The organism is Citricoccus sp. SGAir0253 (assembly GCF_005877055.1).
Lineage (GTDB): Bacteria > Actinomycetota > Actinomycetes > Actinomycetales > Micrococcaceae > Citricoccus.
The window spans coordinates 1,934,043-1,989,820 of sequence record NZ_CP039424.1; the positions used below are offsets into that span (position 1 = coordinate 1,934,043).

At 72.5% G+C, this 55,778-nt stretch carries 52 protein-coding genes, 2 tRNA genes and 1 riboswitch (2 of these 55 cut by a window edge); of the genes, 27 read left to right on the forward strand and 27 right to left on the reverse strand.

Features of this window, described 5'->3' with window-relative positions; genetic code table 11:
* The 4 genes from E7744_RS08555 to E7744_RS08570 all read right to left on the reverse strand — a co-directional run.
* Positions 1 to 693 carry the 5' portion of a hypothetical protein gene (locus E7744_RS08555; protein WP_137773751.1) on the reverse strand. It extends 1,824 nt beyond the left edge of the window, so 693 of the gene's 2,517 nt are visible here — the first part of the coding sequence; its start codon is at positions 691 to 693; the stop codon falls past the left edge of the window.
* A gap of 47 nt (positions 694 to 740) precedes the next feature.
* Positions 741 to 1,790, reverse strand: a complete 1,050-nt coding sequence (locus tag E7744_RS08560) for an alcohol dehydrogenase catalytic domain-containing protein (RefSeq protein WP_210417093.1) — start codon at positions 1,788 to 1,790, stop codon at positions 741 to 743.
* 110 nt (positions 1,791 to 1,900) lie between these two features.
* Positions 1,901 to 3,523 carry an ABC transporter permease gene (locus E7744_RS08565; RefSeq protein WP_137773752.1) on the reverse strand — a complete coding sequence of 541 codons (1,623 nt, stop codon included), beginning with the start codon at positions 3,521 to 3,523 and terminating at the stop codon, positions 1,901 to 1,903.
* Positions 3,520 to 4,587, reverse strand: coding sequence for an ABC transporter ATP-binding protein (locus tag E7744_RS08570; protein ID WP_246858368.1), 1,068 nt, complete (start codon positions 4,585 to 4,587; stop codon positions 3,520 to 3,522). Before E7744_RS08570 ends, E7744_RS08565 begins: the two co-directional genes overlap by 4 nt.
* Before the next feature lie 437 nt (positions 4,588 to 5,024).
* Between E7744_RS08570 and E7744_RS08575 the strand changes: the two genes are divergently transcribed.
* On the forward strand, positions 5,025 to 6,701 hold the full coding sequence (locus E7744_RS08575; protein WP_168199787.1) for a calcineurin-like phosphoesterase family protein: 1,677 nt from the start codon (positions 5,025 to 5,027) through the stop codon (positions 6,699 to 6,701).
* Between the two features lie 301 nt (positions 6,702 to 7,002).
* Entirely contained in the window at positions 7,003 to 8,253 is a 1,251-nt protein-coding gene (locus E7744_RS08580) for an IS256 family transposase (protein WP_137774762.1), read from the forward strand.
* Between the two features lie 454 nt (positions 8,254 to 8,707).
* Here the strand turns inward: E7744_RS08580 and E7744_RS08585 are convergent, their stop codons facing one another.
* Complete coding sequence (locus tag E7744_RS08585; protein ID WP_137773755.1) at positions 8,708 to 9,457, reverse strand: GntR family transcriptional regulator; 750 nt, start codon at positions 9,455 to 9,457, stop codon at positions 8,708 to 8,710.
* 310 nt (positions 9,458 to 9,767) lie between these two features.
* On the opposite strand from E7744_RS08585, the gene E7744_RS08590 reads away from it, so the two are divergent.
* From E7744_RS08590 to E7744_RS08620, 7 genes are all read left to right on the forward strand, one after another.
* Positions 9,768 to 10,889 carry a TIGR03364 family FAD-dependent oxidoreductase gene (locus E7744_RS08590; RefSeq protein ID WP_137773756.1) on the forward strand — a complete coding sequence of 374 codons (1,122 nt, stop codon included), beginning with the start codon at positions 9,768 to 9,770 and terminating at the stop codon, positions 10,887 to 10,889.
* Positions 10,890 to 11,108: 219 nt separating this feature from the next.
* Positions 11,109 to 12,047: a phosphate/phosphite/phosphonate ABC transporter substrate-binding protein gene (locus E7744_RS08595; RefSeq protein WP_137773757.1), complete on the forward strand. Its 939-nt coding sequence runs from the start codon at positions 11,109 to 11,111 to the stop codon at positions 12,045 to 12,047.
* Positions 12,048 to 12,066: 19 nt separating this feature from the next.
* Positions 12,067 to 12,981 (forward strand): phosphonate ABC transporter ATP-binding protein, encoded by a 915-nt coding sequence (gene phnC / locus E7744_RS08600; protein ID WP_137773758.1) that lies wholly within the window; start codon positions 12,067 to 12,069, stop codon positions 12,979 to 12,981.
* Positions 12,978 to 14,654 (forward strand): phosphonate ABC transporter, permease protein PhnE, encoded by a 1,677-nt coding sequence (gene phnE / locus E7744_RS08605; RefSeq protein ID WP_137773759.1) that lies wholly within the window; start codon positions 12,978 to 12,980, stop codon positions 14,652 to 14,654. Before phnC ends, phnE begins: the two co-directional genes overlap by 4 nt.
* 84 nt (positions 14,655 to 14,738) lie before the next feature.
* Positions 14,739 to 15,434 (forward strand): HAD-IA family hydrolase, encoded by a 696-nt coding sequence (locus E7744_RS08610; RefSeq protein WP_137773760.1) that lies wholly within the window; start codon positions 14,739 to 14,741, stop codon positions 15,432 to 15,434.
* Entirely contained in the window at positions 15,431 to 16,468 is a 1,038-nt protein-coding gene (locus E7744_RS08615; RefSeq protein ID WP_138424641.1) for a zinc-binding dehydrogenase, read from the forward strand. Before E7744_RS08610 ends, E7744_RS08615 begins: the two co-directional genes overlap by 4 nt.
* A 174-nt stretch (positions 16,469 to 16,642) precedes the next feature.
* Positions 16,643 to 17,296 (forward strand): hypothetical protein, encoded by a 654-nt coding sequence (locus E7744_RS08620; RefSeq protein ID WP_246858369.1) that lies wholly within the window; start codon positions 16,643 to 16,645, stop codon positions 17,294 to 17,296.
* A 415-nt stretch (positions 17,297 to 17,711) separates the two neighbouring features.
* On the opposite strand, the gene E7744_RS08625 is transcribed toward E7744_RS08620, so the two are convergent.
* The 5 genes from E7744_RS08625 to E7744_RS08645 form a co-directional block, all read right to left on the reverse strand.
* On the reverse strand, positions 17,712 to 17,963 hold the full coding sequence (locus E7744_RS08625) for a helix-turn-helix transcriptional regulator (protein ID WP_137773762.1): 252 nt from the start codon (positions 17,961 to 17,963) through the stop codon (positions 17,712 to 17,714).
* 150 nt (positions 17,964 to 18,113) lie between these two features.
* A complete protein-coding gene (locus E7744_RS08630; protein WP_137773763.1) occupies positions 18,114 to 18,617 on the reverse strand; it encodes a hypothetical protein in 504 nt (167 codons plus the stop codon).
* Between the two features lie 120 nt (positions 18,618 to 18,737).
* Entirely contained in the window at positions 18,738 to 18,908 is a 171-nt protein-coding gene (locus E7744_RS08635; protein WP_137773764.1) for a PRC-barrel domain-containing protein, read from the reverse strand.
* Between the two features lie 40 nt (positions 18,909 to 18,948).
* The gene (locus E7744_RS08640; protein ID WP_137773765.1) at positions 18,949 to 19,881 is read right to left on the reverse strand and encodes a bifunctional methylenetetrahydrofolate dehydrogenase/methenyltetrahydrofolate cyclohydrolase; all 933 of its coding nucleotides are present in this window, start codon (positions 19,879 to 19,881) and stop codon (positions 18,949 to 18,951) included.
* Between the two features lie 79 nt (positions 19,882 to 19,960).
* A complete protein-coding gene (locus E7744_RS08645; RefSeq protein WP_138424642.1) occupies positions 19,961 to 22,465 on the reverse strand; it encodes an FAD-dependent oxidoreductase in 2,505 nt (834 codons plus the stop codon).
* Between the two features lie 357 nt (positions 22,466 to 22,822).
* On the opposite strand from E7744_RS08645, the gene E7744_RS08650 reads away from it, so the two are divergent.
* The gene (locus tag E7744_RS08650; RefSeq protein WP_137773766.1) at positions 22,823 to 23,476 is read left to right on the forward strand and encodes a GntR family transcriptional regulator; all 654 of its coding nucleotides are present in this window, start codon (positions 22,823 to 22,825) and stop codon (positions 23,474 to 23,476) included.
* A 101-nt stretch (positions 23,477 to 23,577) separates the two neighbouring features.
* Positions 23,578 to 24,495: a formyltetrahydrofolate deformylase gene (gene purU, locus E7744_RS08655; RefSeq protein ID WP_137773767.1), complete on the forward strand. Its 918-nt coding sequence runs from the start codon at positions 23,578 to 23,580 to the stop codon at positions 24,493 to 24,495.
* Between the two features lie 232 nt (positions 24,496 to 24,727).
* On the opposite strand, the gene E7744_RS08665 is transcribed toward purU, so the two are convergent.
* Positions 24,728 to 25,660, reverse strand: coding sequence for a LysR family transcriptional regulator (locus tag E7744_RS08665; protein ID WP_137773768.1), 933 nt, complete (start codon positions 25,658 to 25,660; stop codon positions 24,728 to 24,730).
* 155 nt (positions 25,661 to 25,815) lie between these two features.
* On the opposite strand from E7744_RS08665, the gene E7744_RS08670 reads away from it, so the two are divergent.
* Both E7744_RS08670 and E7744_RS08675 read left to right on the forward strand, forming a co-directional pair.
* Entirely contained in the window at positions 25,816 to 27,120 is a 1,305-nt protein-coding gene (locus tag E7744_RS08670) for an SRPBCC family protein (RefSeq protein WP_137773769.1), read from the forward strand.
* Positions 27,117 to 28,535 (forward strand): ferredoxin reductase, encoded by a 1,419-nt coding sequence (locus tag E7744_RS08675; protein ID WP_137773770.1) that lies wholly within the window; start codon positions 27,117 to 27,119, stop codon positions 28,533 to 28,535. The genes E7744_RS08670 and E7744_RS08675 overlap by 4 nt, the downstream gene beginning before the upstream one ends.
* A 46-nt stretch (positions 28,536 to 28,581) precedes the next feature.
* On the opposite strand, the gene E7744_RS08680 is transcribed toward E7744_RS08675, so the two are convergent.
* Positions 28,582 to 29,661 carry a YeiH family protein gene (locus E7744_RS08680; protein ID WP_371415334.1) on the reverse strand — a complete coding sequence of 360 codons (1,080 nt, stop codon included), beginning with the start codon at positions 29,659 to 29,661 and terminating at the stop codon, positions 28,582 to 28,584.
* Between the two features lie 72 nt (positions 29,662 to 29,733).
* On the opposite strand from E7744_RS08680, the gene E7744_RS08685 reads away from it, so the two are divergent.
* The 3 genes from E7744_RS08685 (at position 29,734) to E7744_RS08695 (ending at position 32,101) form a co-directional block, all read left to right on the forward strand.
* On the forward strand, positions 29,734 to 30,651 hold the full coding sequence (locus E7744_RS08685; RefSeq protein ID WP_137773772.1) for a LysR substrate-binding domain-containing protein: 918 nt from the start codon (positions 29,734 to 29,736) through the stop codon (positions 30,649 to 30,651).
* Positions 30,652 to 30,731: 80 nt separating this feature from the next.
* On the forward strand, positions 30,732 to 31,625 hold the full coding sequence (locus E7744_RS08690) for a cyclopropane-fatty-acyl-phospholipid synthase family protein (RefSeq protein ID WP_246858371.1): 894 nt from the start codon (positions 30,732 to 30,734) through the stop codon (positions 31,623 to 31,625).
* A gap of 212 nt (positions 31,626 to 31,837) precedes the next feature.
* Positions 31,838 to 32,101 (forward strand): hypothetical protein, encoded by a 264-nt coding sequence (locus E7744_RS08695; protein ID WP_137773774.1) that lies wholly within the window; start codon positions 31,838 to 31,840, stop codon positions 32,099 to 32,101.
* Positions 32,102 to 32,307: 206 nt separating this feature from the next.
* On the opposite strand, the gene E7744_RS08700 is transcribed toward E7744_RS08695, so the two are convergent.
* From E7744_RS08700 to E7744_RS08715, 4 genes are all read right to left on the reverse strand, one after another.
* Positions 32,308 to 33,471, reverse strand: a complete 1,164-nt coding sequence (locus E7744_RS08700; protein WP_137773775.1) for an ABC transporter ATP-binding protein — start codon at positions 33,469 to 33,471, stop codon at positions 32,308 to 32,310.
* Positions 33,468 to 35,048, reverse strand: coding sequence for an iron ABC transporter permease (locus E7744_RS08705; RefSeq protein ID WP_246858372.1), 1,581 nt, complete (start codon positions 35,046 to 35,048; stop codon positions 33,468 to 33,470). Before E7744_RS08705 ends, E7744_RS08700 begins: the two co-directional genes overlap by 4 nt.
* 91 nt (positions 35,049 to 35,139) lie before the next feature.
* Positions 35,140 to 36,198, reverse strand: a complete 1,059-nt coding sequence (locus E7744_RS08710; RefSeq protein ID WP_137773777.1) for an extracellular solute-binding protein — start codon at positions 36,196 to 36,198, stop codon at positions 35,140 to 35,142.
* 79 nt (positions 36,199 to 36,277) lie between these two features.
* Complete coding sequence (locus E7744_RS08715) at positions 36,278 to 39,127, reverse strand: AMP-binding protein (RefSeq protein WP_137773778.1); 2,850 nt, start codon at positions 39,125 to 39,127, stop codon at positions 36,278 to 36,280.
* Between the two features lie 50 nt (positions 39,128 to 39,177).
* On the opposite strand from E7744_RS08715, the gene E7744_RS08720 reads away from it, so the two are divergent.
* From E7744_RS08720 to cycA, 5 genes are all read left to right on the forward strand, one after another.
* Positions 39,178 to 39,741, forward strand: coding sequence for a 4'-phosphopantetheinyl transferase superfamily protein (locus E7744_RS08720; RefSeq protein ID WP_210417094.1), 564 nt, complete (start codon positions 39,178 to 39,180; stop codon positions 39,739 to 39,741).
* 163 nt (positions 39,742 to 39,904) lie between these two features.
* A riboswitch (glycine riboswitch) is annotated at positions 39,905 to 40,004 on the forward strand.
* Between the two features lie 339 nt (positions 40,005 to 40,343).
* The gene (gene gcvH / locus E7744_RS08725) at positions 40,344 to 40,724 is read left to right on the forward strand and encodes a glycine cleavage system protein GcvH (RefSeq protein WP_137773779.1); all 381 of its coding nucleotides are present in this window, start codon (positions 40,344 to 40,346) and stop codon (positions 40,722 to 40,724) included.
* Positions 40,721 to 42,073: a serine hydroxymethyltransferase gene (gene glyA / locus E7744_RS08730; RefSeq protein WP_137773780.1), complete on the forward strand. Its 1,353-nt coding sequence runs from the start codon at positions 40,721 to 40,723 to the stop codon at positions 42,071 to 42,073. The genes gcvH and glyA overlap by 4 nt, the downstream gene beginning before the upstream one ends.
* An 11-nt stretch (positions 42,074 to 42,084) precedes the next feature.
* Entirely contained in the window at positions 42,085 to 43,512 is a 1,428-nt protein-coding gene (locus tag E7744_RS08735; protein WP_137773781.1) for an L-serine ammonia-lyase, read from the forward strand.
* An 81-nt stretch (positions 43,513 to 43,593) separates the two neighbouring features.
* Entirely contained in the window at positions 43,594 to 45,075 is a 1,482-nt protein-coding gene (gene cycA / locus E7744_RS08740; RefSeq protein ID WP_137772837.1) for a D-serine/D-alanine/glycine transporter, read from the forward strand.
* Positions 45,076 to 45,183: 108 nt separating this feature from the next.
* Here the strand turns inward: cycA and E7744_RS08745 are convergent, their stop codons facing one another.
* Both E7744_RS08745 and E7744_RS08750 read right to left on the reverse strand, forming a co-directional pair.
* Complete coding sequence (locus E7744_RS08745; protein WP_137773782.1) at positions 45,184 to 45,543, reverse strand: nuclear transport factor 2 family protein; 360 nt, start codon at positions 45,541 to 45,543, stop codon at positions 45,184 to 45,186.
* A gap of 85 nt (positions 45,544 to 45,628) precedes the next feature.
* Positions 45,629 to 46,249: a dihydrofolate reductase family protein gene (locus E7744_RS08750; RefSeq protein ID WP_137773783.1), complete on the reverse strand. Its 621-nt coding sequence runs from the start codon at positions 46,247 to 46,249 to the stop codon at positions 45,629 to 45,631.
* Positions 46,250 to 46,390: 141 nt separating this feature from the next.
* Between E7744_RS08750 and E7744_RS08755 the strand changes: the two genes are divergently transcribed.
* Positions 46,391 to 46,786: a hypothetical protein gene (locus E7744_RS08755; protein WP_137773784.1), complete on the forward strand. Its 396-nt coding sequence runs from the start codon at positions 46,391 to 46,393 to the stop codon at positions 46,784 to 46,786.
* Here E7744_RS08755 and E7744_RS08760 read toward each other — a convergent pair.
* Positions 46,725 to 47,783 carry a bile acid:sodium symporter gene (locus tag E7744_RS08760; RefSeq protein ID WP_137773785.1) on the reverse strand — a complete coding sequence of 353 codons (1,059 nt, stop codon included), beginning with the start codon at positions 47,781 to 47,783 and terminating at the stop codon, positions 46,725 to 46,727. The two genes, E7744_RS08755 and E7744_RS08760, sit on opposite strands and share 62 nt — an antisense overlap.
* Positions 47,784 to 47,853: 70 nt before the next feature.
* Between E7744_RS08760 and E7744_RS08765 the strand changes: the two genes are divergently transcribed.
* The 4 genes from E7744_RS08765 to E7744_RS08780 all read left to right on the forward strand — a co-directional run bounded on the left by E7744_RS08765 (position 47,854) and on the right by E7744_RS08780 (position 49,524).
* On the forward strand, positions 47,854 to 48,192 hold the full coding sequence (locus E7744_RS08765; protein ID WP_137773786.1) for a helix-turn-helix transcriptional regulator: 339 nt from the start codon (positions 47,854 to 47,856) through the stop codon (positions 48,190 to 48,192).
* A gap of 1 nt (position 48,193) precedes the next feature.
* On the forward strand, positions 48,194 to 48,583 hold the full coding sequence (locus E7744_RS08770) for a VOC family protein (protein ID WP_137773787.1): 390 nt from the start codon (positions 48,194 to 48,196) through the stop codon (positions 48,581 to 48,583).
* A 46-nt stretch (positions 48,584 to 48,629) separates the two neighbouring features.
* Entirely contained in the window at positions 48,630 to 48,965 is a 336-nt protein-coding gene (locus E7744_RS08775) for a hypothetical protein (protein ID WP_137773788.1), read from the forward strand.
* Between the two features lie 175 nt (positions 48,966 to 49,140).
* A complete protein-coding gene (locus tag E7744_RS08780) occupies positions 49,141 to 49,524 on the forward strand; it encodes a DUF6766 family protein (protein WP_137773789.1) in 384 nt (127 codons plus the stop codon).
* A gap of 26 nt (positions 49,525 to 49,550) precedes the next feature.
* Here E7744_RS08780 and E7744_RS08785 read toward each other — a convergent pair whose 3' ends face one another.
* Positions 49,551 to 51,248: a ribonuclease J gene (locus E7744_RS08785; protein WP_168199788.1), complete on the reverse strand. Its 1,698-nt coding sequence runs from the start codon at positions 51,246 to 51,248 to the stop codon at positions 49,551 to 49,553.
* 101 nt (positions 51,249 to 51,349) lie between these two features.
* The gene (locus E7744_RS08790; protein ID WP_137773790.1) at positions 51,350 to 52,483 is read right to left on the reverse strand and encodes a cation diffusion facilitator family transporter; all 1,134 of its coding nucleotides are present in this window, start codon (positions 52,481 to 52,483) and stop codon (positions 51,350 to 51,352) included.
* A gap of 54 nt (positions 52,484 to 52,537) precedes the next feature.
* Between E7744_RS08790 and E7744_RS08795 the strand changes: the two genes are divergently transcribed.
* Positions 52,538 to 52,876 carry a metalloregulator ArsR/SmtB family transcription factor gene (locus E7744_RS08795; protein ID WP_137773791.1) on the forward strand — a complete coding sequence of 113 codons (339 nt, stop codon included), beginning with the start codon at positions 52,538 to 52,540 and terminating at the stop codon, positions 52,874 to 52,876.
* Positions 52,877 to 52,947: 71 nt separating this feature from the next.
* Here the strand turns inward: E7744_RS08795 and E7744_RS08800 are convergent.
* From E7744_RS08800 to E7744_RS08825, 6 genes are all read right to left on the reverse strand, one after another.
* Positions 52,948 to 53,020 (reverse strand) — tRNA-Ala (locus E7744_RS08800).
* 179 nt (positions 53,021 to 53,199) lie between these two features.
* Positions 53,200 to 53,272: transfer RNA gene (locus E7744_RS08805), tRNA-Ala, on the reverse strand.
* Between the two features lie 148 nt (positions 53,273 to 53,420).
* The gene (gene rsfS / locus E7744_RS08810; protein WP_137773792.1) at positions 53,421 to 53,873 is read right to left on the reverse strand and encodes a ribosome silencing factor; all 453 of its coding nucleotides are present in this window, start codon (positions 53,871 to 53,873) and stop codon (positions 53,421 to 53,423) included.
* 91 nt (positions 53,874 to 53,964) lie between these two features.
* Positions 53,965 to 54,936 (reverse strand): hypothetical protein, encoded by a 972-nt coding sequence (locus E7744_RS08815; protein WP_137773793.1) that lies wholly within the window; start codon positions 54,934 to 54,936, stop codon positions 53,965 to 53,967.
* The gene (gene nadD / locus E7744_RS08820) at positions 54,933 to 55,559 is read right to left on the reverse strand and encodes a nicotinate-nucleotide adenylyltransferase (protein WP_246858641.1); all 627 of its coding nucleotides are present in this window, start codon (positions 55,557 to 55,559) and stop codon (positions 54,933 to 54,935) included. Before nadD ends, E7744_RS08815 begins: the two co-directional genes overlap by 4 nt.
* A gap of 128 nt (positions 55,560 to 55,687) precedes the next feature.
* Positions 55,688 to 55,778 carry the end of a hypothetical protein gene (locus E7744_RS08825; RefSeq protein ID WP_137773795.1) on the reverse strand. 152 nt of this gene lie beyond the right edge of the window, so the window shows 91 of its 243 coding nt (coding positions 153-243); its start codon lies off the right edge, out of view — the gene reads right to left on this strand; it ends in the stop codon at positions 55,688 to 55,690.

Genomic DNA, 55,778 nt, shown 5'->3' on the forward strand with positions numbered 1-55,778 from the left:
CGGCCTTCCGGCGTCCGGTTCCCTGTCCCGTGGTCCCCTGTCGCGCGGGCCGGGGAGGTAGCGCGTGCGCGAGACCGTGGACAGCACGGCCAGGGCGGTGACCGCGAGCACGGGCAGCCCGGCCAGCAGCGCCGTCCGCGCCCCGGCGGGCCACTGGGCGAGCAGGTCGCGGACCCAGCCGCCGCGGCTCGCGGCGGCCATGTCCAGGGCGATCGTGGTGGCGGTCGTGACGAAGAGCAGGGTCAGTGCGAGCCCGAGGACGCGCACGGTCCCGGCGGAGCGGCCGCGGCCGATCACGTCGTGGACGGTGTCCGTCTCCTCGCCGTCTCCCGGTCCTCCCGGCACCCCGGCACCGGCGGGCGCCGACGTCGGGCCCGTCCCGAGCTGGTGCCGGGACCAGTAGGCCGTGTTGACCAGGCCGAACGGGGCGAGCGAGAACCACGCGGCGCGCACGGCGGCGTCACCCACCCGGCCCAGGGCGGGCAGCCCGGTGAAGCGGGCCAGCCGGCCCCACGCGTACGCCTCCACCCGGTGCCCGGCGGTGGAGCCGCGCGCGGTGGAGAAGCCGGCGAGCGCGTCGCCGCGCGTGGACACCACGCGGGACGGGGTGGTCTGCAGCATCCGGTGCGGCGGGGTGTTGCGCACGCCGTGGATGCGCAGCTCCAGCAGTCCGGGGTCGTGGGGCGGCGGCATGGCACCATCGTCGCCGGGGGGCACGGGCTCGGGAACCACGGGTGCCCCTACGGGACCAGCATCACCTTGAGCGCCTCACGGGCGTCCATGGCGGCGTAGGCCTCCGGGGTGCGCTCCAGCGGCATGGTGCGGTCGAAGACCCGGCCCGGGGCGATCTCCCCGGCCAGCACCTGGCCGATGGCCTGCTCCATGTACCGGCGCACGGGGGCGGTGCCGCCGGTGAGCGTGATGTTGTGGCGGAACATCGGCCCGCCGATGGGCGCCTCGGGGTACTGCGGCACGCCCACCCGGGAGACGGTGCCGCCGGGGCGGACCACGCCGAGGGCCTGCTCGTAGGCGGGCAGGTGGCCCACGGCCTCGAGGACCACGTGGGAGCCCTCGCCGCCGGTCAGCTCGCGCACGCGCCCGATGCCCTCCTCGCCGCGCTCGGCCACCACGTCCGTGGCGCCGAACTCGCGGCCCAGGTCCGTACGCCCGGCGTGGCGGCCCATGAGGATGATCCGCTCGGCGCCGAGCTGGCGGGAGGCCAGGACGGCGGACAGGCCCACCGCGCCGTCGCCGACGACGGTCACCGTGTGCCCCGGGCCCACGCGGCCCATCGTGGCGGCGTGGAGACCGGTGAGGTAGACGTCCGAGAGGGTCAGCAGGCTCGCGAGCAGCTCCTCCGAGCCGTTGCCGGTCTCGTCCACGTCCGGCACCACCACGAGCGTGCCGTCGGCCCGCGGGACGCGCACGTACTCCGCCTGCAGGCCGCCAAGGCCGTTGCTGCCGAAGAACCCGCCGTGCAGGCAGGAGACGTGGAAGCCCTCGCGGCAGTACACGCAGGTGTTGTCCTGGAAGGTGAAGGAGGAGACCACCAGGTCCCCGGGCTTGAGGCTCGTGACCTCCGGGCCGGTCTCCTCGACCACGCCCATCACCTCGTGGCCCATGGGCGCGCCGTGCTCCCGCGCGGGCATGGTGTGGAACGGGTGCAGGTCCGAGCCGCACACGCACGAGCGGACCGTGCGGATGATGGCCTCGTGGGGCTCCTGCAGGGTGGGATCCGGCACGGTCTCCACGCGGACGTCACCGGCGCCGTACATGACTGCGGCCTTCATTCGGGACCACCTCTCTCCGTGGGGCTTGACCCTCCCACCGTAGCGGGCGGCCCGGACGGCGCCGGTGACCGCTGCCGGCGGCCCCCGCCAGAACCGCTGCCGGACCCGGCTCAGCCGGCGCCGGCCAGCTCGCGCCGGCGCATGAGGACCAGGGCTGCCGCGCTCCCGGCCGCCACCACCGCGAGCAGCCACCACAGTCCGCGCACGTCCACCTCGCCGCCCACGGTGACGGGCGACTGGGCGAACGGGGAGAGGTCCGCGGTCCACTCGGGCAGGCCCAGCAGCGGGCCGAACATGCCCAGGACGGTGGCCACGAGCACGAGGCCCCATGCCACGCCGAGGGTGGCCCGGGGGACGAGCACGAAGGCCAGCGCGGCCAGCACCGTGAAGACGCTGGCCGCGACCACCTGCCCCAGCCCGGCCACCGTGACCACCCGGTACAGGGACTCCGCTCCCCCGCTCGCGGCCAGGCCGAGGTAGGCGGCCGCCAGCGCGGCGGCCACGACGATGAGGACCGCCCCGGTGGCGACCGCCAGGTACCCGGCGAGCCAGCGCGCCCGGCCGGTCGGCGTCGAGAGCACGGGCTCGGCCGTGCCGTGTACCTCGGCCTGCCGCGCCCGCACCACGGTCTGGACCGCGCTGCACGCCGCGAGGATGCCCAGGAAGGTGAAGAACGTGGTGACCACGGCCTCCTCGAGGGCCCCGGCCCCGGCGATCCGCTCGAGGATGTGCTCCACGGCGGTGTTCTGCCCGGCGATCTGGTCCACGAGCCTGCCCAGCGTGGTCGCCAGGATCCCGACGACGGCCCCGCCGGCCGCCCAGCCCAGGACCGAGCCGGCCGCCAGCCGCCACGTCAGGGCGCTCGGCGAGGACAGCCCGCGCCGGGCGGTGGCCCGGCCGTCGCGCGCGGCGACGAGGCTCGCGCCGACGTCGCGGGTCGACTGCAGCGCGAGGGCGCCGAGGGACAGGACCAGCGCGCAGGCCACGGACAGGGCGAGCGGCCACCACCGGTCGGCGTCGAAGGGGCGGGTCTGCTCGGCCCAGCCGAACGGGGACAGCCACACCGGCCAGGCGCTGTCCATCCGGCTCAGGTCCGAGCTGGGGGTACCGACGGCATTGGACAGCCCCGCGAGCAGGAACGTGCCCAGCAGCACCCAGACCGCCAGGGAGTTCGCCCCGCGGGCAGTCGGCATGACCTGCGCGGCGAGCAGTCCGGCTCCGAGGAAGACGACGCCGGTCGCGGCCGCCGCGGCCCCGCACAGCAGCGCGCCGTCCACCTCCAGGTCCCCGATCGCCAGCGCGCCGGCCGAGGCCAGGCCCAGGGCCGCGTTGGCGGCGACGCCGTGCACGAGCGTGGCGAGCGTGGGCAGGGTGCGGCCGGCCGGCGTGGAGGACAGCAGCTCGGTGCGCCCGGCGTCCTCGTCCCCGCGGGTGTGCCGCACGGCCAGGAAGACGCTCATCAGGGCCGCGAGGATGGCCAGCCACGGCAGCAGCAGGAAGGCGAGGAAGGCGCCCTCCGACGTGCCGGACGGCAGGCCGCGGAAGACGAGGATCACGGGATTGGCCAGGGCGAGGGCCACCAGCGTCTGCCGGTCCTGGGGGGTGCCGTAGGACTCCGCGACCCCGGACTGGCCCGAGAGCGCGAGCGCCCCGGTGCCGAGGATCCACAGCAGCAGCTGGATCCGGTCCCGCCGCAGCCGCTGGCGCAGCAGCACCGGCAGCAGGCCGCTCATCGCCGGTCCCGTCCGTGGCCTGGCCGGACGCCGTCGGCCCGGTGCCGGGGGGCCTGGTCGGACGCGGGGCCAGTGCCCTGCCCGGCGGCGTGGGATGAGGCGCCCGCGCCCTCCGGGGGGCGCGGCCCGTCCGGGCCGGCGGGGCCGGCGTCGTCCCCGTAGTGCCGCAGGAACAGCTCCTCGAGCGAGGGCGGCGCCACCTGCAGGCCCACGACGCCGAGCTCGGCGAGCGCCGGGAGCACCGTGGCGATCGCGTCGCTGTCCACGGTGAACCGGGCCCGGCCGTCCTGCACGGTGGCGTCGTGCGCGCCGGGCAGGGCGGCGAGCCGCTCGGGGGTGATCCCGTCCGCGACGAAGGAGACGTCCGTGCGGGTCAGGTGGCGCAGCTCGGCGAGCGTTCCGCTGTCCACGATGCGGCCGGCGCGGATGATGGAGACGCGGTCGCACAGTTGCTCGACGACGGAGAGCACGTGGCTGGACAGCAGCACCGTGGCGCCGGCGTCCCGCACCCGCCGGACCTCCTGCTGGAAGACCACGCCCATGAGGGGGTCCAGTCCGCTCGTGGGCTCGTCGAGCACGTACAGCTCGGCGGGCACGGCGAACGCGGCGATGAGGGCCACCTTCTGGCGGTTGCCCTTCGAGTAGCTGCGGCCCTTCTTGCGCGGATCGAAGTCGAAGGCGGCGGTGAGCCGGTCCCGCTCGGCGCGGTAGGCCGGGTCGTCGTGGCGCACCCCGCGCAGCCGGGCCAGCAGGTCGAGGCTCTCCCCGCCCGAGAGGTTCGGCCAGACGCTCACGTCCCCGGGCACCGAGGCGAGGCGCCGGTGCAGCTGCACGGCGTCCGTCCACGGGTCGCGGCCGAAGACCTCGACCTCCCCGGCGGTGCGGCGGGCCAGGCCGAGCAGGATGCGGATGGTGGTGGTCTTGCCGGCCCCGTTGGGCCCCAGGAAGCCGTGCACCTGGCCCGCCCCGACGGCCAGGTACAGGCCGTCCAGGGCGTGGACGCGGCCGTAGTGCTTGTGGAGGTCGCGGGTGGAGATGACGGGGGCCGCGGTGGGGGTGCTCACGAGGCCGGATGCTACGCCGTCGCCTTGGGTGCGGGAAGGCGCGCGGGTCCGGTCGGATGTCCTGGCACCCCTGCGATGTCTCCCCGCACCGGTGGACGTTACGGAGATATCGCTGAGATAGGGCCCGCCAAGGTGGTCGAGCTGGTCCACGCCCCAGAGCATTCAACGACACCGACGCCAGTGCCCAGCGCGACCTTGCTCGCGAACACCTCGAGTACGGCGTGTATGCCAGTGCTGCCACCGCATCGCTTCGATGCGAACCAGTCCCGATTTGGGTTCGGCCGGTGCGGTCCTGCCGGCTGAGGGTGAAGCTGGTTATTGCCATGGCCGTCGAGTGTTGTTCATGATCCCGTGCCCGGTGCTCTCTACGTTGAGGTCGTCCACTCCACCTTGCTGAAAGTTGCACCGAGATGCGTCTACGCGCCCGAAAGCTGACCGTGGCCACGGCCACCAGCGCCACCCTTGCCAGCATCCTCCTCGTTCCCGGCGCGGTCGCCGCCGCGACGACCACCGGAGAGACGGCCGAGGGAATCGTCTACAACGACCTCAATGAGAACAACCAGCGGGACGCCGACGAGCCGGGCGTTCCCGGCGTTGCCGTGTCCAATGGCCTCGATGTGGTGACCACCGATGAGAACGGCGCATACCGTCTGCCGGTGGACGAGGAGACCATCCTCTTCGTCACCAAGCCCAACGGTTACATGGTGCCCGTCAACGACGTGCAGCTCCCGCAGTTCTACTACCTGCACTACCCGAACGGGACGCCGCACGAACTGCGCTACGGGGGCATTGCCCCCACGGGTCCGCTGCCGGATTCGGTGGACTTCCCGCTCGTGGAACAAGAGGACAGCGACGTCTTCGACGCGCTCGTCTTCGCCGACCCGCAGACCCGCACCTCCGGGGAAATCGAGGAACTGCGGAAAGACCTGGTCAATGAGCTCAAAGGGTCCGACGCAACGTTCGGGCTCACCGTCGGCGACGTGGTGAACGATCCGCTGCATCTTTTCCCCGAGCACAATGCGGCCGTGGCCGAGATCGGGATCCCGTGGTGGAACCTGCCCGGTAACCACGACATGGACTACGACGCGCCCAGCGACGAGCACGCCACAGACACCTACAAGTCGGTGTTCGGCCCCACGAACTACTCCTTCGACTACGGCCAGGTGCATGTGGTGGCCATGGACAACATCGAGAAGGTCGGCTCCGGCTACCGCGCGCACCTGAGCGAGGCCCAGCTTGCCTGGCTTGCCAACGACCTCGCCCTGGTGCCCGAGGACAAGCTCGTCGTGCTCGCCACCCACAGCCCGCTGCGCACCGGAGCCACGTCTTCGAACCGCTTGAACCTCAACGATGAGAGCCTCCATGGACTCTTCGAGGTGCTCGGGGACCGCAAGCACGTCTACAGCTTCTCCGGGCACGACACCTCCAACAGCTGGCAGATGTACCTCGGTGAGGAGGAGGGCTGGACGGGCGCCGAGCCGTTCCACCATCAGGTCCTGGCCGAGGCCCGCGGCGGCGGATGGGGCACCGGACCGATCGATGACCGGGGCGTCTCCGCCGCGGACATGGCCGACGGCAACCCCAACGGCTACTACACGATGCACTTCGACGGCGCCGACTACACCCCCCGGTACAAGGCGGCAAGCCTGCCGGCAGACTTCCAGATGCGCCTGTCCTTCTCCGGCGGAGCCAGTGGCAAGACCCACCTGCCGACCGGGCCGAGCGGATCCGGTGAGTTCGCCGAGCCGGTGACCTACCATCCGCGTGACTGGGACCTCGAACGGTGGCAGGCCCCGACGCTCACTGCCAACGTCTTCGACGGTGGAGAACGCCACACCGTCGAGGTGTCCATCGACGGCCGCGCCTATGAGCCCATGACGCATGTCGCACCGCAGAACGACCCCTACATGACCCACCTGTTCCAGCAGTTCACCGGAACACCGGAACAGCCGGCCCGCCCCGAGGCCTCCTCCCACCTGTGGACGGCACCGCTGCCTACGAACCTCAGCCCCGGCACGCACACCGTGACCGTGCGCAGCACCGACCCCTACGGCCAGGTCTCCACGTCGAAAACCGACATCGAGATCATCGCCGGCAAGCCCACCAAGGACTGACCCACGACATAGGCTGACGGAGGGCCCCACGCCTCGGTGTGGGGCCCTCCGTCGACACCAGCATGACCCGCCCAATCCTTGAACACAGGAATCAGCGCCCTAGCTTTTCCGTTACGACAACGCCGCCGGAGTGAACGAGATAGAGAGGGCCGTGCGAACGCGCCATCCATCCCTCCCCTGCGTTTCGAAGGACGCTCACAGAAGGCCGGAAACCGGGGACTGTAAGAAAAACGGTGTGTGAGGGTCCGGCCTGATCCGAAAGGAGACGGCCGTGACTGACACGACCGAGGCAACAGAGGCGATGATCGATCCCGTGACCGGAGAGATCATCGATCAGAAACAACTCGCCGAACAACTGCTCGCCCAGGCCAAGGAGCAAGGCGTGAGCCTGGTCGGCCCCGGCGGGCTGCTCAACCAGCTGACGAAGAACGTGCTGGAAACGGCGCTCGAGGCGGAGCTGACTGAGCACCTCGGCCACGAGCATGGTGAGGTGCCGATCGCGGAGAATATGCGCAACGGCACGAGATCGAAGACGGTGTTGACCGAGATCGGCCCCGTGCAGATCGAGGTGCCGCGGGATCGGGAGGGGTCCTTCGAGCCGGTGATCGTGCCCAAGCGCAAACGGCGCCTGGACGGGATCGACCAGATCGTGCTGTCCCTCTCGGCTCGGGGTTTGACGACCGGGGAGATCGCCGCGCACTTCGAGGAGGTCTACGGAGCCACCGTCTCCAAGGACACCATCTCCAGGATCACCGAGAAGGTCGCCGGGGAACTCGCGGAGTGGTCCGCCCGGCCGCTGGACTCGCTCTACCCGGTGATCTTCGTCGACGCCATTGTGGTCAAGGTCCGGGACGGTCAGGTGCGCAACACCCCGTTCTACGTGGTCATGGGCGTCACCACCAATGGAGAACGCGACATCCTCGGGATCTGGGCCGGTGACGGCGCCGAGGGCGCCCGGTTCTGGCTGCAGGTCTTCTCCGAACTGAAGAACCGGGGCGTGGAGGATGTGCTCATCGCCGTGTGCGATGGGCTCAAGGGCCTGCCGGAGGCGATCACGACCACCTGGGAGCGGACGGTGGTCCAGCAGTGCATCGTGCATCTGATCCGCAACAGCTTCCGCTACGCCGGCCGACAGCACCGCGACGGGATCGTCAAGGCCCTCAAGCCGGTCTACACCGCCCCGAGCGAGCAAGCGGCGAAGGACCGCTTCGCCGAGTTCAGGGACGAGTGGGGTCAGCGGTATCCGGCGATCGTGCAGCTCTGGGAGTCCTCGTGGGCGGAGTTCGTGCCGTTCCTGGAGTACGACGTGGAGATCCGCCGGGTGATCTGCACGACCAACGCGATCGAGTCGATCAACGCCCGCTACCGCCGGGCGGTCCGCGCCCGGGGCCACTTCCCGAACGAGGCAGCCGCCCTGAAGTGTCTGTATCTCGTCACCCGGTCCCTTGATCCCACCGGCGGCGGGAGGGCACGCTGGGTGATGAGGTGGAAGCCGGCGCTCAACGCCTTCGCGATCACCTTCGCCGGACGGTTCGAGAGAACCACTCACTGATGAAAACCGCCGGACCCCACACACCCTTTATCGGACAGTCCCGGAAACCGCGATGACGTCGAGTGATGCCTTGCCAGGTGCGGTTTCCGCACAGAGTAACGATGCGGGTAGTGCTTTGTACGGTCCCTGCTTGTGGGCTGACGGGTACCTACCCTCCAAGGCCGTCGGGGCGAGTGGTGACCACGCTGGTGAGGCAGCGACGCCCCGGAGAGTCCCAAGATCGCATCATGAGGTGCGGGGCGCCGGTACGTGACTGCCAGTCTCGCAATCGGTGTACGAGTGTCGCCCTCTCCTTCCGGACCCCCTGTCGGGCCGTGGCTAGGTGCGTTGCGCCGACATGGCCTCCCTTGTCATTGAGTGGTGGGGAAATGGATAGTGGATTTCCCCACCATTGCCCTGTGCAGAGCTCGGGTCACCGGCGGGAGGCCTCGCTGGCCGGCCGCGTGTGGTCGGCCTACCGGGCGGAGACCATGGAGAGGGGGGAGGGATTCCCGCGGATGGTGTTCAGGGTGAAGCTGGCCGTCCCGGGCAGATACCGGTCGTCGGAGGACTCGACCGGCGTCCCGTTGCTGGTGAACGCCCTGCGTCGGACCCTCAGCAGTGGCGCGCCCTCGGCGACGCCGAGGAGTTGGGCATCGTCCGCGTCGGCGCCGATGGCATCGATGGTGCGCGTGGCGTTGTTGATGTCCACCCCGGAGTCGATCAGGTGCTGGTAGATGGAGCCGGAGTCAGTGTCGAACGTCAGGAGGTGCCGCCCCACCTCGAGGGGGTAGTTCAAGCGTTCGACCATGGCTGGTCTGCCGTTGAGCAGCCGCAACCGGAAGACGGAGACCACGGGAGTCCGTGGCTCGATCTCCAGGGCGGCAGCCAGTGCCGGGTCGGCGGGCCGACGCGTGACGCTCTGGGTGAGCTGTCCCGGTTCGAACCCCGACTGCCGGCACCACTCCGAGTAGGAGATGACGCCGTCGAAGGACTGGGTCGGCACCGTGTCCAGGACGATGGTGCGCCGGCCCCGCCCCGAGGAGATCAGTCCTTCCGCGCGCAACGCGGCCATGGCCTGGCGCACAGGGCCCCGGGAGGTTTCGAACCGTTGGCACAACTCCGATTCGGAGGGCAGCGGGTCTCCGGGAGCGAACTCCTGGCTGCTGATCGCCGACCGCAGGTACGCGGTGATCTCCTCATGTTGCTGCCGTCCATTGCCCATGCGTGTAAACCGGCCCCCTCACGATAGGTGCGGGGCGACACACCGGCCTTTCACCCCACAGACACGAACTGCATGACCGGTGCCAGCCCCCATGGACACCGGCACCGCTGTTCTTCTGACAACTATATGTATAGACACACTAGCGTGCGGTACCGCCAAGCACTACCGGTAAGATCGTGTTGGCCCCGGCAATGTTGTGCTCGACCTGAACTGTCGGGCCACTCGCGGTGTCAGCGCCGAGGGTGAACAGTTGGCAAACATGTCTATACATCCGGAAGTTCGGATAGGTGGCACCCGTAGCATCGCTTGTATGAACAAGCACTCCGACCTCTTGGTCGTCGGCTCCGGGATCCTGGGCCTTGCGACCGCCTTCCTGGCCCATCAACAGGGTCAGTCCGTCCGCGTGATCGACGGCGAGGATCGCCCCGTGGGCTCCTCGATCCAGAACTTCGGCCACGCCTGCTTCACCGGCCAGGCCGACCTCATCCAGGACGTCGCCGACCGCGCCCGGGCCGGCTGGCTGAGCGCAGCGGCGCAGGCGGGTTTCTGGGCAGCGGAGTCGGGAACCTACATCCCGGCAATGACGGAGACCGAGCAGCAGGTGCTGCGGGAGTTCGCCGAGCACCGCGGCACCGACCAGGTCACCCTCCTCACCGGCGCTGAGGCGGCCGAGGCGATCGGAAACCCCGAACTGCAAGCCGTGTCCGGAGCTCACCTCCCCCGCGATATGCGAGTCAATCCCCGCGAGGCGGCGCCCCTACTGGCCCGCTGGCTCAGCGCGCAGGGAGTCGACTTCGCCTGGGGCACGCGCGCCACCGCCGTGGGCGACGGTGTCGCGCAGACCAGCCGCGGCGAGTACACGGCTTCCCGGATCATCGTCTGCCCCGGCTACGGGCTCAGGGACCTGTTCCCCGCCCTGGCCGAACAGCATGGAGTCCGGACGAGCACGCTGGTGATGTCCCTTATCGATCGGCCCCGACGCGTGCCGGCAGACCTCGCCCTGCTGACCGGGACCTCCCTGACCCGGTACGACGGCTTCACCGCCATGCCGTCCGCCGACCAGCTGCGCCGCGAACTTGCTGAGCGGGAGCCGGAACTCGTCGACTGCATCGCCAACCTCATGGTGACGGGCATCGAGGGCGGGCTGTTCATCGGCGACAGTCACGCCTATGACACCAGCCCGGAGCCCTTCATCGACGAGCGCATCAGCGAGTTGCTGCTGGACCGCGCCACCCAGCTCCTGGGCATCGACTCACCGATGGTCGGCCAGCGGTGGCTGGGTCGCTACGCGGACAGCTCCTCCACCAACCTCGTCCTGGAGCACCCCGACGAGCGCACCACCGTCGCGGTGGTCACCTCCGGGATCGGCATGACCCTGTCCTTCGGCATCGCCGAACTCGCCCTCGACGGGGGCGACGTCCCCGGATTTTGAGGCCCTGCCCGTCGTCCGCATGACGTTTCCGTGAACACTTGCGGAACACCCCAACTTGTATATATATGTTGCCCTTCCTTGGGGCACACTGGATGAGGCCCGACCGGGCCGCGCTCCGAGGACCCACTCTCCCCGGCTCCCCCGCTGAAAGACATCACCTACCCCGATCCTGCTCCCTCGAGCTTTCGACCTGTCCTGCCCTCCGAAAGGAACCGTCCCATGAAGACCGCCCGTCTTGAGTCCCCCGCCGTCCGCGCTGCCGCCCTGGCTGCCGTCACCGTCCCGTTCCTCGCCGCCTGCGGCGGCGGTGCAGACGGCGGCGAGACCCTGACCTTCGCTGCCATCCCGGCCGAGTCCTCGGCCTCCCTGGAGAGCGATTACTCCAATATCACCGCGCTCATCGAGCAGGAGACCGGCGTCGACGTCGAGTTCCAGAACGCCTCGGACTACGCCGCGGTCATCGAGGGCCAGCGCGCCGGACAGATCGACATCGCCTCCTACGGCCCGTTCTCCTACGTCATCGCCAAGGACTCCGGCGTGAACATCGAGCCGGTCGCCGCCCCGACCAGCGACCAGGACAAGCAGCCGGCCTACACCTCGCTCGCCTATGTCCGGGCCGACTCCGACATCCAGGACCTGGCCGACCTCGAGGGCAAGAAGGTGTGCTTCGTGGACGCCGCTTCGACCTCCGGCTATCTGGTGCCGATGAAGGGCCTGCTGGACGAGGGCATCGACCTGAATACCGAGACCGAGGCCGTCCTGGCCGGCGGCCACGACGCCTCGCTGCTCTCCCTCGACGCCGGCTCCTGCGACGCCGCCTTCGCCCACGACACCATGCTCAACACCCTGGTCACTTCCGGTCAGGTCGACGAGGGCGCCCTCAAGCCGGTGTGGGAGTCCGCGCCGATCACGGAGGACCCGATCGCCCTGAACATGGACACCATCGAGCCCGAGCTGGCCGAGCAGATCTCCACCGTCATCCGGGAGAAGGCCAACAAGCCCGCCTTGGTCGAGGCCGGCATCTGTGCCTCCGAGGAGGACTGCGTGCTGCCGGAGGAGATCGAGTACGGCTACCTGCCGGTGGATGACTCCGACTTCGACGCCATCCGCGAGATCTGCGCAGCGACCGACGCCGATGCCTGCCACAGCGTCGGCTAACCGGAAGGGCAGAGAGAACATGACGACCACACACAACGCCCTCCTTCAAAGCCCGGACCACTCAGCCTCGACCACCGCGGTGCGCCTGGAGCAGGTGACCAAGGACTTCGGCGACGGCGTCCTGGGACTCGACGACGTCAACGCGGAGTTCGAGACCGGCAAGATCACCGTGCTGCTGGGCCTGTCCGGCTCCGGCAAGTCGACCCTGTTGCGCCACCTCAACGGATTGCGGCGGCCGACCTCCGGCACCGTCTCGGTGCTCGGCCAGGACGTGGCCGCGCTCAGGGGCCAGTCCCTGCGGTCCCTGCGCCGGGAGATCGGCGTGATCTTCCAGCACTTCAACCTCATCGGACCGATGTCCGTGCTGGAGAACGTGTGCACCGGCCGGCTGGGCTCCCTCACCGGCCCCCGGCTCTCGCTGATGATGTATCCCAAGGCCGTGCGCCGCGAAGCACTGGAGAAGCTGGACCGAGTCGGCCTGGCCGACCGGGCCTTCCAGCGGGCCGACACCCTCTCCGGCGGCCAGCAGCAGCGCGTGGCCATCGCCCGGGCGCTGATGCAGCACCCCCGGATCCTGCTGGCGGACGAACCCGTGGCTTCCCTGGACCCGGTCTCGGCCCAGGACGTCATGGGCCTGCTGCGCGAGATCTCGGCTGAGAACAACCTGACGGTGATCGCCTCGCTGCACCAGGTCCAGCTCGCCATCGACTTCGCCGACCGCATCATCGGGCTACGCAGCGGGCGGATCGTCTTGGACCGCACCACCGAAAACCTGCACGCCGCAGAGGCCTCCCAGCTCTACACCAGCGTCTCCGGCCTCGACCTGGACGAGCACACCCCGGAGCACGATCACGAGCACCAGGAAGGGCAGCCGGGTCCGCGGCCGGCTGGCCAGAGTGCCAGCACCAGTGCCGGGGTCGGTGATCACGCATGACCGTGACCGCCCCCCACCCGCCCAGCGTCCAGCTGCCGTCGCGCCCCACCCCGCTCGCGGGGACGGTCGCGGCCGGGCTCGTGCTGATCGGCCTCGTGGCGGCGGGGATCTGGTCGGTCAACTCCTTGGGCATCGACCTGGCGACCATCGTCCAGTCGCTGGACAACGCCGTCGCGTTCACCCAGCGGATGTTCCCGCTGGACTTCCCGCCGCTGGGTGAGACCCTCGGGTTGATCTTCGAGACCCTGGCCATCGTCTTCCTGGCCACGTTACTGTCCGTCGTGCTGTCCATCCCGGTGGCCCTGGCCGCCGCCAACGCCACCACGCGGGGAAAGGTCTCCCAGGGCACGGCGCGTACGCTCATCGTCCTGGCCCGGGCGATCCCCGACCTGGTGTTGGCCATCGTGTTCCTGCGGATGTTCGGCCTCGGTGCCACAGCCGGCATCCTGGCCATGGGCATCCACTCCGTGGGCATGGTCGCCAAGCTCTATGCCGACGCGATCGAGGAGCTCGACGACGGCCCCCGGGAGTCCGTCGAGGCCGCCGGTGGCAGCCGAGGCCAGCAGATCACGGCCTCCATCCCCCAGGTACTGATGCCCCAGCTCGTGGCCACCGCACTGCACCGCTTCGACATCAACCTGCGCACCTCCGTGCTGCTGGGCTACGTGGGGGTCGGTGGGATCGGCCTGGCCATCGCCGACGCCCTGCGCACGCTGAACTACCAGCGAGGCATGGCCCTGGCCCTGCTCGTCCTGGGGCTGTGTATCGGCATCGAGCTCCTTTCCGGGGCCATCCGGGCAGCGATCATGAAGGGCTCGGGGGGTTCCGTCGTCGGGGGTACCTGGGCCGACCGGCTCTTCAACCGCGGCGCCGCCGATGCTCCCGGCGCGGTGCGGCTGACCCCGCCGTGGACCGGCGCCCGGACCCAGCGGTTCCTCGCCGGAGTGGTCATCCTGGTGTTGCTGCTGGCATCCCTGTGGCAAGTCGAGATGTCCCTGGCCGTGCTGTGGCAGGGCCTGCTGGACCTGCCCGAGACCCTCGGCCTGTTCTTCCCACCCGCGACCGGGGGTGCCCTGGACGCGCTGGTGCAACAGCTGCTGGTGACGATCCAGATCGCCCTGGCGGCCACCTTCCTCGGCGCCGTCCTGGCCCTGCCGATCGGCGTCCTGGCGGCGAACAACGTCGTGGCCAACCGCGCCGTGCGCACCACCTTCCGGGTGTTCATCGTGGTGGTTCGCGGCATCCCGGAACTGATCCTGGCCATCATCTTCGTGGTCATCTCCGGCCTCGGCGGCGTGGCCGGCACCCTGGCCCTGGCCGTGGGCGCCGTCGGCCTGCTCTCCAAGCTCGTGGCGGACTCCCTCGAGGAGACCGACACCGCGGTCCAGGACGCGATGCGCACCGCCGGCGCCACGGAGGTCCAGGTGTTCTTCGCAGCCACCGTGCGCCAGGCCGCCCCGGCCTTTGTGGCCCACACCCTGTACCTGCTGGACTCCAACATTCGCGCCGCCACCCTGCTGGGGGTCGTCGGCGCCGGCGGCATCGGCTTCCTGCTCCTGAATGCCTCGCGCGTGAACCAGTTCGAGGTGGTCACCATGATCCTGATCCTCATGGTCGCCGTGGTACTGGCCGTCGAGGCACTGTCCATGTGGCTGCGCAAGACCGTCCGTTGACCCGCCGCGCACCACGCCCGCACCGAGAGCCCGGGCCCTCTGGACCTTCCTTAAAGAACTCCCCGTGAAAGAGGAAAACGCATCATGATTGAACTCGCCATCTTCGACATGGCCGGCACCACCATCGACGACCGCGACGAGGTGTACCGCGTGCTGCGCGAGGCCACCGAACGCCACGGAGCGCGCTACTCGGACGAGGTCTTCCAGCAGTGGATGGGTACCGAGAAGCGGTGGGCCATCGAGAACCTGCTGCGGATCGGCGGGGTCGACGCCGACGAGGCGTTCATCGATCAGGCCTTCGCCTGGTTCCTGGACGAACTCCGGCGCACCTACACCCAGAATCCCCCGGCGCCCCTGGACGGTATCGAGCCCGCCCTGCGCGAGCTCCGCGGCCGGGGCATCAAGATCGGCCTGACGACAGGCTTCTCCCGGGAGATCGCGGAACTGATTCTGGGCAGTCTCGGCTGGGCCGAGGGCGGGACCATCGACCGCCTCGTGGCCGGCGACGAGGTGCCGGCCGGCCGGCCCGAGCCCTTCCTCATCCAGAAGACCATGGCCGACCTCGGCGTGCAGGCTACCGCCGCCGTCATCAGCGCCGGTGACACCGCCTCGGACATCGAATCGGCCCGCCGGGCCGGGGTCACCTCGATCGGGGTGCTCACCGGACACCTGACCCGGGCCGAGTTCGAGGACCTCGGGGCCGAGCTCATCATCGATTCCGTCGCCGTCCTTCCCTCCCACGCGGTGCTGACCGGCGACCGCGCCGGAGGCAACCGGTGAACGGTACGGCAAGTGCCCTCGTCTGGCGCGGTGGCAGCTCCTTCGAGACGGTCGAGGTGGACCTGCCCCAGCCCGGGCCCGGGGAGACCCTGGTGCGCCTGACCGCAGCCACGGTCTGCGGCTCGGACCGGCATACCGTCAGCGGACGGCGCCCGGCCCCCTGTCCCTCCGTGCTGGGCCACGAGGGCGTCGGCACGGTCGTGACCACCAATGGGGGACGGACCGTGGACGGCGCTGCCGTGGTCCCCGGCACCCGCGTGGTCTTCGGCGTCACGCGCACCTGTGGCACGTGCGAGCCGTGCCGCCGGGGGCTCACCGCCAAGTGCACGAGCGTGCAGAAGGCCGGGCACGAATCCTTCGACAGCGATTGGCCCCTTTCGGGCACCTACGCCAGCCACATCCTGCTCCGTGACGGGCAGGCCATCGTCGCCGTCCCGGAATCCCTGCAGGACGGCGTTGCCGCGACCGCCGGATGCGCCGTGGCCACCGTGATGGCCGTGCTCGAACGTGCCGGTGAACTCACCGGCCGACGCGTGCTGGTCAACGGACTGGGCATGCTTGGCATCGTGGCCGTGGCCGCAGCCCTCCAGCGCGGCGCCGCAGAGGTCGTGGCCATGGACCCGAACGCGGAGCGCCGCAGCCTGGCCCGAGGGCTTGGCGCCACCGCCCTGGCCCCCGCGACCGATCGCCCCGGCACGGTCGACGTGTCCCTGGAACTGTCCGGAGCACCCGCGGGCGTCCGGAGCTGCATCGAGGCCCTGGGCATCGGCGGCACCGCGGTCCTGGCCGGCAGCGTCGCCCCGGCCGGGACCATCGAGGTGGACCCGGAGTGGCTCGTCCGCGGCTGGCGAACCCTCACCGGAGTCCACAACTACGAGCCCCGGCACCTTCAACAGGCCGTCGACTTCCTCGAGGACCTCGGCGACGGGTTGCCCTGGACCGACATCCTGGACGGCCCCATCGCAGCCGACGAGCTCGCCGCGGAGTTCCTGCGGGACGATGTCCCCCGGCTACGCACCGTGCTGATCATGTAGCGGCGACACCGCCCCGGCAAGGAGTCCGCCGTACGCTGCACGGCGGGCTCCTTGACCTCGGGCTGGCCCCAGCGCCTAGAGATGCCGCTGTGCCAGTCAACGCGTTCCCGTCCCGGCACCGATGGCCCGGTTACCGCTGGCAGGAGCCGTCACCGAGACGATAGCCAGGAGACGATGACTGAGCGTCACCCCGCACCCTGCCCGGCCACCACGGACCGTCCCCGCGGGGCCCTGACCGCCCTGTGCATGGCGGTCACCACCAGCTGGGGACTGCTCTACTACTCCCTGCCGGTGGCCTTGACCCAGGCCACCATGGCACTGGGCACCCTCACCCTCTATACCGTGACGATCAGCCTCATCCCAATACTGCTGGAACGCGGCGTGCCCTATGCAACGGCCGCTCCCACCCTGGGCCTGGTGGGCGCCGGACAGGTCCTCGGACGCCTCGGCTACTCAGCCCTGCACCGCACCACCACCCCGCAGGTCCGGACCGTGGCCATCCTCGGCGCCGGGGCGCTCGGACTCGGGGGCCTCGCCCTGGTACCCGGGCCATACTGGCTGCTCATCGCCCTGGACGTCATCACCGGCGCAACCCGAGGTTGCCTCACCCTGCTCCAGACCACCGCCGTCTCCGACCGATGGGGAACGCAACACTATGGCTCCGTCAATGCCGCCTTCACCACACCCATGACCGCCGTCGGCGCCCTGGCGCCCATCGCCGGCCCGATTCTGGCAGGCCCGCTCGGCAGCTATTCCGCCATGACGCCCCTGATCGCCCTGGCCGGTGATCGCCCCCACCCCTCTCAGGAGTGGACTGGGGAAGGATGACCTCCTGCACGCAGACCCGCACCCGCGGAGCTGACCGGAACGTTACAGAACTATGACCCAGCCCCGGTCGTTGGACTGGCTCCAAAGCCCGAAGCAGCGCTGCACAGGGCCGTGACCGAACGGTCCCACGCAGAACAGCACCTGCTGAAGGCTATTCGGGGCAGCCGTTGGGCAGGCCTGTCGCGGGAGGCCATCGGCGCACTGGTCCGCACCAGCGATGAGGCCACCCGGCCGCGCTATGCCCACACGGTGACGTGAACCGGCCAGCGGCCCAGGGGTCGGCCCATGCTGCCGGTTCCCGGACGGGCCATCGCCAGGCCGCTCGGCCGCATCTGAAACCGGGGCCCTCGGGGGCGTGGGCGTCCGTCAGCCGCGTACGCAACCGGCACGGCGATGCTGGGGCTGCCGGGCCGGATCAGATGAGCGGGAGGCGGTCTTCACCGTGTTCGATCTCCACGTGGAGGGCCGCACCCAGGGCCCGGGCGTAGCGGTGCAGCAGGTGGAGCCGGACCGTCTCCAGGTCTCCGCCCTCGATCGCTGCGACCTGGGCCCGGCTGATATCCATCCGGTCGGCCACGTCCTCTTGGGTTAACCCGGCGGCCTCGCGCAGGGCGCGCAGCGGCGTCCCCGGTACCTCGCTGGGTACATGCTCCACGTGCTGGGTCATGTCCGCCTCCTCGGGGGTGGTTCGATACCGCCCCAGTATCACACCGCGGACCACCCAAGCCGAGGGGACCGGCCATCCCAGGCCCTCCGCGTTCACCGCATGCGCGCGAGGACCACGACGCGCCGGGCCCGTCGATCCGGGGACTGCGCCTCAGGCGTCGGGTTCGAGTCCGGGCAGGGTCGCCTGCCCGATGCACGCGCAGTAGCGCTCGGACGGTGAGTGGTTGAGTTCCCGGGCGTCGTCCTCCCGGGCCAGGGCGGTGGCCAGCGCGTGGCGGGCCGCCCGGTTCAGCCCGAACCCACGGTCGACCCGGCGTCCGGCCGCCTCGGGGCAGTCCGCGGAGGCGTGGATGACCCGCTCGCCGGCGGTGCACCCCTCCACGGCCACGCCGCGCCGGATCGCCTCGGCCCGTTCCAGGGCCTGCTGGGCCCACCCCGCGTGCGAGAGCCCGGGCAGCCCGGTCGGGATGATCTCGGCCGGCCGGTACCTGGTGGGCATCTTCAGCAGCTCCCACGCCCCGCGGGCGTCCAGCCCCCACCGGGAGGCGACCGCCGGGCCCTCGGCCTGGATCGTGAAGCTCCGCCCCGCGACGGTGACGGTCGACCCCACCTCGAAGGGCGCCGGGCCGGACCGCGCTTCGCTCGACTGACTCATGGACCGCATGACCCTGAACGCTACCGGCCCCGGCGCCCGACCTCGCGGAGGCGGGCCCGGCACCGAGGGGAACCGCCGGCGGATGACGCCTGCGCCGACGTCGGCCCGGGTGGGTGTCAGCTAGGAGACACTGCCGGGCCAGCGTGCGCCATCGGGTTCGGCCTGCTCCTCGGAGGCCGTCCCGGACGGAGCGTCGAGGTAGATGTCCGCGACCGTCCCGATCGGGTTCCCCCGGATGTCGTACACGGTCGCATCCGGGTCGCGGCCCGGGGCGGGGAACGTGGCGGCCATGCGGGACTCCTGGGACGGTTCGGGTTCGGGGAGGTGGTGCTCACGGACCGCCGGTCTCGTGGCCTCGGGGAGTCGCGGTGGGCACCGGCACCCGGGCCGCCGCCAGCCGCTCGGCGGCCTCGACGACGTTGGCGACCAGCATCACGCGCGTCATGGGGCCCACTCCCCCGGGGTTGGGCGAGACCCACGAGGCGACCTCGGCCACGGCCGGCTCCACGTCGCCGACGATGCGCGTCCGCCCGTCCTCGCCCACCGCCTGGGAGACCCCGACGTCGAGCACGATGGCGCCCGGCTTCACGTCGTCCTTGCGCACCATGTGAGCGGCCCCGGCGGCGGCGATGACGACGTCCGCGGCGCGGATCTCCCGCCCGACGTCGGCCGTGCCGGTGTGCGCCAGGGTGACGGTGGCGTTGACCTCCTTGCGGGTCAGGACCAGTCCGGCGGGGCGGCCGATCGTCACCCCGCGGCCGATGACCAGGACCCGGCGCCCGACCAGGTCGATCCCATGGTGGCGGAGGAGCTCCACGCAGCCCGCCGGGGTGCAGGGCAGCGGGGACCCCAGCTCCCCGGAGACGGAGGCCACGAGCCGGCCGAGGTTCATCGGGTGCAGCCCGTCGGCGTCCTTGGCCGGGTCGATCGCCTCGAGCACCCGTTGGGTGTCGATGTGCGGGGGCAGCGGGAGCTGGACGATGTACCCGGTGCAGTCCGGGTCCTCGTTGAGCTCGCCCAGCACCGCCAGCAGGTCCTCCTCGGTGGTGGTGGCGGGCAGGTCCCGGCGCAGCGAGGCCACGCCGACCTCGGCGCAGTCCCGGTGCTTGCCGGCCACGTAGGAGCGGGACCCGGGGTCGTCGCCCACCAGCACCGTGCCCAGGCCGGGGACGATCCCGCGCTCGGCCAGCGCGGCCACCCTCCGGGCCAGGTCCTCCTTGATCGCCGCTGCCGTGGCGCGGCCGTCCAGTACTCGAGCAGTCATGCCAGATGCCTTTCGACGTCGTCTGTGGGGGTGGGAGGGCCCGGCGACCCGGGCCCTCCCGTCGTGCCGTGGTGCCGCCTCAGGAGCGCAGCTTCTCCATCTCCGGGTCCACGAGGGGTTCCTGGGCGATGGTGGCCGCGACCTCCCGGTCGAAGGTCCGGACGGTGACCCGGTCCCCGGGCACCAGGTGCTCCGGCACCCAGGCCAGCGCGATCGGCCGGTGCACGGTGTAGCCGTAGTCGGCGCTGGTGACGAAGCCGGCCGGGGCGCCGTCCACCAGGACCGGCTCGTGCCGGCCGGTGAGCACCGTGGTGCCGTCGTCCACGGTGAGGCAGCGCAGGGCCCGGCCGCGGCCCGATCCGGCCAGCCCGGCCTGCTCGGCGAGGGCCTGCGCGCCGACATAGCCGACCTTGTCCTTCTTGACGGCGAAGCCGAGGCCGGCCTGCTCGGGGTAGTGCCCGGTGTGCACGTCCGTGCCCCAGGAGCGGTACCCCTTCTCCAGGCGCAGGCTGTTGAAGGCCCCCCGCCCGGCAGCGATGATGCCGTGCGGCGCGCCGGCCTCCCAGAGGGCGTCCCACAGCCGGGCGCCGTCCTCGGCGGCCGCGTAGATCTCCCAGCCCAGCTCGCCGACGTAGGAGAGCCGGAGCAGGCGGACGGGGATGCCGGCGATCTCGGTCTCCACGCCCTGGAAGTACCGCAGGCCGTCATTGGTCAGGTCCTGGTCCGTCAGCGGCTGGACCACCCTGCGCGCGTTGGGCCCCCAGAGGCCGATGCAGCAGGTCGCGTCGGTGATGTCCTCCACGGACACCGGGCATTCGGGGTGGGCCTCGGTGAACCTCCGGGCCTCCACCGCCAGGTAGTTCGCGTCGATCCCGCCGTTGATGCCGGCCATGAACCGCTCGTCCCCGAGCCGGGCCACGGTGATGTCGCTGCGGATGCCGCCGGCGTCGTCCAGCATCAGCGTGTAGGCGACGGCACCGACCTTGCGCCGCATGTTGCCGGTGGTCAGGCGGTCCAGGAACGACTCGGCGCCCGGACCCGTGATGTCCACCCGGCGCAGGGCCGTCATGTCGTACATCGCCACGTTGGTGCGGGTGGCATGGGCCTCGGCCGCGCTGATGGGCGAGGAGTACTGTCCGGACCAGGCATCCCGCTGGGGCGGGACCCACTCCGCCGGCAGGTCCTCGAGCAGGGACGCGTTCGCCTCGTACCAGTGCGGGCGCTCCCACCCGGCCGCCTCCAGGAAGAAGGCCCCCAGCTCGCGCTCCCGTTCGACGAAGGGCGAGAGCCGGAGGTTCCGCGGGGAGTCCTTGGGCTGCAGGGGATGCTTGATGTGGTAGACCTCCACGAAGCTCTGGGCGGAGGTCTCCTGGATGTAGTCGTGCTCGAGCTGGACCTCCTCGAACCGGTGCAGGTCCATCTCCCGCAGGTCGGAGTCGCTGTGTCCGTCCACCAGCAGCTGGGCCAGGGACCGGGCCACACCGGCCGAGTGGGTGACCCAGACCGCCTCGGCCACGTAGAGGCCGGACACGTTCGAGGCCTCGCCCACCAGGGAGTTCCCGTCCGGGGTGAAGGAGAAGATGCCGTTGAAGGCGTCCTCCACGGTGGTCTGCGCCAGTTCGGGCAGCAGCCGGCGGCTGTCGTCCCACGCGGGGGCGAAGTCCTCGGGGGTGAACTCGAGGCGGGAGGGCATCCGGTCGTTCTCCACGTCGACCTGCCGGGGCATCTCCTCGTAGCGCGTCGGCATGGGCCGGTGCCCGTAGGAGCCGATGCCGATCCGGGAGCCGTGCTGGCGGAAGTAGAGGTTGTCCTCCTGCAGGCGCAGGATCGGCAGCCGGGCATTGTTGCCGGTGCCCACCGCCTCCTCCGTCTCGCCCCGGAGGGAGGGCAGGGACGTGGTCCGGACGTACTGGTGGGCCATGGGCACCAGGGGGATGGTCATCCCGGCCATCTCCCCCAGCTCCGGACCCCAGAACCCGCCGGCGCAGACCACGATGTCCGCGGGGACGACCTCGTCCCCGCACCGCACCCCGGTGACCCGCCCCGAGGCCTCCTCGATCCCGGTGACCAGGGTGTTCTCCCGGAACACCGCCCCGCGCTCCTCGGCCCGGCGGCGCAGCAGCTCGACCGCCAGCAGGGAGGAGGCCAACCCGTCGGTGGGCACGTACAGGCCCCCCAGCAGCCGGCTCTCGTCCACCAGGGGGTGCAGGCGCTTGGCCTCCGCGGGGTCCACGACCCGGGATTCCACACCCCAGCAGGCGTTGAAGTTGTTGCGGCGGTGCAGTTCCGCCAGCCGCTCGGGAGTGGTGGCGACCTCCAGCCCGCCCACGGGATTGAACGCGGCGGCCCCGTCCTTCACGAGCCCGAGCAGCTTGGCGCCGGTGTAGGCCGCCAGCTCGGAGAGCAGTTCCGAGGGGGAGGACTGGAAGACCAGCCCCGGGGCGTGGGACGTCGACCCGCCGGTGCGCGGGATGGGCCCGCGGTCCAGGACGGTGACGTCCGTCCAGCCCCTCTGGGTGAGCTCGTCGGCCAGGTTGGCGCCGACGATGCCGGCCCCGATGACCACGACGCGGGGAGATTCCATGGTGTGTCCAATCCTTCGGTCCCCGGAGCGGGGAGTCATACACAAGTCGTATATGAGCAACGTAGTGAGGTGGGTCACGTGCCGTCAAGAGGGTCCCGGGCCGGTCTGCGCTTCCTCTATGGCTATTGCGCCGCACCCTCACGTGGACTACGGTCTCCCAAGAACGCGATATACGTCTCATATGCCAGCTACGTGTGGACAATGGGTCACCGAGACCGAGGAGCAGTCCCCCGAATGAACTCCGCCCCGCCCATGGCGCTCGGAGCGCCCGCCCGCGCGCCGCGGGCATCCTCCCGCTCGGCGGCCCAGCCTCTCCTAGGCTCTGTCCTAACCGTGGAGACCGCCCGAGGAGCGTCGATGCACACCGTGGAGAAAGCACCCAAGCGCATCACCCTGGCCGAGCGTGCCTACCAGGAGATCCGCACCCGGATCATCGACAACCGCCTGGCCCCCGGCACCCCCCTGGACGAGGAGGCGCTGATGACCGAACTGTCCATCGGCCGCACCCCGCTGCGCGAGGCCGTCAAGAGACTGGAATCCGAACGGCTGATCACCATCTACTCGCACCGGGGCACGTTCGTCCCGGAGGTGACCGTCCGCGACCTGCGGGAGATCTCCGACGCCCGCCGGCTGCTCGAGGGCTACGCCGCCCGGCGGGCCGCCCTGCAGGCCACGGAGGACGGCCGCCGGGACCTGCAGTCCTGCCTGCAGGAGCTGCAGTCCCTGGACGCCCGGTCCCCGGCGGACCTCATCCAGGTCGATGGACGGATCCACGAGTCGATCTACCGCGCCATGGGCAACCGGTACATCGAGGAGAGCCTGGTCCAGTACTTCTCGCTGTCCATGCGCATGTGGAACCACGTGCTGCCCCGCCTGGGCACCATGGAACCCCACGTGCAGGAACACCTCGGCCTGCTCCAGGCCATCCTCGACGGTGATGCGGAGGAGGCGGAACGCCTCGCCGTGGACCACGTGACCCACTTCGAGGACATGGTGGTCTCCGCCCTCTAGGGCACTCGACCTTCCCCTCGGCGGCCCCGGCCGCCACGCATCCCGACAGACACCCACCCGACCCGGGCGACCAACGCCCCGCACAGTAAGGCCAGATACCCATGACCACGTCCACCACCTCCCCCGCCGTCGAGTCGGCCGCGACCACCGGACCGGCCTCCACCACCCGCGCGGTCCTCTCCCTGTCCTGCACCAATGCCCGTGGGATCGTCCACGCCGTCTCGGGTGCCCTGATGTCGGTGGAGGCCGACATCACCTCGTCGCAGCAGTTCGACTCCCCGGACACGGGCAACTTCTTCATGCGCGTCGAGTGCACCATGGAGGCGCCCCTCGCCGACCTGGAACGGGCGCTGGAGCCGGTGGAGGAGGAGTTCGGCATGGAGATCGGCCTGTGGGAGGCCTCCCGCAAGACCCGGGCCCTGATCATGTGCTCCAAGGACGGACGCACCCTGAACGACCTGCTGTTCCAGCAGCGCGCCGGCACCCTGCCCATCGACATCCCCGTCATCGTCTCCAACCACCTCGAGCTGCAGCCGATGGCCTACTTCTACGGCATCCCCTTCGTGCACATCCCCCTGATCAAGCGCCCCGACGGCACCGACAACAAGGCCGAGGCCGAGGCCCGGCTGATGGAACTGGTCAACGAGTACGACATCGAACTGGTCGTGCTGGCCCGCTACATGCAGGTCCTCTCCGATGACCTGTGCCGCAAGCTCGGGGGCCGGGCCATCAACATCCACCACTCCTTCCTGCCCTCCTTCAAGGGCGCCAAGCCCTACCACCAGGCCCACGAGCGCGGGGTCAAGCTCATCGGCGCCACCGCCCACTACGTCACCCCGGACCTGGACGAGGGCCCGATCATCGACCAGACCGTCCAGCGCGTCACCCATGCCCAGTCCGCTCGGGACTTCGTCAACATGGGCCGCGAGGTCGAGGGCTCCACCCTGTGCCGGGCCGTGCGCTGGCACGCCGAGCACCGGGTGCTGCTCGACGGCAACCGCACCGTCGTCTTCGACTGACCCACCACCCCCCACGCGCGCACGCGCGCACCCCAGGGCCCGGCCGGCCCCGGACCCCCCGCCCCCCGGCGGGGCCCGGACCCGGCCGGGCCCCGCCGCGTCCACCCCCCGGCCGGCCACTGGGCGCCGGTCCGCCGCGCCCCCGCGGACGGCCGCGGGCGCCGTCGAGCGGGCCCGGGTCCGCAGGACTCTCGGCCATGCCCCGCACCCCGGCCGGCGGACCCGGGAGAGGTCACAGGTCGTCGTCGAGCCGACCGGCGAGGATCCGCTGGGCGTTGACCTGCAGGATGCCGAGCGACTCCTGGACCAGGGGCGAGGTGATGCTGCCCCGGCGCACGGCGGCGACGATGCGGCGGGCCGGCTTGCCCGCGCCGGCCAGGCGCAGCCGCACCACGTTCTCCGCGCCGTGCAGCGGTGCCAGGCGCGGCAGCAGGCCCACGCCCAGGCCCGCGCCGACGAAGGCGATCTGCGTCTCCCACTCGACCGCCTCGTGGGCGATCCGCGGCGTCACCCCGACCGACGTGAACGCGGCGGTGAACAGGGAATGGTAGGTGGAGCCGGGCGTCTCGGTGATCCAGGGCTCCTGCGCCAGCTCCTCGAGCGTCACCGACGTCCGCGATGCCAGCGGGTGGTCGGCCGGGATGATCACGTCCAGGGGATCGTCGAGCAGGACCGTCTGCTCGAAGCGCGGGTCGTCCTCGGCATACGCCTCGGACTGCATGGCCACCATGACCGCCAGGTCGATCCGCTCGGCGACCAGCAGGTCGAAGCAGCGGGCCGGGTCGGCCTCGAGGACGTGGACCTGCACCAGGGGGTGCGTCGCGCGCAGGGTGGCGGCCAGCGGCGCGAGCAACTGGGCGGCCGCCGTCGAGAACCCGCCGAGGCCGAAACGGGACGGCATCTGGTCGCCGGCCTCCATGGCCGCGGTGCGCAGGCTCTCCCACTCGGCGATGAGGGCGTCCGAGCCCGTCACGAGGAAGCGGCCGGCGGCGGTCAGGCGCACTCCCCGGCCGTCCTTCGTCAGCAGCTGCATGCCGAGCGCGTGCTGCAGCCCCCGCAGCTGGGCGGAGACGGCAGACGGCGAGTAGCCCAGGAGGTCTGCGGTGGCGCCCACGGTGCCGCACCGGGCGAAGACGCGGAGCGTGATGAGGCGGGGATCGATCATGCACATATTGTGCACGGTTATCTCCGGGAATTTGCGCTTTTTCCGCAGGGCCAGTGTGCCTAATGTCACATGCATACCCCTTGGGAGCCGGTCCGGTGACCACCAGTTCCAGGTCGTACCGATCGCCCCTGCCAGACCCCTCCGGGAGGAAACACATGACTGCTGCAGTGAACGCGCCCCTCGCCTCGCGCGGGACACTCTCTTCCGCGGTGCCCGCCGAGCAGATGGCGGAGATCAGCGAGTTGTTCAGCGCGCGCCGCGCGGGATACTCCCTCGAGGCCCCGTTCTACACCGACCCGACGATCTTCGGCGTCGACATGCAGGCCGTCTTCGGCCAGCACTGGATCTTCGCGGCCAGCATCGCCGAGCTCCCGGAGCCGGGCGACTACGTCACCGTGGACTACGGACCCTACTCCCTGATCGTCCTGCACAACGACGAGGGCGGCGTGAACGTGCTGCACAACGTGTGCCGCCACCGCGGGGCCCGCGTCCTGACCGAGCCCGCGGGGACCACGGGAAACCTGGTGTGCGGCTACCACTCCTGGACCTACTCCCCCGAGGGTGACCTGATCCACGCCTCGGCTCCCGGGGAGGCGACGTTCGACAAGGGGTGCTTCGGCCTGCGGCGCGCCCACAGCCGCATGGTCGCCGGCCTCATCTTCGTCTGCATCGCGGACGAGCCGCCGGCGGACTTCGACGAGACCGCGAAGATCTTCGAGCCCTACCTGGCGCCCCACGAGCTGTCGAAGACGAAGATCGCCTACCAGCAGAACATCGTCGAGGAGGGCAACTGGAAGCTCGTCATGGAGAACAACCGTGAGTGCTACCACTGCGATGGCCACCCCGAGCTGGCCTGCTCCCTCTTCCCCACCTGGGGCCTGTCCGAGGGCCTGATCCCGGCCCACCTCGAGGAGGTGTGGGACCGGAACAAGGAGGCGCAGTCCTCGCTCGAGGACCGGTGCCGCCGCTACGGCCTGCCCTACGAGGTCGTCGAGGAACTCGACACGCGCATCGCGGGCATCCGGATCTCCCGCGAGTCGCTCGACGGCCACGGTGAGTCGTTCTCGCCCGACGGGCGCCGGCTCTCCAAGAAGCTGCTCGGGGACCTGCGGGACTTCCGACTCGGCCGGTGCTCGATGCACCTGCAGCCCAACAGCTGGTTCCACTTCCTCGGGGACCACGTCATCACTTTCGGCGTCTTCCCCATCAACGAGCACCAGACCCTGGTGCGCACCACCTGGCTGGTGGCCGACGACGCCGAGGAGGGCGTCGACTACGACCTCGAGAAGCTCACCTACACCTGGAAGCAGACCAACCTGCAGGACAAGGCGTTCGTGGAGCTGTGCCAGAAGGGCGCCGGCAGCCCCGCCTACCAGCCGGGCCCCTACATGAAGAGCGAGTACCAGGTGGAGGCGTTCATCAACTGGTACGTGCAGCGCGTCCAGGAGCACCTGGCATGACCGGACGAGTCACCGAGGCGGCCCTCCAGCAACCACAGCGGATCCGTGGTCTCGAGATGCCGTGGAACAGGGTGATGGGCGCCGCCGAGGGCCCCGCGGGCGCCGCCCGCGCCCTGGGTCCCTGGCATCCGCAGGAGTTCAGGGCGGAGTGCGTCGAGACCGTTCCCGAGGCCGGGGACATGATGACCTTCGTGTTCCGCCGCTGCGACGGGGCGCCCCTGGCGTTCCGTCCGGGCCAGTACGTGAACGTCGCCTTCCCCGTCAACGGCGAGGACCAGGAACCGGTGGACCGCAGCTACTCGCTGTCCAGTTCGCCCACGCAGCCGTGGACCTTCGCCATCTCGGTCAAGCGCGACCCCACGGGGCTCGTCTCGCCCTGGGTGCACGAGAACGTCCGGCCCGGCACCGTCCTCGAGATGCTCGGACCGGTCGGGGCGTTCCACCTGCCCGACGCCGACCGGCGGGCCCGGTACCTCCTGCTGGCCGCCGGCGCGGGCATCACCCCCATCATGTCGATGGTGCGGACCATCCACTCCCTGCCGGGCCAGGCCGACGTCGTGGTGCTTTACCACGGCGCGCAGGCCGGAGGCTATGCCTTCCACCAGGAGCTGACCTACATCGCCTCGGTGGATCCGCGCATCAAGGTCTTCTGGTCCCTGGGGGACCGCAGCATGCCCGAGGGGTGGGAATGGCTCGCCGGGAGGCTGACGGCGGCCATGCTCGAGGAGGTGGCCCCGGATGCCAACGGCCGGCAGGTCTACGCCTGCGGACCGGAGGGATACCTGAACACGGCCGCCGATCTGCTCCGGGCGGTCGGCGTCGACGACACGTCCATCAACATGGAGTTCTTCTCGGGAGACCGGCAGACCCTTCTGGAGTACGAGGCGGAGATCGCGCTGGCGGCGGACATCGCGGAGGAGATCGCGGAGGAGATCGCCGACTCCGCCGAGGACTACTACGACAGCCAGCCCAGCGCGTTCGGGATGTACGAGCCGGGCTACGACGCCGAGGGGACCCCGCGGGCCACGGGCCTGCCCCTGGAGGCCGTCGGTCCGGACGCCCCCCACCCCGACGGCGGCCCGGAGGCCGGTGGGGAGACGGGCGCGGAGGCTGGTCCCCCCGACGCCTCGGCCTTCGACACGGTGGGCACCGGGAGCCTCACCCTGTCCTTCCTGCGCACCGGCCTGAACGTGCGCATCGATCCCGACGAGCACATCCTGGAGGTCGCCCAGCGTGCCGGCGTCAGGATCGGCGCGAACTGCAAGGAGGGCATGTGCGGTTCCTGCAAGGTCGTCAAGCTCTCCGGGGAGGTCGAGATGAACCACCAGGGCGGGATCCGCCAGCGGGAGATCGATGCCGGCAAGTTCCTGCCCTGCTGCTCCACCGCGCAGACCGACGTGGTGATCGACGCCTAGCCGCCTCGCGGCCGGTCCCGGAGGACCACCTCCGGGACCGGCGTGCCTACGGGCTGCCGAGGACGAGGATCCCGGCCAGGGACACGAGCAGGATGACGGTGGTGGAGGCCACCCCCAGCAGCATCGGCCTGGGGCCCACCCGGACGAGGCTGGGCAGGTGGACGCCCAGCCCCAGGGCGAACATGGCGGCGGCCAGCAGGAGCGTCTGGAGCACCTGCAGGATGGACAGCAGGGCCTCGGGCAGGACGCCCGCCGAGCGGACCAGCATCGCGGCGAGGAAGCCGACCACGAACAGCGGGACGATCGGCGGCCTCCGCTCCCCCACCGCGGCGCCCCGGTGCCGCCGGACGATCGAGATGCCGGCGATGATCGGCGCCAGGGTGATGACCCGCGCCAGCTTCACGGTGACCGCCACGGCCAGGGCTCCGCCCCCCACGGCACCGCCGGCGGCCACCACCTGGGCGACCTCGTGCGTGGAGGCACCGATCCACAGGCCGGTCATCTCCTCCGGCAGGCCCAGCAGGCCGCCGAGGAACGGCACGAGGGGGATCACCAGGGTGCCGAAGAGGACCACGAGCGCGACGGCCGTGGCCACCTCCTCCTCCTCGGCCGGGGCCGCTCCCTCCACGGCGGTGACCGCGGCGGCCCCGCAGATCGAGAACCCCGCGGCGACGAGCAGCCGCTGCGCCGGGCCGACGCCCAGCAGGCGCCCCACCCACAGCGTGGTGAGGAACGTGAGGGTCACGGAGAGCACGACGACCAGCAGGATCCCGAGGCCCAGGTCCAGGATGGCGGAGAGGGACAGCTGGAACCCCAGGAGCACGATCCCGGTGCGCAGGAGCCTCCTCGAGGAGAACGCCACGCCCCGGCAGAGCGCGGCGGGAACCCGGGCCACGTTGCGCCACACCGCACCCCCCAGGATGGCGAGCAACAGGGCGCTGGCTCCCGGCACCGCCTGCGCGCCCAGCCAGGCCACCAAGGCACCGGCCAGGCACACGCCCAGGCCCGGCAGGACCGCAGCGGGACGGCGGGTCGGCCGCGGAGGGCCGCCTCCCGTTCGGACCGCGGGGACGGCGAGGCCGGGTGCGGGGTGGGGCGGGACGGCGCCTCGGCCGGGGGAACTCACGCCCTCGACGCTCGCATCCGCCGGGGACCTCCGGTAGCCCTCCGTTCGCCATCGCCGCCATATCATGGTGATATGTCCCTGGCAGCGAACCTCGACGACTGGTTGAGCCTGTCCATGCTCCGCCTGCTGGTCGGCGTCGCGGACCACGGCAGCCTCAGCGCCTCCGCCCGCGCCGCGCGGATCGCCCAGTCGAATGCCTCCCGGTCCCTGAGGACGCTGGAGAGGCGGCTGGGCTACACGCTGCTGCTCCGCTCCACCCGCGGCTCGACGCTCACCCCGGAGGGGATGCTCACGGTCGAGTGGGCCCGGGAGGCACTCGAGGCGATCGATCGGCTCCACGCCGGCAGCGAGGCCCTCGCCGACTCCGGTCGTCACGAGGTGACCATCGGCACCAGCATGACCATCGCCGAGCACCTGCTCCCCGGATGGATCGGGACGTTCCGGGCCCGGCGGCCGGACGTCGCCACGAGGCTGCAGGTGATGAACTCCGCGAGCGTGATCGAGGCCGTGGGCACGGGGACGGTGGCCCTGGGCTTCGTGGAGACCCCGGACATCCCCTCCTCCCTGCGGTCCGCGCCCGTCTGGACCGACGACCTCGTGGCGGTGACGAGTCCGGGACACCCGTGGGCCCGCCGCGCGCGGCCGGTGCCCACCCGCGAGCTGGCCGTCACCCCGCTCGTGGAACGGGAGCTGGGCTCCGGGACGCGGGCCTTCCTGGACCGGCTCGTCAGCGCCGGACGGCCTCGACCCCTCCTGGAGCTCAACAGCAACGCGGCCATCTGCCAGGCCGTCGCCGAGGGCATCGGGCCGGCGGTGCTCAGCCGACTGGCCGTCGAGAACTGCCTGCGCACGGGGCAGCTGGTGGAGGTGCCCACGGTGGGCGCGGCCCTCGACCGCACGCTCCACGCGCTGTGGAGGGACCCCGCCCCGACGGGCCCCGCCGCGGAGTTCCTGGACATCGCACTCGGCGGGGCACGGGCCGGGAGCTGACCGGGGACGGCGCGGCCCCGTGCCGGTGGTCGCCTCGCGAGGCCTTCTGGCGGCCCGGTCCGCCGTTGTACCGTCGGGGCGTGATCGTCCCCCAGATTCCCCCGGGCCCCGAGGCGGTGGCCGACCACTACGACGAGCTCGACCCGGTCTACCGCCGCTTGTGGGGAGAGCACGTCCACCACGGCCTGTGGGCCACGGGCCGCGAGACGCCCGTCGAGGCCGTCGAGGCCCTCGTGGACACCGTCGGCGACCGGCTGCGGCTGGCCCCCGGAGAGGCGTGCGTCGACATCGGGTGCGGCTACGGCTCCACCGCGCGTCGCCTCGCCGCCACGCGCGGGGTCCGGGTCATCGGCATCACGCTCTCCGCCGAGCAGGCCCGCCATGCCGCCGCGCATCCCGCGGCCGGGGTGGAGGTGCGCCGGGGTGACTGGTTGGACAACGGGCTGCGCGCGGCCTCGTTCGATGCCGCGTGGGCGATCGAGTCGAGCGAGCACATGGTGGACAAGCCCCGGTTCTTCGCCGAGGCGCACCGCGTGCTCTCCCCCGGCGGACGCCTCGTCGTCTGCGCCTGGCTCTCGGGGTCCGGGGCGAGCGGATGGCGGGTCCGCCACCTGCTCGAGCCGATCTGCCGTGAGGGGCGCCTGCCCTCGATGGGCACTCGCGAGGAGTACGAGGCCATGGCCGAGGCCGCCGGATTCGCGGTCGAGGGCTACGAGGACGTCAGCCGCCGCGTCGCCCGGACCTGGACGATCTGCGCCCGCCGCGCCCTGGTGGCCCTGCTCCGGGACCGAGAGTCCCGCCGGCTGGCCCGCCGCGGCCGCAACCGCGACTTCCTGCGGACGCTTCCCCGGCTGGTCCTGGCCTACCGCACGGGGGCCATGCGGTACGGGATCCTCACCCTGTCCACGGCCCGGGCGGACGAGGACGGAGTGCCCGGCACCAGCGGGACCGGTCCCTCCGCCCCGCGGGACTAGTCGTCCGCGCCCCCGGTATCCGCGGGCCCCGGGTCGGCGACCACCTGCCGGAGGACCAGTCTCGGTGCGGCGCCCACCGAGCGGAACGGCCGCGGGCCGCACCCGCCATCCCCGGCAGGCTTCGCGCACCGTTCACCGGCCGATCACGCGACCGTGGTGCGGGCGGGGGACAATGGACCGTCGACGACCTGCCGCCGCGGAGGAGGCCACCCATGATCCACCACGCCTGGCCCGCCCGTGCCTACGCGCACCCCTGGGGCTGGGAGGTGGTCCTCCCCGGCCGGGAGGCGTCCGTCCGGGACGGGGCGGGGTCGCCCCGCCGGCAGACGGCGCCGGGTCCCGGGCCGGATCCCCGCGAGGCCCCCGCCACGAGCGACGGTCCCCGGGTGCGGAAGGTGCTCCCCCACGACGAGGTGTCCCTCCGCGGCGGTCCGCGCCTCCCCCCGATCGAGCCCGCCGTCGACCCGGGGCCCTGACGGCCCGGGCCGGAACTGCTCGAGGCCCGGACCACCTCCGCCCGCGGCAGCGTCGACCGCACCTCGGGGGACGCGGGCCGGCCGATGACCTGGCCGTGGCACGACCGGCCCGGATCCGGTCCTGGACGGTGATCGCCGCCGCCGCGGACGCCCGCTGCACCCCGGACCTCGTCGCCGCGCTGCGGCGGGCGCCGTAGGGCCGGAGCTCAGCCGGCCCGCTGCAGCCCCGCCGCGGCGTGCCCCGCCTTCGGCGACGGCAGGCCGACGGCCGTCCCGGGGCGGGGGAACACCCGCACCTCCCCGACCACGCTGATGGCCACGCGGTCCCCCGGCAGGGGCAGGTCCCGGCCGAGCAGGCGGGCGCGGACGCCGTCCACGGGCTCCGGCAGTTCCTCGGGCAGGCCGTCGGCTGCGGCCACGCCGGGTACGGTCGCGGCGTCCCCGGGCAGGTCGAGCTCCACGATCGCGTCATGGCCGAAGTACTCCACCTCGCGCACGGTGGCCTCGCACGGGGTGGTGCCGGACGGGGCCACGGTGATCTGCTCGGGCCGGATCATCGCCTGGACGGGGCCGTCCGCGGCGGTGCCGCGCACCGGCAGGTCGCCGAGGGCGCAGCGCAGCCGGCCGCCGGACACCGTCCCGGACACGAACACCGCGTCTCCCAGGAAGGCGGCGACGCCGGCGTCCGCGGGGTCCCCGTAGGCCTCACGGGGGCGGGCCACCTGCCGGAACCGGCCGCCGTCGAGGATGGCCACCTCGTCGGCGAAGGACAGCGCCTCGCCCTGGTCGTGGGTGACCAGCACGGCGGTGGCGCCGGTGGCCTTCAGGGCGCGGGCGGTCGCCTCGCGGGTGGCGGCCCGCAGGGCGGTGTCCAGGGAGGAGAACGGCTCATCCAGCAGCACGAGCTCGGGCCGCGGGGCGAGCGCCCGCGCCAGCGCCACGCGCTGCTGCTGCCCGCCGGAGAGCTGGTCCGGCCGGCGGTCGGCCGCCTCCGCGGGCAGTCCCACGAGCTCGAGCAGCTCGAGCACCCGGGCGCGGTGCCGGCGGCGCGGCCAGGGCAGCCCGAAGGCGACGTTGGCGGCCACCGTCAGGTGCGGGAACAGCCCGCCCTCCTGGCGCACGTAGCCCACGCCCCGGCGCTCGGGCGGGACCCAGGTGCCGGGCCCGGCCACCGCGCGGCCGCCGATGCGCACCTCGCCGGAGCGCGGGGCCAGGAAGCCGGCCACGACGCGCAGCAGCGTCGTCTTGCCGTTCCCGGACCCGCCCAGCACGGCCGTCGTGGTGCCGGCGGCGACCGTCAGGTCCACGTCCTGCAGCACCGCGTCACGGCCGTACCCGGCGGTGACGCCGCGCAGCGTGAGCTCGCTCATTCTTCCTCCAGGATCTGCCGCCGCAGCAGCAGGGTCAGCGGGACGGACAACACGATCATCACGGCCGCGTAGGGGGCAGCGGCCGCGTAGTCCAACTGGCTCGCCTCGCGCCAGAACGCCAGCGCCAGGGTGTCCATGCCGGTGGGGGCCAGCAGCAGGGTGGCGGTCAGCTCCGTGCTGACGGCCAGCGCCACGAGCACCAGCCCCGTGCGCACGGCCGGGGCCATGAGCGGCAGGACCACCCGCACCAGCACGGCCGGACCGCCCTGTCCCAGCGAGCGCGCGGCCTCGGACAGCTCGGGCGGCGCCGCGGCCAGTCCGGCCCGCAGCGAGACCATCGCGCGGGGCAGGAACAGGATCGCATACGCCAGCACCACCAGCCACACCGTCTGGTACAGCGGCCGCACCCAGGTCACCGCGAGGGTGACCAGGGCCAGGCCGATCACGACGCCGGGCAGGGAGCTGGCCACGAAGGTGACGCGCTCGAGCAGCAGGGTCAGCCCGGACCGGCGCCGGTTCAGCAGCCAGGCCCCCGGGAAGGCGGCGAGCGTGGCCGCCAGGGCGCCCAGGGCCGCGAGCCCCAGCGTGCTGAGGGTGACGGCGAGCAGGTCCCCGTCCAGCAGCCCGGCCGGCCCCGGCCCGGCGAGCAGCCAGCGGACCACGGTGACCACCGGGACCACCAGGGCGGCGCCGACGAGGGCGGCCAGGAACGCGAGCGCGGGCACCGTCCAGGCCCCCAGCCGGTGGGGGACGGCGCGGCGCTGGGTCCCGGAGCCGAGGCGGGCGACGCGGCGCCGGCCGCGGGCGACGAGGTCCAGCAGCAGGGCCACGAGGCACAGCCCGACGAGCACGGAGGCGAGCAGGCTGCCGGCGGTGTCGCTGAAGCCCACGGCATACTGCTGCATGATCGCCGTGGTGAAGGTCTGGAACCGCATCATCTCCAGCACGCCGTACTCCGCGAGCAGGTGCAGGGCCACGAGCAGCGCGCCGCCGCTGAGCGCCGGTCGCAGCCGGGGCAGGACGGTGCGGACCATGGCCGCCGTCGGCGAGAGGCCGAGGGAGCGGGCCACCTCCTCGTCGCCCGGGTCCAGGGCGCGCAGCAGCGCCGCGACGGGCAGGAAGACGAACGGGTAATAGGCCAGCGTGGTGACGAGCGCGGCCCCGCCGAACCCGGTGAGCCCGGGGGCCACGGTGACCCACGCGTAGGCGCTGACGAAGGAGGGCACGGCCAGCGGGGCCAGCAGCAGCGCGCGCCACGCCCCCGCGGCCGGCAGTGCGGTCCGCTCCACCAGCCAGGCGGCCAGGGTGCCCACCACGACGGCGGCCGGCACGGTCACGGCGATGAGCATCCCCGTGTTGCCCACCAGTTTCCCGATGCGCGGCCGGGCCAGGTAGTCGACGGCCTCGGCCCAGCCGTCCGCGAGGGCGCCGGGCAGCACGATGAGCAGGGGCAGGACCGTCAGGACCGCCACGAGCACGGCGGCGAGGGCGACCGGCCAGGGGGCGGCGCCGGGAGGGGGGCCGAGGCCGGTGCGGCGGCCGGCACCCGGCAGCGGGCCCGCGAGGGGGCCGGCCACGACGGTCCCGGCGGGCCCGGCTGCCCGGGCTGTCCGGCTCCCCCGGCCCGGCCGGGTGGCGACGGGACGCGGGTCCGCGTCCGCCCGCGGGCTAGAGGATCCCGGCATCCGTCATCAGCTCGATCACCGTGCCGGAGTTCAGCGCGGAGGGGTCGACGGCGGGGGCCTCGAGCTCGTCCAGCGGGGGCAGCGCCGGGTCGGACTCCACGCCCTCGCCGACGGCGTACTCCATGGAGCCGGAGTCCACGAGCGCCTGCTGCCCCTTCGGGCCGGTGACGTACTCGAGGAACTGCTGGGCCTCGTCCGGCATGTCCGAGGACGCCAGCACGCCGCCGGCGGACAGGCTCACGAAGGCCCCCGGGTCCTCCCCGCCGAAGTAGTGCAGCCTCGTGTTGCCGCTGCCCTCGCCGGCCTCGGCCTGGTCGCGGTACCAGTAGTAGTGGTACATGATGCCGACCGGCACCTCGCCGGCGTTGACCGCCTTCATGGTGGCGATGTTGTTCTGGTACACCTCGGCGTTCTCGGCCAGGGACTCCAGCCACGCGCGCGTCTCCTCCTCGCCGCGCTCGGCGAGCATCCCGGCCACGATCGCCTGGAAGTCCGCGCCACCCGGCGCCGCACCCCACTTGCCGGCCCACTCCGGGTCGGCGAGGTCCATCATGGACGTCGGCAGCTCGTCCTCGCTGATGAGGTCCGGGTTGTAGACGAGGACCGTGGAGCGGGCGGCGATCGGCACCCACAGTCCGGAGGAGGGCGACAGGTCCTCGCGCAGCTGCTCGCGGGTGCCCTGGTCCACCTCCGCCAGCAGGCCCTCGCGCTCCACGACGGTCATGGCCGGGGAGTTCTCCGTGAGGAAGACGTCCGCCGGCGAGGCCTCACCCTCCTGGACGATCATGTGCCCCATCGAGGAGTCCTGGCCGTCGCGCACCTGCGTGGGGATCCCGGTCTCCTCCGTGAACGCCTCCGCCACGGCCTCGGTGACCTCGATGTGCTGGGCGGAGTAGACCTGCAGCGTGTCCGGCCGTGCCTCGTAGGCCTCCTCCGCGGAGGTCCCTCCGCCCGCCGGTTCCCCGGCTCCGCCGCCGCACGCGGTCAGGGCCAGCGGCAGGGCCAGGGCGAGGGCGAGCAGGGAGCGGGTCGTGGTCGGCATGGGGGTCCTTCGTGTCGGTGGTCGAGATCCGGGATGGTCGAGGGGGTGGGGTCGGGGTCCGGGAGGGCGCCGGGGGCGGTCAGGGCTGCGGTGCGGGGACGAGGCCCTGCAGCCGCCGCATCGGCCGGTCGGCGAGCCACCACACGAGGCAGCCGGTGGCCAGGGCGGCGACCGTCTCGACGACGTCGTCCTCGAAGGAGGACAGCACCATGAACTGGACGAGGTAGACGTACAGCGAGGCTGCGGCCAGCACCCCCACGAGCGGCAGGGCGAGCGCCGGGACGCGCAGCCGCGGCACCCAGACCAGGACCAGCAGGCCGACGAGGATCGCCAACTCGCGGCCCGGCTGGTCGGGGAAGAACCATGCCCCGCCGACCACGGCGAGCCCGGCGGTGATCCACCGGCGCCGCGTGCTGTCCGCCCACGCGGCGGCCGCCCCGACCCCCACGAGCCACAGCGTGGTCGGCATGATCGACTGGGCCATGTGGCTGTCCGTGAGGGACAGGACGAGGAACCGGGGCACGAGTGCGGCGGCCGTGAACCACGCGGCCACCCGCCACGGGTCCCGCCGCCAGGCCCGGGACACCGCGGGGACCGAGAGCACCGCCACGAGCACGAGCACCGAGGCCAGCAGGGCGTCGATGAACCAGTACTCGTTGGCCGTGGACCCCTCGGTGGTGTCCCCGGTGATCCAGTGGCTCAGCATGATGTTCGACCACCCGTAGCGGCCCGTGGTCAGCATGCCGACGGCGGCGATCAGCATGGCGGGCACGGCCACGCCGATCGCGATGCGCGCGGTGGAACGCCACCGGCCGGCCACCGTGGGCACGGACAGCCCGAAGCGGGCGGTGTTGAACCCGGCCACGGCCATCAGCACGTGGGCCCCGCCCATGAGGTCGATGAGGTCGGCGTGCGAGCCGCAGATCGCCACCACGGCGACAGCGCGCAGTACCACGGAAGTCTCCACGCCGCGCCAGGCCAGCGCCGCGCGGGCGCGGTCCCGCCACGGGCGTCCCGGGGCACGGCGCGTCCCCTGGCGACCCGGGCGGTCCCCGCGCCCCGGGGCGGTGGGGGCGGCGCCCCCGACCGCGGCACGCCCAGCCGGTGCCCCACGGTCAGGGCCGGCGGCACGGCCGCGCTCCAGGCCGAGCTCCACGAGGTCGGACAGCGGACGGTGGTGCCAGTCGCGCGGCAGGGGCCCGAGGAGCCGCTCCAGCCGGGCCGAGGCCTGCACGTGGCTCAGGGAGTCCCCACCGTGCTGCACGAACGTCCGGTCCAGGTCGGCGGCGTCGAGCACGAGGACCGAGGAGACGGCCGCGGCGACGCCGGCGGCCAGGCGCGTGCGCGCGTCCAGGGGCGCGGTGGCGTCGGCCGCCTCGCCGGCGTGCTCGCCGGCAGCCGGCGCGCGGTCCTGTTCCGGAGCCGTCCCCCGGGGTCCCGGTGCGGCCGGGGCCGCGGTGCGCGGGCCGGCGTCGGGCGCCGTGGCCTGCTCCGCGACGGAGCGCACCAGGGCCGCGCTGGCGGGGCGGTCCACCTTGCCGTTGGGCAGCCGGGGCAGGGGCGCGACGGCGACGGCGACGGCCGCCGGGCCGAGCCCGGAGGCGGTGCCGGCGAGCCGGCGCACCTCGGTGGACACCTCGCGGTCCGCTCGCCCGGCCACGGGCTCGACGGCCACGGTGAGCCGGCTGCCGTCCCCGCCCACGCACGCGCGGTACCCGGCCGTGTCCAGCCGGTCCTCGACCGTGCCGACGTCGATCCGCACGCCCATGACCTTGGTGAAGCCGGAGCGCCGGCCGACCAGCCGGAGCAGGCCGTCGGGGCCGATGCCCCCCAGGTCGCCCGTGCGCAGTTCGTCCAGCATGGCGCCCAGGGCGAGGTCGTCCGGGTGCTCGGCGTAGCCCATCATGACGCCCGGCCCGCGGACCACCACCTCCCCGGCCCCCTCGGCGGCCTCGGGGACGGTCGTGTCCAGGTGCAGGGTCGTGTCCGCGACCGGCCGGCCCACCGAGTCGGGGTGCGCTGCGACCAGGGCGGGGTCCAGCACGCAGATCCGGGCGGTGGCCTCGGTCTGGCCGTACATCACGGACAGCCCCCAGCCGTGGCGCTCGCCCAGCGTCGCCGTGCGGAGCACCCGTTCCGGGCCCATCCGGCCGCCGGCCTGGGCCACGAGGCGCAGCGAGGGGTGCGGCCGGTCCAGCGCACCGGTGGTCTCCATCAGCTCCACGAGGTGCGGCACGACGGCCAGGGTGGTGACGCCGAGCCCGTCGACCGCCGACCAGAAGTCCTCGTCCAGCACCGATCCCTCGTGCAGCACCACGGAGGCGCCGGCCACGAGGTGGGAGTGCAGCACCGAGAGGCCGAAGGTGTAGTGCAGCGGCAACGAGGTGATGGCCCGGTCCTCGGCGGTGAGCGCCAGGGCCTGGGCGATCGCGGCGGCGTTGTGGTGCAGGTTGGCATGGGACAGCCGCACGAGCTTCGGCGAGCCCGTGCTCCCGGAGGTGCTCAGCAGCAGCGCGAGGTCCGGGTGCAGCAGGTGCCGCGGGGCCGCCTGCAGCACCTCGAAGGGGCGCACCGGATCCCCCGTGGCCGTGACGTCCGGGGCGTAGCGCTCGAGCACGGCGGAGGCCCGGTCCTCGCCGGCCGTCACGAGCGCCACGTGGCCGGCCTCGAGGGTGGCCAGGTAGGACAGCACGCCCAGCAGGTCCCGGCCCAGCGGCAGGTGGACGAGCCGGCGGCCCTCGGCCGCGTCCGGCAGCCGCGCCGCGAGGCCGGCGACGGCCGCGCCCAGCTCGGCGTGGGACATCGCCCGGCCGGAGGCGGACACCACCGCCGGGCGGTCGGCGTGGACGGGGTCGGCGAGCGGCGCGAGCGAGGGACGAGTGGGACGGTCGAGCACCGGGGATGGCGTCGACCCGGCGGTCAGGGTCACATAGGTTAGGCTAACCTGCCCCAAATAGCCCAGGCAATCACGAGGTAAATATGACGGTGGAGATCCGGTGGGCTCTGCTCACCGCCGCGCACGCCGGCCTGCTGCCCGTCCTGAGCCCGCTCGAGCGCCGGCGGATCGAGTCCCTCGACCGCCCGGCGGACCGGGCCCGCTCCCTCGTCGCCGCGGCGCTGCTGCGCGTGGCGGTCGCCGAACACCTGGGCCAGTCCCCCGCCGAGGTGGCGGTGGACCGCACCTGCCCCGAGTGCGGCCGGCCCCACGGCGCGCCACGGATCCTCGGCGCCGGACCGACCCCCCCGGTGCCGCACGTCTCCGTGTCCCACTCCGGCCTGCTCGTCGTGGTCGCCCTGGACCCCGGCAGCCCCGTGGGGGTGGACGTCCAGCGCGCAGCCGACCTGGAGGACCCGGCCGGCGCTGCCGCGTGGGCGCGGTCGGAGGCGCTGTTCAAGGCGCGGGCGACCGGCTACGCGGCGGACCGCGTCTCAGTACGTCATCTCGAGGCGCCCCTGGACGGCTACGCCGCCGCCCTGGCGGGCGCGCCGGACCGCCTCGCGTCCCTGCGGGCCAGCCGCTGGGACGGTGCTGCCGGCCGGTGACGGCGGGCGCCGGGGGGCGCCGGGAGGTGGGCGACCGGCCGCCGCCGGAGCGGCGTCGAGGGCCGCCATGGTGTCCCGCCGAGGGCCCGTGGCACGCGACGCGGTTGATCGGGAGGCGCGGGAGCGACTACGCTGTGAGGGCAGTCACAGGCTGCAGGGCCGTTGACGTGCGGCGGGAGAGTCCCGTCCAGCAGCACTGGTCGGGCGCCGAAGGAGCAATTCCTCCCCGGGAAACTCTCAGGCAACCGTACCGCCGCACAGAGGCACATCTGGAAAGTAGCGCGGAGTCACTCCGGGCTCGCCGACGGAGCAACCCCCTCCCCTCCGGGAGGGACGAAAACTCTCAGGCCACGCAACAGATCGGGGAGGAACCACAGACGCCGCGGGCGACCGCGCAGAGACCTGGAGTTCCCCCGATGACCATCACCTCCCTCCGCCCGTGGACCGCCCGCGCGCCCCGGCCCCTGACGGGGTCCGCCGCGCCGTGCTCCGCCCCGGGTCCCGGGGGCTGCGTGGTCCGCGGGTCCGGGTCGTGCGCCGGCGCCCCGGTGTCCTGAACCCTTCCAGATCCAGCCTCACCGTCACGTCCGAGAGGAACACCCATGAGCACTGTCCTGTCCGCACTGCGCTATTCCGCCGAGCACGAGTGGATCGACGGCGCCTCGCCGGCGCGCGTCGGCATCAGCCAGGTGGCCGCCGACGCGCTCGGCGACGTCGTCTACGTGGACCTGCCCGAGGCCGGCTCCACCGTCACCGCCGGCGAGACCTGCGGCGAGATCGAGTCCACCAAGTCCGTCTCCGAGCTGTTCACCCCCGTCACCGGCACGGTGGTGGAGGTCAACGACCAGGTCGTGGACAACCCGGCCCTGGTCAACGAGGACCCGTACGGCGCCGGCTGGCTGTTCACCGTGGAGGTGTCCGAGGAGGGCCCGCTGCTGTCCGCCGCGGAGTACGCCGAGGCCAACGGCGGTGAGCTGGCATGAGCGTCCTCGACCAGGAGATGACCGCCGTTCCGGCGGAGTTGACGCGGTCGCTGGGGGAGCTGGATCCGGAGGTGGCCGGGCTGATCGATGCCGAGCTGGACCGGCAGCGTTCGGGCCTGGAGATGATCGCCTCGGAGAACCACACGGCCGCGGCGGTGATGGCCGCCCAGGGCTCGGTGCTGACGAACAAGTACGCCGAGGGCTACCCGGGCAAGCGGTACTACGGCGGGTGCGAGCACGTGGACGCGATCGAGACGATCGCGATCGAGCGGGCCAAGGCCCTGTTCGGGGCGGGCTTCGCCAACGTCCAGCCGCACTCCGGGGCCCAGGCCAACGCCTCGGTGATGCACGCGCTGATCCGTCCCGGGGACACGGTGCTGGGCCTGGACCTGGCCCACGGCGGGCACCTGACCCACGGGATGCGCCTGAACTTCTCCGGCCGGCTCTACGACATCGTCGCCTACGGGGTGGACGAGGCCACCCACCGGGTGGACATGGACCAGGTCGCCGCCCTGGCCCGGGCGCACCGGCCCAAGCTGATCGTGGCCGGCTGGTCGGCCTACCCCCGCCAGCTGGACTTCGCCGCGTTCCGGGCGATCGCCGACGAGGTCGGGGCGTACCTGATGGTGGACATGGCCCACTTCGCCGGGCTGGTGGCCACCGGGCTGCACCCGAACCCGGTCCCGCACGCCCACGTGGTGACCTCCACCACGCACAAGACCCTGGCCGGCCCGCGCGGGGGGATCATCCTGACCAACGACGCCGAGATCGCCAAGAAGGTCAACTCCGCGGTGTTCCCCGGCCAGCAGGGCGGGCCGCTGGAGCACGTGATCGCCGGCAAGGCGGTCGCGTTCCGGATCGCCGCCGGCCAGGCGTTCGCCGACCGGCAGGCCCGGACCCTGGCCGGGGCGCGGATCCTGGCCGAGCGGCTCACCGCTGAGGACGTGGCCGGGCACGGGATCACCGTGCTGACCGGGGGCACCGACGTGCACCTGGTGCTGGTGGACCTGCGCGACTCGTCCCTGGACGGCCGGCAGGGCGAGGACCTGCTGGCGCAGGTGGAGATCACCATCAACCGCAACGCGGTCCCGTTCGACCCGCGCCCGCCGATGGTCACCTCCGGGCTGCGGATCGGCACCCCGGCCCTGGCCACCCGCGGGTTCGGCGAGGCCGCCTTCACCGAGGTCGCCGAGATCATCGCCGCCACCCTGGTCGCCGGGGCCACCGCCGCCGCCAACGGCACCGAGGTCCCCGACACCGTCCTGGCCGGACTGCGCGACCGCGTCACCGCCCTGGCCACCACCCACCCCCTGTACCCGGAACTGGCGCCCCTGGCGCCCGGACTGTAAGGAGTCGCAGCATGGCCATCAGTGTCTTCGACCTCTTCACCGTCGGCATCGGTCCCTCCAGCTCCCACACCGTGGGACCGATGCGGGCCGCCCGCCGTTTCGCCCAGACCCTCGCCGAGGGCGGGCTGCTGGAGCGCACGGAGGGACTGCGGGTGGACGTCTACGGTTCGCTCGCCGCGACCGGCCGCGGCCACGGCACCTTCACCGCGATCCTGCTCGGCCTCGAGGGCTACGACCCCGAGGTCGTGCTCCCGGACCAGGTGGAGGAGCGCCTCGCCTCGATCGCCTCGACCGGGACGCTGGCCCTCTGCTCGGCCCTCGGGGCCGGGAAGGACCTGCCGTTCACGGTCGAGGACATGGTCCAGCACCCGCTGACCGTCCTGGACCGGCACACCAACGGCATGCGCTTCCAGGCCCTGGCCGCGGACGGTGCCGTCCTGGCGGACGAGACCTGGTTCTCCGTGGGCGGCGGTTTCATCGTCCAGGAGGGCGAGGAGGACGCCGGCCAGGCCGGCCCGGCCGAGGAGGCCCCGCTGCCGCACCCCTTCACCACGGCGCGCGAGCTGCTCGAGCACTGCCGGTCCACCGGCAAGGGCATCAGCGAGGTGATGCTCGCCAACGAGCTCGCCTCGCGCGACGAGGAGGAGATCCGCCGGGGGCTGCTGCACCTGTGGAGCGTCATGGAGGAGTGCAAGGACATGAGCCTGCGCCGCACCGGCACCCTGCCGGGCGGGCTGGACGTGGCCCGCCGCGCGCCGGACTGGCACGCGCGGCTGCGCTCCGAGGACCCGGACCGCGATCCGCGGTTCTGGCAGGAGTGGGTCAACCTCGTGGCCCTGGCCGTGAACGAGGAGAACGCCTCCGGCGGTCGCGTCGTCACGGCTCCCACCAACGGGGCGGCCGGCATCATCCCGGCCGTGCTGTTCTACGCGACCCACTACTCCCCCGCCGTGCTGGACGCCGCCCTCGAGGGCGCCGAGGCGCACCGCCGGGTCCTGGAGGACACCGTCTGCCGGTTCCTGCTGGCCGCCGCCGCCGTCGGGGTGCTCTACAAGGAGCAGGCCTCCATCTCCGGCGCCGAGGTCGGCTGCCAGGGCGAGGTCGGCTCGGCCTCCTCGATGGCCGCCGCGGGACTCGCCGAGATCCTCGGCGGGTCCCCCGAGCAGGTGGAGAACGCCGCCGAGATCGCCATGGAGCACAACCTCGGCCTGACCTGCGACCCCATCGGCGGGCTCGTGCAGATCCCCTGCATCGAGCGCAACGCCATCGCCGCCGCCAAGGCGATCAACGCCGCCAAGATGGCGCTGTGGGGTGACGGGACGCACCGCGTGAGCCTCGACGAGGTGATCGTCACCATGCGGGAGACCGGCAAGGACATGAGCCACAAGTACAAGGAGACCGCCCTCGGCGGCCTCGCCGTCAACGTCGTCGAATGCTGACCTCTGCCGGGCGGCCCATGCGCCGCCCGGCACCGGGGCAGCGACCCTGACCCCGACGACCCGAACAGAAACGGTTCCTCGATGACCACTACCCAAGCACGTCCTGCGAGTGAGACCCCGCAGTCCCCGCACCTGGAGCGGGCGCTGTCCAACCGCCACATCCAGCTGATCGCGATCGGCGGGGCCATCGGCACCGGCCTGTTCATGGGCTCGGGCAAGACCATCTCGGTGGCCGGGCCCTCGGTGATCTTCGTCTACATGATCATCGGGTTCATGCTGTTCTTCGTCATGCGCGCCATGGGCGAGCTGCTGCTGAGCAACACCGAGTACAAGAGCTTCGCGGACTTCGCCGCGGACATCCTGGGCCCCTGGGCCGGGTTCTTCACCGGCTGGACCTACTGGTTCTGCTGGGTCGTCACCGGCATCGCCGACGTGGTCGCCATCGCCCACTACGTGTCCTTCTGGTGGGCCGAGCTGCCCCTGTGGATCCCCGCGGTGGTGTGCATCGTGCTGCTGGTGGGGCTGAACCTGCCCTCGGTCAAGGCCTTCGGCGAGACCGAGTTCTGGTTCGCCCTGGTCAAGATCGTGGCCATCCTGGCCCTGATCGTGGTGGGCCTGGTGATGATCATCACCGGCTTCGAGTCCGACGGCACCCGGGCGGCGTTCGCCAACCTGTGGACCGAGGGCGGGATGTTCCCCACCGGGTTCATGGGCTTCGTGGCCGGGTTCCAGATCGCCGTGTTCGCCTTCGTGGGCATCGAGCTGGTCGGCACCACCGCCGCCGAGGCCAAGGACCCCGAGAAGACCCTGCCCCGGGCGATCAACTCCATCCCGGTGCGCATCCTGCTGTTCTACGTCGGCGCCCTGGTCGTGCTGATGGCCGTCAAGCCCTGGACCGCCTACAGCGCCGAGGAGTCCCCCTTCGTGGGCATGTTCGCCCTGGCCGGGCTCGCCGGGGCCGCCGGGGTGGTCAACTTCATCGTGCTCACCTCCGCGACCTCCTCGGCGAACTCCGGGATCTACTCCACCTCCCGGATGATCTACGGCCTGGCCCAGGAGGGCGACGCCCCCCAGCGCTTCGCCCGCCTGTCCTCCCGGCAGGTGCCGCGCAACGCCCTGCTGTTCTCCTGCATGTTCCTGCTGGCCGGGGTCGCCCTGCTCTACGCCGAGGGCGGGGTCGCCGAGGCCTTCACCCTGGTCACCACCATCTCCGCGCTGTGCTTCATGTTCGTGTGGTCCATCATCCTGGTCAGCTACCTCGTCTACCGGCACCGCCGCCCCCACCTGCACGCGGCCAGCGCGTTCAAGATGCCCGGCGGGTCCTTCATGCCCTACGTGGTGCTCGGCTTCTTCGGATTCGTCGTCTGGGCCCTGACCACCCAGCCCGACACCCTGGCCGCCCTGCTGTCCACCCCGGCCTGGTTCCTCGCCCTCGGCGCCGGCTACCTCGTGCTGCGCCGCAACCCCGAGCACCAGGCCCTGCGCGCCGCCCACGACGCCAAGGTGGCCCGGGAGTACCAGCAACGCCACGCCACCACCGGCCAGCCCACCCCCACCCGCTGACCCCGGACGTCCCCCGGACACGGACGGCGCCGGGCCCCCAGGGGTCCGGCGCCGTTCGCCGTCCCGGGCCGGACCCCACGGTCCGGCGCCCGGCGTCACGGGCGGGAGTCACTCGTCCCAGACCTGGACCACGGTCTGCCGGGTGATCAGCCCGTCGGAGAGTTCCGCGGTGCAGGCGCAGTGCACGTTGGTCCCGTCCGGGTAGCGGCACAGGGTCGTCAACGCGACCCGGTCCCCGCCCACCACCGGGTCCACCACGTGGTGGGTCATGTCCCGGGAGTAGGTGTCCTCCAGCCAGGGCCGGATGGCCTCCCTGCCCTTCAGGACCTGCGGCGTCCTCGGCGGGTTGTTGCGGTCCACGATGCGGACCTCGGCATCCTCTGCGTAGGCCTCGAGCAGCGCCCGGGCGTCGCGTTCCTCCGTGGCGCGGGTGAAGCGGGCCAGGTCGAAGGCGGTGTGGGTGGTCATGGCGGTGTCCTTCGTGATGTCCTCCGCACCCCCATTCTCCGACCGCGGGAGGCGGGCGACAAGGTGACCCGGCCCCCGCCGTCGCTCAGTGCGCGTCCTCGTCCTCGAAGCTGCCGGTGACGACCGGCCCGCTGCGCCGGTAGGTGCCCATGACCACGCCGGACGGGGAGACGCCCTGGGCGGTCAGGCGCAGGCCCGCCGGGACCGTCCCCTCGGCGAACAGGCGCTTGCCCGCGCCGAGCAGCACCGGGAAGGTCAGGACGCGGAACTCGTCGACCAGGTCCGCGGTGAGCAGCGACTGGATGAGGTTCCCGCTGCCCTGCAGGAGCAGGTCCGGGCCGTCCTGGCCCTTGAGCTCCTCCACCTGCGCCGGGACGTTCCCGGACAGGACGGTGGTGCCGGCCCACGTCGGGTTCGTGAGCCCGTGGCTGGCCACGTACTTGTGGGCCCGGCGGAACGCGGCGCCGACCGGGGTGTCCTCGTGCCGGGGCCAGTAGGCGGCGAAGATCTCGTAGGTGCGCCGGCCCAGCAGCAGGTCGAAGGGCCGCGAGAACGTCTCGTCGAGCCAGCCCCCGGCCGTCTCGTCGAAGAACGGCCAGGTCCACCCGCCGTGGGCGAAGCCGCCGTCTCGGTCCTCGTCCGGTCCGCCGGGCGCCTGCATGACCCCGTCGAGGGAGACGAACGTGCTGGCGATGAGCTCTCTCATGGCAGTAGTGAAGGGCATCCGGCGCCCTCTTGGCCACGGCAGAGGAGCGGCGGAGGCGCGGCGGAGTCGCGGCGTGGACACGGTCCGCCGCGGGCGGGCGAACGACTGACATCCGCGCGCGGCACTGCTTACCCTTCTGCCATGAGCACCACGACGGCGGTGTGGAACCGCGCCCTCGACTTCGATGCCCTGCCCGAGGCCACCTCCCCCGGCGACATCGCGTTGCGCGATGTCCTGACCTTCCACGAGGCCGTCCGCCGGGACGGGCTCGTGTCCGCGATCGAGGACCACCTGGAGGACGACGAGTTCCCCCTGCCGCGCGTCCTCGCCGGGTACGAGTACCTCGGCCTCGACGACGTGGCCGAGGCCATCACCGAGGCCCGGTCGCGCTACGTGGCCGCCGACGACGACGAGGAGACGCTGGAGGACCTCGCCCGGGAGGTGGACCCCACCTACGAGCTCGAGGACGAGGACCTCAGCCAGGCCCTGGAGGGCCGGCTGGACAAGGATCCCGAGGACTTCGACCCGGTGCGCTGACCAGCCGGGGCAGCCACCGGACGAGCAGCACCATCACCACCAGCTCGACGAGGGTCTGGGTCACCACCACGAGCGGGGCCAGCCCGAGCCGCTCCCCGGCCGCTGCGGGCCCCGCGGAGCCGCCCAGGGAGGCCGGCAGCGCCAGCACCAGGGGCAGCACCACGAGCGAGTTCCGGGTGACTCCCGTGAACACCACCGCGCGCCGGGCCGGCCCGTCGAGCCCGGCCACCCGCCCCGCGCCCAGCCCGAGGGCCACCATGACCGCGGCGAAGAGGACGTAGACGGGCACCACGGCGAGCAGGGAGCGCAGGTGCCGGCCGACGTCGTGCGCCTGGGACGCGACCACCAGCGCGAGCGTGAGCATCATGAGCGGCACCATCGCCGCGTCGGCCGCGCGGGACACCGCGCCCACCCGGGGCCGGCGGGCCGCGGCGGCCTGGGTCAGCCAGGCCGCCGCCAGCGGCAGGGCGAGCAGGACCGCGAAGGCCTCGAGGAAGGGGCCGGGGTCCAGCCGACCGACGACGCCGGGGCCGGCCATCAGCCAGAGGTACCCCGGCAGCAGCGCCAGCTGGCCCAGCAGCAGCACGGGCGTGGCGGCCAGCAGCCGGTCCCGGGCCCCTCCGGCCAGTCCCGTGAAGACGACCACGTAGTCGATGCAGGGCGTCAGCAGGACGATCAGCACCCCGAGCAGCAGCACGGGGTCGTAGGCCACCGGCCGGGACAGGGCCAGGACGACGAGCGGCACCACGAGGAAGTCCAGCACCAGCACGGTGACGAGGAACCGCACGTCGAGGGCGGCACGGCCCAGCCGGCGCAGCGGGACGCCCAGGAACGTGGCGTAGAGCAGCAGGGCCAGGACGGGCGTGACGGCCGCGCCGGCCGGCCCGGCGAGGGCCGGGACCCCGAGCCCGACGGCGACCCCCACCACCAGCGCGGCCAGGTACAGGGACACCTGGTGCCGCACCATCACCTCGACCGCCTCGACCGTCCACCGCATGCCACCAGTCTCCCATGGAAACGCAAGCCCACGCTTGACAGTCAAGACCCCACTTGCCTACGGTCGGGGCATGTCCGAGGAGCTGTTCAGGGCGCTGGCCGACGCGACGCGCCGGGCCATCCTGGACGAGCTCACCGAACGCGACGGGCAGACGCTGTTCGAGCTCTGTGCCCGGCTGCGGTCGCGGCACGGCATCGGTTCCTCCCGGCAGGCGATCTCCCAGCACCTCGCCGTGCTCGCCGAGGCCGGACTCGTGACCGCCGAGCGGCGCGGCCGCAGCAAGCACCACCACCTCCACACCGCGCCGCTGCGGGAGATCCAGCGGCGCTGGCCGGCCCCGGCGCCGCCGGACGGTCCCGGCCCCTCCCCGACATCCCCGATCCAACCCCACCCTCCGAACGGAGCATGACATGCGCATCCAGGTCACCAGCGTCTTCGTCGACGACCAGGCGAAGGCCCTCGACTTCTACACCGGGGTCCTCGGCTTCCGGGTGAAGAACGACATCCCGATCGGCGGTCCCGATCGCTGGCTCACCGTCGTCTCCCCCGAGCGCCCGGACGGACCGGAACTGCTGCTCGAGCCCGCGGGCCACCCCGCGGTGGGCCCCTATCGGGAGGCGATCGTGGCCGATGGCATCCCGCTGCTCCAGCTGGAGGTGGACGACGTGCGCGCCGAGGCCGAGCGGTTGCGAGCGGCGGGCGTGCGCTTCACCCAGGAGCCGATGGAGGCCGGGCCGGTGACCGTGGCCGTCTTCGACGACACCGTGGGCAACCTGGTGCAGATCGTCTCCGCGAACTGACCGCCGGGCCGTTGAGGCGTCCCGGCGGCGGGGATAGGGTCGGCGCATGAGAGCGACCCGCACGGGCGTGAACCCGGCCGTGGCGGCCGGCACGCTCGGCCTCGCCGCCGCGGCGGCCCTGGTGCTGGACGTCGGCGAGGCGGCGTGGTCCCGCGCGGACGCCCCCGAATCCCTCGCCGTGGCCGCGTGGATCCTCGGCTGGACGCTCCTCGCCTGGGCCGTGGTCCTCGGCGGTCTCGGCACCCTGCAGGTCGTCCGGGCCCTGGAGTCCCGGCGGCGCCCGGCGTGGCCGGCCGTGCTGGTGCTCGCCACGGGAGCCGCCGTCATCGCGGCCGTGTGCTGGGCGCACCCGTGGGTGGGCCACGGCGCGGGCTGGGGATAGCGGCATGCCGCGGACGGCCCGACGCCGGCCCTGCGGACCGGGCGTTGACCGGCCGGGACGCCGGTGGTCCACTGGTGATCGTCAGCCCGGTTCCGGCCCTGACCGCGGTGTCCGGCCGGGGGCCGGCGGACGGTCGGCACCGGCCGGGGTGTCCCGCCGAGGCCAGGAGAGCACCATGGGCACCAGCAACGACCGGCCGCGTCCGTCCTTCGGGCGCGCCTACGGCTTCGGGATCATCACGGGGGCGCTGTTCCTGCTCTCGTGGATCGGCCAGTTCGTGTTCCAGCTCATCGAGGTGCGCAACGACGCCGGCGAGCACGGCCAGCCGTTCCAGTGGCCAGAGTTCTGGCCCCAGTTCCTCGCCTCCACGCTGGAGAACTGGCAGTCCGAGTTCCTCCAGTTGATGTGGCAGGCCGCGGGCCTGACCTTCCTGCTGTTCTGGGGCTCGTCCCAGTCGAAGGAGTCGGACGAGCGGCTCGAGGCCAAGGTGGACGCGCTGCTGCGCGAGCGAGGCCTCGACCCGGAGGAGCTGAGCCGGCGGTCGAACGAGTCGATGTGACCGGCCCAGCGTCCGGGGCCGCGCGATCAGGCGTCGATGACGACGGCCGTGATGAGCGGCGCGCGCCGGTAGGCGCGGTCGAGGTGCCGGCCGACCGTGTCCACGATGAGCTTCTCGAGCTCCTCGAGGTCATCGATGTGCGCCGCGCCGGGCTTGGCCAGGGCGGTCTTGACCTTCTCGGCGGCGCCGTTGAAGATCTGTGCGTCCTGGATGAAGCCCTTCGTGATGAACTCCAGCGGCTCGGCCAGGGTGTTGGTGTCCGGGTCCACGATCGCCACGACCGTCACCGCCCCGCCCTCCTGCAGCAGGCGGCGCTCGACGAGCGTCTCCTCGGTGACCTTGCCGACGGTGTGGCCGTCCACGTAGACGAGCCCGGCCTCCACGCGACCGGCCACCGAGGCCCGCCCGTCGACGAGGTCCACCACGGTGCCGTCGTTGACGACGAGCACGCGCTCGGCGGGCACGCCCGTCCGCACCGCCAGCTCGGCGTTGGCGTGCAGGTGCTTGGACTCCCCGTGCACGGGCATGACGTGCGTGGGCTTGACGATGTTGTAGCAGTACACGAGCTCCCCGGCCGAGGCGTGCCCGGAGACGTGCACCTTGGCGTTGCCCTTGTGCACCACCGTGACGCCGAGATCCGTGAACTTGTTGATGATCCCGTAGATGGCGTTCTCGTTGCCCGGGATCAGCGAGCTGGCCATCAGCACGGTGTCGCCGGGGGCCAGCTTGATCTGGTGGGTCTGGTTGGCCATCCGGGACAGCGCGGCCATCGGCTCGCCCTGCGAGCCGGTGCAGACGAGGGCGACCTTGTCATCCGGCATGGACTGCAGCTTCTTGAAGTCCACCACGAGCCCGCGCGGGATCTTGAGGTAGCCCAGGTCCCGGGCGATGCCCATGTTCTTCACCATGGACCGGCCCACGAAGGCCACCCTGCGCCCGCTGGCGTGGGCGGCGTCGATCACCTGCTGGATGCGGTGCACGTGGCTGGCGAAGCTCGAGACGATGATCCGCTTCGGGGCGGTGGCGAAGACCTTGTCGATCGCCGGGGTCAGCTCGCGCTCGGAGGTGGTGAAGCCGGGCACCTCGGCGTTGGTGGAGTCGGTGAGGAACATGTCCACGCCCTCCTCGCCCAAGCGGGCGAAGTGGCGCAGGTCCGTGATGCGGTCGTCCAGCGGGAACTGGTCCATCTTGAAGTCGCCGGTGTGCAGCACGAGCCCGGCGTCGGTGCGGATCGCCACGGCGAGGCTGTCCGGGATGGAGTGGTTGACCGCCACGAACTCGAGCTCGAAGGGCCCCGCCTGGTGGACGTCCTCGGCCTCCACGTGCACGGTCTTCGGGGTGATCCGGTGCTCGGTGAGCTTGGCGCTGATGAACGCCAGGGTCAGCTCGGAGCCGATCAGCGGGATGTCCGGGCGCTCCTTGAGCAGGTACGGCACGCCGCCGATGTGGTCCTCGTGGCCGTGGGTCAGCACCACGCCCACGACGTCGGCCCAGCGGTCCCGCAGCGACGTGAAGTCCGGCAGGATCACGTCGATGCCGGGCTGGTGCTCCTCGGGGAAGAGCACGCCGCAGTCGACGATGAGCAGCTTGCCCTGGTGCTCGAAGACCGTCATGTTGCGGCCGACCTCGCCCAGGCCACCGAGCGGGGTGACGCGCAGGCCGCCCGCGGGCAGGGCCGGCAGGGACTTCTTCGTGGACTTGGACTTGCGGGGCGAACGGGCCAAAGGATCACTTCTTCTTCGTCGGGGAGGTCCCGGCGGAGGAGGGCTTCCGCGGGGCGCACGCCCGCAGCGGTGCCGGCGGTGCCGGGAGGACCGTCCCAACTCTAGCCGACGCCGGGCGGGCGGCGCCCCTCCCGGCCTGCGTCCGCCGGTCCGGCCGGCACCACGTGCACGACGGCACCGTGCAGGTGAGGGACCTCGCGGCGCAGGACGGCCGCCACCTGCTCGGCGATGCGGTGCCCCTCGCGGACGCTCAGGGCGCCGTCGACGGCGACGTCGAGGTCCGCCTCGAGGCGGTGCCCGCTCCATCGAGCCCGCGCCCGGGGCACGGACTCCACCCCCGCCACCGCGGCGGCGGCGCCCTCCACGCGGTCGAGGGTGCCGGCGTCGACCCCGTCCATGAGCCGGCGCACGACCGTGCGCATGGACCCGGCCAGCACGGCGACGATGACGGCGGCGATCGCCAGGCCGACGACGGGGTCGACCCACGGCAGGCCGAGCCACGCCCCCACCACCCCCAGGACCACGGCGAGGGAGGTCAGGGCGTCCGCGCGGGCGTGCTGGCCCTCGGCGACGAGGGCCGCCGAGCCGATCCGCCGGCCGGCCCGGATCCGGTAGACGGCCACCACCTCGTTGCCGGCCGCGCCGACGAGCGCGGCCGCCAGCACCCAGGGCAGGTGCGTCATGTCCCGCTGCTGCGTCAGCGCCCGGACCGACTCCCAGACGATGAGGGCGGCGGACAGGGCGACCACCGCGCCGATGAACAGCCCCACGAGGTCCTCGGCCCGCCGGAAGCCGTGGCTGTAGCGCCGCGTGGGCGCCCGCCGGCCGAGGCGGAAGGCGATGATGAGCGGGATCGTGGTGGCCAGGTGCCCCAGGTTGTGCAGGGTGTCCGCGAGGAGCGCCACCGAGCCGCTCAGCGCCACGATGGCGACCTGCAGCAGCGCGGTGGCCCCCATCCCGGCCAGGCTGATCCAGGCGGCCCGGATGCCGATGGCGCTGGACTCCTCGGCGGTCCGGATCGCATCGGTGTGGTCGTGCGAGTGCGGCACGAGCGCGTGCCGGATCCGCGACCACCCCCCGCCGTGCCCGTGGCCGTGCGCGTGGTCGTGGCCGTGCGCGTGCTCGTGGTCATGGACGTGGTCATGGTCGTGCTCATGCGCCCCGGGGCGGTGGTGCTGCTCCCCCGCGGGGACGGTCGGGCCGGAGCGAGCGGAGGACGGGGATTCGGCGGTCACCCCCCGAGGCTATCTGCGTGCCTGCGCAGATAGCAACATGGGTAGAGTGGCACCGTGCACGACCATCCCCTCCGCGCCGTTCCCGACGACGAGCACGCCCGGATCGCCGCCGACGCCTTCCGCATGCTCTCCGACCCCACGCGGGTCAAGATCCTCGCCGCCCTGTTCGGCGGCGAGTCCAGCGTGAACGCGCTGGCCGAGGCCGTGGGCGCCGCCGCCGCGACGGTGAGCCAGCACCTGTCCAAGCTGCGCCTGGCCGGACTGGTCCACAGCCGCCGCGAGGGCACCTTCGCCTACTACTCGGCCACGGACGCGCACGTGAACCGCCTGCTGGCGGAGGCGCTCTCCCACGCCGAGCACGTCACCGGAGCCGCGCCGGGCACGCGGCCCTGATGCGGGCGACCACGCGGGGCCCGGGAACGCGGAAGGGCCCCTCCTCGATCGAGGAGGGGCCCTTCGTCCGGTGGAGGTAAGGGGATTCGAACCCCTGACCTTCTCCATGCCATGGAGACGCGCTACCAACTGCGCCATACCCCCGGAGTGGGTCGTCGTCCGGGTGGGAACTCCCCGCCCGTGGCGACCCGTTCACTATACACGAGTCCAGACCGCCGTGTCGCATCGGCCCCGCGCGGCGCGGCGGCGCGGCGTCCCGGAACGCGGAAGGGCCCGGACCGTCCGGTCCGGGCCCTTCGCCAGTCTCCGAGGAGACTTCACCGTGGAGGTAAGGGGATTCGAACCCCTGACCTTCTCCATGCCATGGAGACGCGCTACCAACTGCGCCATACCCCCGAGTGGGATGCCGTCCCGTCCGATCCGTTCCCGAACCGTCTGAGGCAACTCCCCAAATATACACAGGCCGTCGGCGGCTCCGCAAATCGGCGCCGGGGCCACGGTGCCGGACCCCGCGGGGCCCGGCACGCGCGGCGGGCCGGCGGCGTCAGGAGGCGTCCGGGTCCGTCCCCGGCGTCCAGTCGCGCCGCGGCTCGTCCGGGGAGATCGCCGAGCCCGCCTCGCCGGCGCCGACACCGTCGGTCAGCCCCAGGTCGATCACGGGCGCGTCCTTCCACAGCCGGTCCAGGGCGTAGAACACCCGCTCCTCCTCGTGCTGGACATGCACCACGAAGTGGCCGTAGTCCAGCAGCACCCAGCGGCCACCGGCCTTGCCCTCGCGGCGGGTCACGTCGAGCTTGAGCTGGCGGCTGAGCACCTCCTCGATCTCGTCGACCACGGAGAGCACCTGGCGCTCCGAGCCGGCCGAGGCGATGAGGAAGGCGTCCGTCAGCCCCATGCGCTCGGCCACGTCGACGGCCACGATGTCCGTGGCCTGCTTGTCCGCGGCGGCCTGGCCCGCGAGCTTCAGCGCGGTCAGGGTGGTCTCGGGAACGGTCACGGGCAACTCCTGGGGGATGGTGCGGTCAAGGGGTGTGGAGGGTGGTCGGCCCCGGGCGGGACCGCCGGGACCTCGCGGCCGGCGGCGACGGTCAGGAGACCAACGCCAGGGCCAGGGCGATGAGCAGGACGGCGAAGGCCACGCCCGCCACGATCATGGGCGTGCGCTCCCGCGCGGTCCACTCCCGCGCGCTGAGCGAGTCGAGGCCGTGGGCGGAGCGGGCGCCCAGCGGCTCGTGCCGCAAGGGCTCCGGCACGGTCGCGGCGGCCCCGGCGGGCACCGGCGCGTCCTGCGCCGGGCCCGTCCGGACCGGGACCACCATGACGGGGTCCGTGGCGGGCGGCACGATGGCCATCGCGCCGGTCTCGTTGAGCCGACGGGCGGTGTCCGCGAGCCGCAGCTGCTCGCGGAGCAACTCCGGGTCCACGGCGGTGGGGTCCTCACCGCCCGTGGCCTCGACGCGTTCGGTGAGCGAGTCCGCCTCCCGGGCGAACGCGGCGGCCAGGGCGCGGTCGACATCGTCGGCGGGCGTCGCCGCGGCGTTCGCCGCTCCGCCCGCCTGGCCCGTCGCCTCGGGATCGGTGCCCTCGGCGAGGGCCCCGAGGGGCGCCCCCGCGGGGGCGTCCGCCCGCCGGGCCGGTGCGCCGGAGGAGGACGCGCCGTCGGCCCCGTGGACGACGTCCTCGGCACCCCCGCCGTCCCAGCGCTCGCGCAGGGCCCGCAGCTGCCGGCGGGTCAGCGGGCGACCGTCGGGTCCGACCGGGACGCCGTCGCGGTCCACGGTGAACGCCGCGGTGTCCCCCGGGGCGTCCTCGGCGGGCACCGCCCGCGCCGGGGCACCGGACGCCGGGACCTCCCCCGGCGCGAACGGCCAGCGGTACGCCCGGGGCAGCTGGCCGGTGAGCAGGCCGACGTCGGCCGGGCTCACCGAGGCGGCCGGCAGGTCCAGGATCGCGGCCCCCGACTCCCCCGCGGGAGTGCCCGCCGCGCTGTCCACGCGCCGGTGCTGGCGCAGCGCGCGGCGGCTCGGGAGCGGCTGCTCCGCCGGCCCGGACCCGCTCACGAGGCCGCCTCGGCGGTGTCCCGGGTGGCGTTGCCGCCCAGGCCGCCGGAGGGCTCGTGGGCGTCCGGCAGGTACAGGTGGTGCTTGGCGATGTACTGCACCACGCCGTCCGGCACGAGGTACCAGACGGGCTGGTGCGCCTGGACCCGCTCGCGGCAGTCGGTCGAGGAGATCGCCATGGCGGGGATCTCCATGAGCATCACGCCGGTCTCCGGCCCGACGGCCACGAGGTCATGGCCGGGCCGGGTCACGCCCACGAACTGGGCCATGTCCCACAGCGTGTCCACGTCCTTCCAGGTCATGATCTGCGCGAGGGCATCGGCGCCGGTGATGAAGAACAGCTCCGCCTCGGGGCGCAGGATCCGCAGGTCGCGCAGGGTGTCCGCGGTGAAGGTGGGCCCGGGGCGGTCGATGTCCACGCGGGAGACCGTGAACTGCGGGTTCGAGGCGGTGGCGATCACCGTCATGAGGTAGCGGTGCTCGGCCGGGGAGACCTGCGCGTGGTTCTTCTGCCACGGCTGGCCGGTGGGCACGAACACCACCTCGTCCAGGTCCAGCTCGGCCGCCACCTCGGAGGCGGCGACCAGGTGGCCGTGGTGGATGGGGTCGAAGGTGCCGCCCATGATGCCCAGGCGGAACCGCCGCCGCTCCCCGGTCACCGCGCCGGCCGCCGCCGGGGCGGACTCGGCACCGTCACGGGTGGCCGGCGTGGAGTCGGCCGCGGCGGGCGCGGACGTGGGCCGCGCCGGGCTCAGTGCCCGCCCCAGTGGCTGTGCTGGCGCTCGTCGTAGCCGCGGCCGGCGTGGTAGTCGTCGTGGGCCGGGACGTCGTGGCGCAGGCTC

Excerpts from the sequence above, each read along its gene's own strand:
- E7744_RS08630 (WP_137773763.1), bottom strand. The coding sequence starts at position 18,617 with ATGAGTCAGTCGAGCGAAGCGCGGTCCGGCCCGGCGCCCTTCGAGGTG.
- E7744_RS08775 (WP_137773788.1), top strand. The coding sequence starts at position 48,630 with ATGAGAGCGACCCGCACGGGCGTGAACCCGGCCGTGGCGGCCGGCACG.
- E7744_RS08610 (WP_137773760.1), top strand. The coding sequence starts at position 14,739 with ATGATTGAACTCGCCATCTTCGACATGGCCGGCACCACCATCGACGAC.
- E7744_RS08585 (WP_137773755.1), bottom strand. The coding sequence starts at position 9,457 with ATGGGCAATGGACGGCAGCAACATGAGGAGATCACCGCGTACCTGCGG.
- E7744_RS08635 (WP_137773764.1), bottom strand. The coding sequence starts at position 18,908 with ATGGCCGCCACGTTCCCCGCCCCGGGCCGCGACCCGGATGCGACCGTG.
- E7744_RS08710 (WP_137773777.1), bottom strand. The coding sequence starts at position 36,198 with ATGCCGACCACGACCCGCTCCCTGCTCGCCCTCGCCCTGGCCCTGCCG.
- E7744_RS08770 (WP_137773787.1), top strand. The coding sequence starts at position 48,194 with ATGCGCATCCAGGTCACCAGCGTCTTCGTCGACGACCAGGCGAAGGCC.
- E7744_RS08645 (WP_138424642.1), bottom strand. The coding sequence starts at position 22,465 with ATGGAATCTCCCCGCGTCGTGGTCATCGGGGCCGGCATCGTCGGCGCC.
- cycA (WP_137772837.1), top strand. The coding sequence starts at position 43,594 with ATGACCACTACCCAAGCACGTCCTGCGAGTGAGACCCCGCAGTCCCCG.
- E7744_RS08685 (WP_137773772.1), top strand. The coding sequence starts at position 29,734 with ATGTCCCTGGCAGCGAACCTCGACGACTGGTTGAGCCTGTCCATGCTC.
- E7744_RS08595 (WP_137773757.1), top strand. The coding sequence starts at position 11,109 with ATGAAGACCGCCCGTCTTGAGTCCCCCGCCGTCCGCGCTGCCGCCCTG.
- glyA (WP_137773780.1), top strand. The coding sequence starts at position 40,721 with ATGAGCGTCCTCGACCAGGAGATGACCGCCGTTCCGGCGGAGTTGACG.
- phnC (WP_137773758.1), top strand. The coding sequence starts at position 12,067 with ATGACGACCACACACAACGCCCTCCTTCAAAGCCCGGACCACTCAGCC.
- E7744_RS08665 (WP_137773768.1), bottom strand. The coding sequence starts at position 25,660 with ATGATCGATCCCCGCCTCATCACGCTCCGCGTCTTCGCCCGGTGCGGC.
- E7744_RS08720 (WP_210417094.1), top strand. The coding sequence starts at position 39,178 with ATGACGGTGGAGATCCGGTGGGCTCTGCTCACCGCCGCGCACGCCGGC.
- E7744_RS08625 (WP_137773762.1), bottom strand. The coding sequence starts at position 17,963 with ATGACCCAGCACGTGGAGCATGTACCCAGCGAGGTACCGGGGACGCCG.
- E7744_RS08760 (WP_137773785.1), bottom strand. The coding sequence starts at position 47,783 with ATGCGGTGGACGGTCGAGGCGGTCGAGGTGATGGTGCGGCACCAGGTG.
- E7744_RS08560 (WP_210417093.1), bottom strand. The coding sequence starts at position 1,790 with ATGAAGGCCGCAGTCATGTACGGCGCCGGTGACGTCCGCGTGGAGACC.
- E7744_RS08620 (WP_246858369.1), top strand. The coding sequence starts at position 16,643 with ATGACTGAGCGTCACCCCGCACCCTGCCCGGCCACCACGGACCGTCCC.
- E7744_RS08700 (WP_137773775.1), bottom strand. The coding sequence starts at position 33,471 with ATGAGCGAGCTCACGCTGCGCGGCGTCACCGCCGGGTACGGCCGTGAC.
- nadD (WP_246858641.1), bottom strand. The coding sequence starts at position 55,559 with ATGGGCGGCACCTTCGACCCCATCCACCACGGCCACCTGGTCGCCGCC.
- E7744_RS08765 (WP_137773786.1), top strand. The coding sequence starts at position 47,854 with ATGTCCGAGGAGCTGTTCAGGGCGCTGGCCGACGCGACGCGCCGGGCC.
- E7744_RS08780 (WP_137773789.1), top strand. The coding sequence starts at position 49,141 with ATGGGCACCAGCAACGACCGGCCGCGTCCGTCCTTCGGGCGCGCCTAC.
- phnE (WP_137773759.1), top strand. The coding sequence starts at position 12,978 with ATGACCGTGACCGCCCCCCACCCGCCCAGCGTCCAGCTGCCGTCGCGC.
- E7744_RS08565 (WP_137773752.1), bottom strand. The coding sequence starts at position 3,523 with ATGAGCGGCCTGCTGCCGGTGCTGCTGCGCCAGCGGCTGCGGCGGGAC.
- purU (WP_137773767.1), top strand. The coding sequence starts at position 23,578 with ATGACCACGTCCACCACCTCCCCCGCCGTCGAGTCGGCCGCGACCACC.
- gcvH (WP_137773779.1), top strand. The coding sequence starts at position 40,344 with ATGAGCACTGTCCTGTCCGCACTGCGCTATTCCGCCGAGCACGAGTGG.
- E7744_RS08735 (WP_137773781.1), top strand. The coding sequence starts at position 42,085 with ATGGCCATCAGTGTCTTCGACCTCTTCACCGTCGGCATCGGTCCCTCC.
- E7744_RS08590 (WP_137773756.1), top strand. The coding sequence starts at position 9,768 with ATGAACAAGCACTCCGACCTCTTGGTCGTCGGCTCCGGGATCCTGGGC.
- E7744_RS08675 (WP_137773770.1), top strand. The coding sequence starts at position 27,117 with ATGACCGGACGAGTCACCGAGGCGGCCCTCCAGCAACCACAGCGGATC.
- E7744_RS08695 (WP_137773774.1), top strand. The coding sequence starts at position 31,838 with ATGATCCACCACGCCTGGCCCGCCCGTGCCTACGCGCACCCCTGGGGC.
- E7744_RS08650 (WP_137773766.1), top strand. The coding sequence starts at position 22,823 with ATGCACACCGTGGAGAAAGCACCCAAGCGCATCACCCTGGCCGAGCGT.
- E7744_RS08750 (WP_137773783.1), bottom strand. The coding sequence starts at position 46,249 with ATGAGAGAGCTCATCGCCAGCACGTTCGTCTCCCTCGACGGGGTCATG.
- E7744_RS08670 (WP_137773769.1), top strand. The coding sequence starts at position 25,816 with ATGACTGCTGCAGTGAACGCGCCCCTCGCCTCGCGCGGGACACTCTCT.
- E7744_RS08745 (WP_137773782.1), bottom strand. The coding sequence starts at position 45,543 with ATGACCACCCACACCGCCTTCGACCTGGCCCGCTTCACCCGCGCCACG.
- E7744_RS08755 (WP_137773784.1), top strand. The coding sequence starts at position 46,391 with ATGAGCACCACGACGGCGGTGTGGAACCGCGCCCTCGACTTCGATGCC.
- E7744_RS08580 (WP_137774762.1), top strand. The coding sequence starts at position 7,003 with ATGATCGATCCCGTGACCGGAGAGATCATCGATCAGAAACAACTCGCC.
- E7744_RS08640 (WP_137773765.1), bottom strand. The coding sequence starts at position 19,881 with ATGACTGCTCGAGTACTGGACGGCCGCGCCACGGCAGCGGCGATCAAG.